The organism is Paenibacillus sp. RRE4, from assembly GCF_031844205.1.
In the GTDB taxonomy this organism is placed as follows: domain Bacteria; phylum Bacillota; class Bacilli; order Paenibacillales; family Paenibacillaceae; genus Paenibacillus; species Paenibacillus xylanexedens_B.
Map to the genome: position 1 here is coordinate 1 of NZ_JAUZUT010000008.1, position 57,671 is coordinate 57,671.

Consider the following 57,671-nt stretch of genomic DNA (forward strand, 5'->3'; position numbering starts at 1 on the left):
CATCAAAATGCTGAAATTCGCCGAAATAGCGTTGCTGGTGATCGTTAGAAAATAAATCTCGCTGGGGTACCCTGTCCTGTCTCATCTTATTCTAGCTTACACAATCTTGCTTGTCTTACTCTTACTCTAGCTCTAGCTAGAGCTTTATCTTGTTTTACCCTGTCCTGTCTCATTGCCTCACCTTGTCCTGCTACAGTCTATATCCTTTTACATTACTACATCTAGCCAGCGGTCTGATACTTACGATACACAATACGTTCCAGAGCTACTCTATCTGTTCTATCTTATCCTTCTACCCCCTGATCTTCCTTAACCGGTCACCTCATGCCTGTACTGCTTCCCCTCCATCCAAACTTCAATCCATCTACCTTACCTTACATGCCGCCAACCAGCCTTACCCTCTAACTGTTACTTCGTTCTCCGCAACAAATACACCAGCTTGCGATAATAACCTGCCGCCTCTTTGTACCGCCGCTGATCCTCACTCACCACTGCCAACCCTTCATATAGAGATTCCAAACGCAGCGACTGCTGTACAGACTCAAAATACGGCAAACAAGCCTGAGCTTGAGTTAGAAATGTGTCCTGCTCCCCGTGCGCCAGCGCCAGCTGACTTTGGTAAAAAACCGCATTCATTCGCTGATCCTCTGTGACGGCACAACTTAACAATTGATCCACACTTTGCGCCAACATGCCCCAGCTTTTCCGAGCAGAGGCAACCTCACAGCGATACACCAAAAGCAACGGCTTCATCGCCTGCTGTGTCTCCTTCGTTTCTGCCTCAAGCAGCTTTTCGAAACGCTCAATCTCGGTCTGTGCCTGATCCAACTCCCCAGACATCGTCAACATGACAATTCGATTGTTCGCAATGGCTGTCACCAAATCTCCCTGATTTCCGGCGTAGACCAGATTCGCTTCAGCCATCGATAATGCGGACAAAGCTTCCTGTAACAGTCCCATCGTAAAGCAATATCCGCTGTATGCCACATACAGACCAGACAAACGATGGAACAACCGCTGGTCATACACATGTTTCATGGTCTGCTCAAATGTGCGCTTCGCATCCTCGTACTGCCGGGTATGGGTATATGCCTCCATCTGAATATTCTGGATCGACAGCCATAGCTCGCTTCCTGGCTCCGTCAGGGCGCTCAGTCTTGTCACATGAGTAAGCACATCCACAAACGCCTGCTTGGATCGGTAATATTGGATTTTGTAAAATAGCAAAGCTTTCGTAAGCGGCCCCGGTAGCTGCACGTCATCCGGGCGGCCATACTTCTCCAAATAAAAATTCAGATACGAGGTATGTATATATTCATGCGCAGCTGCGTCATTTAACTGTTGATAGTACACTGCCTTCATTAAAGCAGTCGTCAGTTCCACCGTAAGTGAATCATCCCGATCCTCCAGTGCATGTACCGTTTCCTCCGGGATCGCCGAGGCTGGCACTGACATCTGTACAAAGATCGCTTCTGCCCGCGCAAGTGTCTGTTCATCCTGCCCTGCTGTCCGCAAAAGATAGGAGGAGCTTACACCCAAGCGCTCAGCAATACTCTCGGCCAAGTCCTCCGGCAGTGGATAACGCTCTGCCAGGATGTTTGCGAAATGCGCTTGTGTAACCAGACCTTCTACGAGGTCTTTACGTGAGATTTGTTTTCGTTTGCTCAAAAACTCGATCCGTTCTTTCAGCATAACAGGTCTATCCTTTCATTATGAAGGTCTACTCTTTCTCTATAGCGAAATTACATCTCATCGGTGCGATTCCTTTTTGCTATCAAACCTAACTGTTGATTATAGCGAATCCGGCCTCACTCATCCACTTCATCATTCTCATGATTATTAAACTAATCATCCCAAAATAAAAGCCGAATGACCACCCCATACTATCCTTCTCGTAAATTTGACAAAACGGTTTCCGTTTCGAACGTAATTGTTTTACAATAGGGAGGATGTACACGTACAATGTATGCAAAAAACACGATGAATCGATCCAATGTTAAACATGAATTGAACACGAAAGGGTGCCACAATAATGATTATTAAACCAAGAACACGTGGTTTTATTTGTACAACTTCCCATCCTGTGGGCTGTGCGGCACAAGTGCAGGAGCAGATTGATTACGTAAAATCCCAGCCAGAGATTCAGGGGCCCCGGAACGTGCTCGTTATCGGCGCGTCTACGGGTTACGGACTGGCTTCGCGCATCGTTTCCGCTTTTGGAGCAGGCGCCAATACAATTGGTATCTACCGCCCATCCAGCTCTACGGATAAAAGGACTGCATCTGCTGGATGGTATAACTCTGCGGCATTTGAGAAGGCTGCGGATGCAGCAGGCCTGAAATCCTACAGCATCACCGGTGATGCTTTTGCTAATGAAACCCGTGATAAAGCTGTTGAGCTGATCCGTAGCGAATTGGGTCAAGTGGATCTGGTCGTATACAGCGTTGCTTCGGCACGCCGTACCGATCCAAATACAGGTGAAGTGTTCAACTCCGTGCTAAAGCCGATTGGACAAGCGTATACCAACAAAACCGTCAATTTCCATACAGGCGAAATCACTTCAGTGACTCTCGAAACAGCGACAGAAGAAGAGATTCGTCAGACGGTTAACGTCATGGGCGGCGAAGACTGGGAACTGTGGATGGATGCATTGCAACAAGGCGGCGTACTCGCAGACAATGCAACAACGATTGCCTTCTCTTACATCGGCCCTGAGCTGACACACGCCATTTATCGTGAAGGCTCCATTGGTCAAGCGAAAGATCATCTGGAAGCAACGGCGCGCAAAATGCATGAGCGTCTGAGCGCAACAGGCGGACGTGCTTACGTTACCGTAGCCAAAGCACTGGTCACCCAATCCAGCTCGGCCATTCCAGTTGTGCCACTGTATATTTCCGCTTTGTACAAAGTGATGAAGGAAAAAGGACTGCATGAAGGATGCATCGAACAACTGCAACGGCTGTTTGCGGATCGTCTGTACGCTGGCGGTGAAGTGCCAACAGATGAGCAAGGACGCATTCGCATCGATGATTGGGAGATGAGAGCAGACGTACAGGAGGAAGTGGCGAAGATCTGGAACGAGTTGACGACCGAGAACATCTATGACCTGTCCGATCTTGAAGGTTACCGTCGTGAGTTCTTCCAACTGTTTGGTTTCGAAACCGATGGCGTCGATTATGAGGCCGATGTGGATCCAAACGTAGAGGTACCTCATCTCGTTCAATCATAAGTTTAATCTTGTTTTGCATTTAGGGAGGAGCTTCATTGCTTCTCCTTTTTTATTTTCCTATGTCTCCTTCCATTCATTCACCATCTTTTCTTGGCCTAATCCGCACGAAGACAAAATAAAAAGAAGCACCACCATCCTGGATGATCTGCTTCTTGTGTTTGACCTTTTGTAATTTTTCCTGCTTGGTTGGTGTCAGTCGAACATGTTGCGATAATGCCCCATAATCTCCATTCACTCTGCGGCTTTGTTCCGGAGTCCATTGTCCTGACCGTGATGCTTTGCGCAGTGCTTTTTGTGTCTGTGTACGTGCCATAATGATGAACACACTCCTTCAGTTGGTATACGTTCAATATATCACGTGTAACGATGCAAGTGAAGGTGCATGCAACCCGAAGCCATGTAAACATCCGTTTACAATCGAGACCACTCCTAGTAACTAGGGGACGAAGGAGTACCCCAGGTACCCAAAGAAGAACTTCGGCTCCTGCTCCTCGTTCGTATCCTTCCGTAGTTGAACGGAAAAGAAGTATCTTTATATACTAAAAGTGAGGCCTGTACATCTAAAGTAATCTTAAACCTGTTTAACAAAAAAATCATAACGTCTCTTTAACCATTTAAGCGAGCGATTTATTGTGTTTATAATTACATATTAATGAGTGATCCAGTAGGACGTCCAATGTTATCAAAAATAATCCCAACCTTTAATTCTCCTGGCACACTATATAATTGTCAGGAATTACAGATGCAAATATGGAGGAAAAAATGGATTTAATTATTAAAAACAGAGAAGAAGCCGCGGAAGCAATTCGGGTTTATGTCAAACCGATTTTCGGTTTTGCGTTAAACCGGGTCAAGCATCGGGCCGAGGCGGAGGATCTGGCTCAGGAGATTATGCTGCAGTTGTTGAAATCCTTCTCCGGGGTGCGGGACATTAGGAGCCTTGATGCTTACGTCTGGACGGTTGCTCGATACACTTGGGTGAATTGGTTGAAAAAGCGCGCGCACGCGCCCCAAGTCATCGAAATCAACGGTATGTCCGAACTGTCTGCCGCCCCTTCCCGGGAGCCGCTTGACCGGCTGCTGGCAACCGAAGCTTCACGCGAGCTGCGCCGAGAAATCGCGTTTCTGTCCGACATTCATCGCCGGATCGTGGTCATGCATTACTACGACGAGCTTAAAATCGGTGATATCGCGATTGCTCTGAACATTCCTGTCGGCACGGTGAAGTGGCATTTGAGCGAGGCTAAAAAGAAGTTACGGAAAGGGATGAAACGTATGCGTACAACAGGAAATTTAAGTGTCAATCCGGTCAGCATGGGGGAAATGGGCCATTCGGGTTTGGCCGGCAGTTTGGGCGAAACCAACGATTTTCTTGGACGCGCCTTGGCGCAAAATATCGTTTACGCGGCTTATCACAAGGCGCGGACCGTACATCAAATCGCGGAGGAACTGGGTATGCCGCCGTCTTTGTTGGAAGACGAAGTGCGGCACCTGGCTGATTACAATTTTCTCATCCAAACCTCTCCCGGCACATATCAAAGCAACACCATCATCTGGGACCTCTTCGAATTGGCCGTAGCCGGTCATCGATATTGGCAAGATTGCGCTGCCGAAGTGGCCGATGTCCATTTTGACGCGTTAATGGAAGTTCGCCGTCAAGTCGAGGATAGCGGAGTGTACGTTCCGGACGGCGACTATAACTTCCTGCTCTGGACCTTGCTGCCCAAGAACATCGAGGAGCAATCTTTGCGGAGCATGCCAGCGGGCGAAAACTTCGACGCGGTCGCACCAATACGAAAGGATGGAGGTCAATATATTGCCTATGCGGCGTTAAATCGGAGCCACTATGCCGATCCGGGTTTTGATATGAGTAGTTACGTCACCTTCGGTCCGTCGATCCGTTACGTCGAAGACTCTCCTTTATACTTGTGGCAATTCAATACTTGCTGGAGTGACCGTCAGATCGATTGGCGTTTCCTGGAATATCGGAATGTTGAGATTTGTCATGCATTCCAACAAGGGGAACTGCCTGACAACGAAGAGAACGCTGAGCAATATTCGTTCCTGCTCGAGAAAGGGTACCTCCGCAAGACGAAGGAGGGATATAAGTTTAATGCGGTTTGGATTGACTCTCCGCAAACGTTGGATCGGTTGAACAAGGCAATGCCGGATTTATCCGCTCTGTATGCGCCTGCTGTCAGCAAGCTCTATGACAAAATGCTCAACCTGTTCCTGCAAAATCAGCCGAAGCATTTGGAACCGCAGCTTGCTTACATGGTGAGAGGCAACACCGGGGGAGGAAGGCTGGTCGCTTATATTTTGAAGCATTTGATCGATAACGGGAAGTTGAAACCGCCGTTGCCGCACCAGCAGAAGACGATTTCAACCTGGATGGGACCGGTAAAGTAAGTCAGTTCGGAAATGTATACGGAGAATGGCCGTTCCAGAGCGGGGGCCATTTTAACACAAAGCTCTGTCTTTCCATTTTGTCTGTCCAACGAAGTGATTAGGACATCGTTATTTCACCTCGGCCCCTCCTGAACGTATGAAAATGATTAAAAACACCTCCAAGGTTGTCTCCATGTCTTACTACATGGCTACATTCTCTTGAAGGTGTTTTAATTTGTCTCAAATCTATGGTGCCAGTCCCTAACCTTTTTTAGAGTGCCTAACTTATAGGGTACATTTTACTCTTTCTTGTATGAGTTAATGCTCCTTTTATTAGATGTCGTATATAGATTCATCATAGTTCAAGTTTGCTATCCCCACGTCACCATTTAATAGTGCAACGTTTCCATCTCCAGCACCCATACTCTACACTGCCTTTATCCTTACCCTTAAGTCCCTTCGGCTCGTCTGACATCAAGATCGCTTGCGCCGAGACTGCCACGTCTCAATGGGTTCGTGGTCATGCTCTTCGATCAGTTCCATCGCTTCATCCAGCCTGCGCGACTTAAACAGGGCAATCAGCTCGGTCAAATCCTCACGATCCAGCAGTTTTACTTCATTCACCGCAGCCAGCGTGCGACAAGCCTCGGTGTACCGGGCAGAAGTCAGTACAATGGATCGATCCGCCTCGTAATAACGCATCGAGGTATAAATCTCTTGTACCGCGCCGAGACCGACAGGATGATTGGCACCGTAGCGTTTGGCCTGTACCACCGTACGTCTGCCCAGCCTGTCCACAAACACGAGGTCTGCACCGAAATCCCGGCTGCTCGTCGTTTTGTGAACCTCCTCATAACCGAGTCGCTCGAACAGATTGTAGAGATATAATTCAAACTCTGATCCATCCTCCATTTTATCGATATCCTTTATCGTGATTTTCTGGGGATTCGCCTCACTTCGTATTCGTTGCCCACGATAAATGATCCGCCGAGTCATCCAGGTTAACAGCAACAACAGGACAATGCCTGCGATAACCCATAAGATGATGTTTTCACTCCGATTCATGTCGTTTCTCCTCGTCATTATTACTTCGTATCTCTCTAGTCACAGCCCTAAATATATCAAACTTTAAAGGTCATCTAAAGAAGATGAATTCCCTGTAACTGTTTCACCTCTTTTAACATTGCATTATCACATCCAGAGTGTTAAAAGGTTACAGTGTGTTCGGTTGAATTACACTAGAAATCAATGGTAGAATTCTACAATCGGTGTTATTTTGACCGAACACGAAAGGTGGTTTATCACTTGCATACTACTTATACGAATCGTAAACGCAAATCCACAACTTGGGCTGTTCTTTTGCTCAGTGGCATGCTGCTCTTGAACATGAATACAAATACAGGATACGCGGCGGCGTCCACGGAATCCTTGCCTAAACCGGCATGGACCTCCTCCTCCCTCATGTTAAATGAGGCTAATACGGAGAAAGACGTCATGATCAAGAACATTTACGATGTACCTTCCAAAAACTTGGTATATGTACACGCTTCTCAGCCCGTAACCAAAACAAGCAGCAAAACAACGCTGGACTGGCAGCTCGATTCACTTCAAGCACTGGACGCCAAAACAGGTCAGCTCAAGTGGAGAACCATTTTCCATGAGAAAAGTGGCCCTTACACGACCTACTCCAACTCCGTATATGCAAGCAACGGTACGGCTTACGTGTATATGGAGTATTCGGATAAAAGCAAGAAATTATATTCGTTTAATACGTCCGGAAAGACCAACTGGGTAAAAACCGTGAATTCGTCAGCAAACATCTCACTCATGGATAATGGTAATCTACTGGTCGCTACAAGCCAGGGGGTACAAGCCAATGGCTCTGTACGTTCAACCCTTTCTCTTTATGACCAAAAGGGGAAGCTGTTGACTGAAAAAACAATTGCAGGCACTGTGCTCAAAGCAGCTCAGAGCAGAATTGTCGTCGACGCAAGCAAACAGGTCAAGTCGGGTAACTTCTGGCAACCGGCCGCCAATCCCAAAATTGAAATCTATGACATCTCGTTAAACCGTCTGTCCTTCTATCAATTCCCGGCCGATGCCAATACACAAGGAGATGGCGGCGGTGAAGCTCTGGCGATTCTGGATGATGGTTCCGTCCTGATGCGTGCCAACTTCGAAACCACCGGCAATCGCTTGATGGGATTTGGTTCAGACGGCAAGCTTGCATGGGGACGTGCAATCGCCGGGGATGCGTATATTCAAACAGCGGGTAATGGGTACGCCGTGCTCACTGGCTCAAAACTTGAGTTATACACGATGAAAGGCAAAGTGACGGAGCGTATGTTCAAGGATGCTCAGCCTGTGCTCATGCATGTGGACCGGACACAAGACGGGCAATACCAGCTTGATTTTGCTAAAACAGGATATATTCTGGACCCGCAGACATTGGAAGACGTGCATGTGTACACCGTTAGTGTTGCTGTTCCTTCATTAGAAAGGATCTCCACTTATATGAATGATGTGATCTATTCGATGAAGGGTGAGGCACTTTCTAAGTATGCACTCAAGTCGTCGTCGGCTAAATAATGAATGTTGCTCTTACCTGACTTAGCTTTAGTCAAGAAAAAGCCGGAACAGCTCCTCGCGGTGCTCTCCGGCTTCTTTTATTTCCAGTTCTCGTTAATGAATTCGTCCCTTCCAGACATCGCCCGGTCTTCCTTGTAATGCTTCTCGTTTTTCTTGTGATAGTCCTGATGGTAATCCTCTGCCGGGTAAAAAGTTACGGCATCCCGAATCTCGGTCACGATGGGCTGACTGAACCGGCCACTGGCCGCGAGTTCCTGTTTGGATTGCTCGGCAAGTTGCCGCTGGCGTTCATTGTGTACAAAGATAGCGGTACGATACTGCGATCCTCGATCCTGGAACTGTCCTCCATCATCCGTAGGATCAATTTGAGGCCAGTATAATTCTAATAAGCGCTCGTAAGGGAATACATCTGGATCAAATGTAATCTCCACGACTTCCACGTGCCCTGTTTCCCCAGTCTTCACCTGCTCATAGGTCGGATTTTCGACATGACCACCTGTATAACCTGATACGATACCGTGGATGCCTGGTTGTTCCTCAAACGGGGTAACCATACACCAGAAACATCCGCCGGCAAACGTTGCTTTTTCCATTCCATTCAACTCCTCTGGTTCAAAACAATATCATGAAAGCATTAGCTCAGGCACGCATTCATATTCCTACATTGTAAAACAACAAGAGGTTGATGGAAAGCCACCGCAATGGCTCTTCATCAACCTCTTCATTCAGCTTCTGCTTGGAAGCATCATAGTCATATGGTTCATACAGCCTTCAGCTGTACCATAACTTCTTAATCAGGAACATCGCTCGCTCTAATTACCCGCGGCTGCGTCCCATTGAACGGAAGATCAGGCTGACAATCGCTACAAGCACAATCGCACCAATCAATGCCGGTACAATGTGGAATCCGCCCATCTCAGGACCCATGTCTCCAAGAATGACTCCGCCTAACCATCCACCGATAAAACCAGCAACGATATTACCAATAATACCGCCCGGGATGTCACGACCAACAATCAGACCTGCGAGCCAACCAATGATACCACCGATAATTAATGACCATAACCAACCCATATCATTCACCTCTAATTTAAGTTTTTGTTGTTGCGTCTGACTACTATTAACCGCTCCAGAGGCATTTAAACAACTGGCATAAAAATTGTTGCATATTACCATTGTCCAGAATGCTTCCTTCTCTGCTAAACAGGCGTTCCGCGAGGGCATGACAACAGGCCGTGTCAGTTTCCGGCATCTCATCAGCACGTGGCTGCGATATGTACCTCCCGAAAGTCATTGTATGTTATCAGAGACAAGGTTAGTATACCCAGTGAAGGTGAATTTATATTTATGGGCTCAGAACCATTAATGCTCCAAACATTACAGTTCATCAGAGTGGTATCCGGTCAGCGGATTAGAGCAAAGAATCAGAATGCACCAACCACATCAAAAAAATCCAGCCCGACCCTTGCCCGGTTGTGCAAGCCAGTTATGTTTGTGACTTTTGTCCAGTTCTCCCCGCATGGACTGAATAACCTGAACAATATCGGTTCGTCCGTTTTGATGCCACTCCAGCGCAACACTTACATACAATTCGCCGAGTTGGGCAAGCGAGAACGTGTCTGTCAAACGGGCCGCTTCGACCGTTCCTTCTTCACCTGCAAACACGCTAAACCCACGTTGCCGCAAATATTGCAAACGTAAAGCTTCATCAGGCAGCGGAATCTCATAGGCCCGGTCGAATCGTCCGGCACGGTTCATGAGACCTGGATCGATTTTTTCCGGATAGTTGGTCGTGCCGATCAAGAAGATTCCTTCTTTCGATGTCGCACCATCCAATGTATTCAGGAAAAAGGAACGAACTTCATCCGGCATCGAGTCGATATCTTCAATGATCAGCACCATCGGTGCCAGTCGTTTGGCTGCATCAAACACTTCACGCACAGACTCGCTGTTGGTGTACTCCGTAATTTGCCAATAAGCTGCCGGTCCAGGAATACTGCCTGCTATCGATTTCACCAGCGTTGTTTTTCCGTTCCCTGGATGCCCATACAGCAGAATACCGCGTTTGTAGGGGATATCATAGTCCCGGTAAAAGGAACGATCCGCTTCAAAGAACTGATCCAGCGAGCGGAAAATATCCTGTTTGATTTGTGCGGATAGAACCACATCTTCTCGGCTCACCGAACGAGTTATGGACTCTACATGCCGGTCACTGCCATTGCGGGCATCCGTGTATACCGTTACTTTTTTCATATTTTGCTGACGTTCGCGTTCTCTGACACTTCCCAAAAAATGCTTCATCTGTTCATCCCCTATAGCGAACACAAAGTCTTCACTATAGATCCCGTTTTCTCGAAAAAATGGCACCCGCACCAAAGCTACGCCCCACTTGGGATAAGCAAATACGTTGTTGCGGATGGAATAATGCACACCGTATGTCGGCACATCCCCATCATCATCATAATGCAGGGTTTGAAGCTCGAGATCCTCGAATATCCGAGCGACAAGCTCAACCTCGTCACTTCCATTCTGCAAGTCTTCCCGTAGCAGTTCCCAATATTCATTGTTCGGATCAGAACTTGAATACAACTTGTACTCAACGCCGTAACGCTTCAGAAGCGCATCACCAATCCCTCGAATCAGTCTCGAATAGACCGCGTACCCTTCAACCCGGATACGTGTATCATGCTGTTCGTCATAGGAATAGATGGCCTTTGCTTCGTTCATTGGATTCATCTGTTTTTCGTTATCGTTCATCATTTCGCTCCCTTTACCGCGGCAAGCGGTTTACATTTGGCTACCACTTGTGCCAGTCCGGCGCCGGTAACACTATCTATAATTTCATCGACGTTTTTATACGCCTGAGGTGATTCATCAATAATGGATTCCAAGGATCGCTGGTTCACAACGATCTCGTCCGCGGTTCCTACACCAAGAGCCGTGGCAAAATCTTCAACCGTCACCAAACGTTTCGTTGCCGTACGTGACCTTACACGGCCCGCACCATGACATATCGAATAATAGTTGTCTGCGCCTTCCGGCTGACCGACCATGATATACGAGGCCGTACCCATCGAGCCAGGAATCAGTGCAGGATGGCCTGTAGCCATGTAAGGTTTTGGATTATCCTGGTGGCCTGCAGGCAATGCCCGTGTTGCCCCTTTCCTGTGTACAAACACCGAACCGCGCTCTGCATGGGATTCCTCCCAAGCATAGTTATGCATCAGGTCGTACAGCGTACGAAATTCGCATTTTGACCCGAAAACATCCCGGAACGCTTCCCGGATTGCATAAGCGATGAGATGGCGATTCACTACGGCATAATTCAAAGCGGAATACATCATGTTGACGTAATGGCGACCTTCCGCATGCTCCAGCGGGGCAAATACCAATCTGGGATCGGAAGTTCCAAGGCCCAGCCGTTGCATGACTTTGGCAATCGCTGCCGAACTTGTCTGGCTGACATATCCGCCCCAAGCGCGGGAACCAGAGTGAATCATAACAGCAATCTGTCCATCATAAAGCCCCCAAGCCTCGGCCACTTCGCGATTTTCCTCAGCAATCTCAATTGCCTGAATCTCGGCAAAATGATTCCCGCCCCCCAGCGTACCCAGTTGACGATGCGAACGGTGCCAGGTCATATCTGGAACAAGATTCAGCACATTCTCGTCATACGTAAACTTACTGCTCTCCACATGTGTCAGAGAAGTCGATTTTTTCGGTGTATAGCTATCCGGAATATATTTTTTCGGCAGTCCGTGTAATCCTTTTTTTACAATATGCTCTAATCTTATATCGGAAAAATGGCCTCGCTGGCTGGCTTCCATCGGTAACACTTTTTCGATCGCTTTAACCAATTTGCGGCGTAGTTTTACCTCTTTCAGATCATCCTTATGCAGATTGGTCAGATGAACTCGCATGCCACAGCCGATATCACTACCCACGATGGAAGGTGATACAAATCCGCCCTGTGCCTCCCATACTGCCGTGGTTCCAATACAAGTTCCTACACCGACATGTACGTCTGGAGTATAACCCATATAAGAAATATCCGGAATCTGCAAATTATTGTTAGCCATCTCAAATACTTTGTAGTCCAGAGAAGAGAATAGTTGCTGTGCAGCATATACGGTAAGTTCTCCCGCTGGTAATTTCACTTGATGGCGATAACCCTCAGTCATGTTGCTAAAATTTCCAACGTTGTTCATTTCATTATTCATAAATAATTGTAATTCCTTCCTGTTCCGTTCAGCAAATGTAGTTTGCTGCGTGTTGTTTGGTAAAAAATACATAAAAAAGCCATGGACTGATCGTCCATGGCTTCTACTACATGACAATAACGGATAACAGCACAAATGAGTTTGCGCCTGTCATCCATCGCTGGATACCGCGAAGAACACACATTGCCTATAGCGCTAACACTGTACTCTATAAACAATATGCCCGTTCTTTATGTCGACCGTATGAGGCCAAAAAGACGATGAGCCGGATATACAATTGTGTCGATGCTTCTGTGTCCTAGATTCAATTCATAACCTAACGTCATGTCTCTCGGCCTCCCTTCATCATTGATATGTATATATTAATAGCACATCTTTTCAAATGTCAACCCTTTTCTTGGAAATTAATGCATTCTTATGTTCTAACGAATGATGAAAAAGAGGAGGTTGTCCGGGGACATCCTCCTCTTTTTCATCATTTTAGGTTATTCACCGCTGTTCCTGTCATAATCATCAGGCAAACAATATTCTCTTGATCATGACCTTAGAGTTTAGCCTGTTCTTGCAATTCTTCCACAGGATTCTCATCTTCCTTCTCAGGCACTTTGGATGAAAGGAACCATCCACATACCGCAATCGTGATCAGTACAACGTAAAAACCGATTTTCCATATTTTATTTTCCGGGAAATGCTCATCCAGTACGCCCAAGGAAGGGTGCGCCAGAGTAATTACGGACAGCTTAACCCCTACCCAACCCACAATTACAAAAGCAGCAACTTCAAGACCCGGACGCGAATGAAGCAATTTGACGAAAAACGATGCTGCAAAACGCATGATAACGAGCCCGATAAAACCGCCGAGGAAGATGACAATGAACTGTCCACCATCCAAGCCGCCAATTGGCGGCAAGCCGCTTGGTGGCAATGCAACTGCCAAAGCAACAGCTGCTAAGATTGAATCTACTGCAAAAGCAATATCTGCCACTTCAACCTTAAATACAGTCATCCAGAATCCGGATTGTTTCTTCGGTTTTTTTGGCGCATCGTCGGCTGCTTCGTCTGTTTTATTTCGACCACTCCATATCTTTTTGACGATATGATTTATCGAAATGTACAGAAGGTACAATGCCCCGATCGCTTGAACCTGCCACACATCCACAAGGAATGAGATAAGGAATAACGACCCGAGACGGAAAACAAAAGCCCCCATCAAACCATAAAACAATGCTTTTTTACGCTTTTCTTCAGGTAAATGTTTTACCATAATTGCGAGTACCAGAGCATTATCTGCTGCCAGTAATCCTTCAAGAACAACAAGGACTAAAAGTACCCACCCGTATTCTAATAACAGTGCTGCATCCAACATTGACTCCTCCTTAATATGCTTATGATGTACAAAAAAAAGGATCTTTACCATCGCTGGTAAAGATCCTTTTATAACCACAAAAAGAGACCTTTACCGAGCGTGAAAACTTGGTAAAGGTCTCGCTAACAACAAATTGCTGCCAATAAAGCCGGGGATGTGATCCCGAATTGACGACTTTACTGTAAAAGCTACTCCCCTTTAACAGGAATATGTAGTTTTAGTTGAAACCGGTGAATAACCTGTATACATCATATTTCATAACATAAAATGAAGTCAAGCTTTATTTTCAGTGTTAAGGGCCAATTTTCGAAAAACAAAAAAATCATAAATCATATTGCCCAGCGGTATAAACGAAATGAAGAATAGCGCAATGGGACGGCGCAAACGCCACTTCTGAGTTGTGTATAAAGATACCATAAACAAAAGGTGCATTAGAAAAAGAAAACCATACAGGTTCCCGAACCAAGTCACCGCTTGGGGCATAACTCCTGCATCCCGAAGGGGAAACGCAACAAACAAGAGCAATACATATGAAATCCCCTGTAACCATAACATCAGCCGGAAACGACCCAGCATTGAACGTAACATCATCTTCCTCCTGCTTCTATGCAATACACGCTAGTTGAACCCTGTACAGTATATCACAAAAGCAGTGTCGATTTGCATCCAGCCAGGCTGTATTATATTCCATGTCATTTGCATGATCCAATATATGTCTCACAGGAGCCAAATATCCACCTCTAACATACAATGCATGAAATGTGTCATGAACATGTCGGACAAGGAGGAGTGGATTCATGAAGATCGTTCTGGTTGCACCAGAGAAGTTACCACTGCCTGGCAATGGTTCCGTGGAAATCTGTATATTAGGGATCGCACACGAACTTGCCCGCCGTCATCAGGTCACCATTGTAAGCCGTCAAATTAAAGGTTTGCCGGCAATTCAACAGATCGGACAGATAACGATTCAGCGAACCTCTGCATCCAGCGTCGTAGATTATACCCGGTCAGTTATTCGGTTGCTTCGTACACTCGATGTTGATGTAATTCAAGTGGATAACAGACCTTACAGCATGGCTGCCATTAAACAAGCTTTTCCGCAAACACCTGTTATCCTCTATCTACACTCACTTACCTTCGCTCAACCCGGACCAGGGAAACTGTCTATGCTGAAAAAGGCGGATTGTATTGCCGTGAACAGCCAGTCATTGAAGCGTAGACTCAGCCACCGTTTCCCTGCCTTGGCAAAACGGTTGAATGTCGTTCCACTAGGTACAGATCTTGACCGTTTCCGACCCGCTGCCAGCAATGAAGAGCGGCTTCACTTGCGAGAGAAGTTTGGAATTACTGAACGTTTCACAGTCCTGTATGCAGGCAGAATCATCCCTGGCAAAGGGATCGATATTCTAATTCGTGCTATTGCTTTAGCACAAAAGCAAGTACCTGTCCAGCTGGTCATTGCAGGCAAGGGCCCTCCAAAGTATGTGCGCTCATTACGTAAACTGACGCAAAAACATAACGTACATGCCGCCTTTTTAGGGCAGATGAATCATGAACAGATTGATCAGCTCTATCGAAGTGTCGACTGTCTGGCCTGTCCTTCACAGAACCACGAGGCCTTTGGCTTGGTGAATGTAGAAGCTATGGCCTCCGGTATTCCTGTCATCGCTTCGGATAATGGAGGTATCCGGGAGATTATCCATTCGGGAATGAACGGATACTTGATATCAGAGTATAAGCAACCTAAGCAGTTTGCTTCATCCTTGCATCAATTGGCCACCCGACCTGATCTTGTGCAATCCATGGGAAAAAGCGGCCGCGAAACGGCAAGTTCTCATTTCAGTTGGTCAAGAACCGCTCTCTACTTGGAGGCAGCTTACACAAGGCTCATCCGTTCATGAGCCTTTTTTCTTGTTCAGGCTTTCTCACGGAACTGCCATTCCGTAATAATAGAGTCCATCTGAGATACAGGTACATGCATGATTTCAATCAGTTCAATAATGACCATATCCTTCATCATAAATCTTACTTTTGCACAAGTTTGTTGGTAAAAGGCATCGTAGAATCCCACGCCAGTCCAGCATCCATGAGGTACCATAGCAGCATGGTTTACGATATACCCCACCTCTCCTATCGGGGGGATAACCACTTTAATGGCTTGATGATCCAAGCGATTATCCGGGTCCTTTACAAGATACAGCGTATCCCCCACATGCAGGACCTCTGCTCCATGATAGTTTTCCATGCCCATCAAAGCGGCAAAAATTTTGTTACTCATACGATTGCTCCTTTTTCCAGATATTCCTTGACGTACAGCTATAAAGCCTCTTCATCTTTATAGTGCTCCAACCATTCCAAAAGTTGTTTGCGAATCTCTCTCCGGTACTCGCGAGGTTCAAGTACCTCAGCCTCAGCACCGAACTGATATAACCATTGCAAAAATTCACGACTGCTATTCAGTGTTACTTCAAATAACAAACCACCATCCACAAGATCTGTCATTCGTGGACGAACAAACATCTCTTCTTCTTTTATGTAAGGGGCCACCTTTTCGGAGAATCTTACCTTAAAATGAATATGCTCGTCCCCTCGGTCAACAGACCAAGTATTCTTCATATACTGAGTGATATTGAAGTCGCCCATATCAAATGCAGTATTGGTTCGTATCACATCCAGGAAGCGGCTAATGCGAAACAATCGAACTTTCTGCTGTAGATGACAGTACCCAATAAGATAAAAACGTTGATCACGCGGTACGAGATAATAAGGGTCTATCTGCCTAACCGTAATCTCGTTATTGGCGAGCGTGTGATATTGCGCTCGAATCGTCCGTCCATCTAAAATCGCTTCAATAATTGGAATTAACAAGTTTGGATCCTTTCCCTCTTCACGGTAAGCAGGTATCCCCATCCGAATAATGCCTGCAATATTTTCCACAATTTCACTGTTCCTTGTTTTTAGTTTGGTATGTGCCGATATAACCTTATCAAATGCTGAATCAAATTCAGTAGGTAATTTTGTAGTATCGACTAAGGCCGGAAGCATGCAGAAAAGCATAGCTTCCTGTTCGGTAAAATCTAAAGGATACATGGCAAAATCACCGATAAATCGATAACCCTTTCCATATCCTTCGTTCATTATGGGAGCAACCCTGTCCAAAATCCTGAGATCGCGATAGATTGTGCGCACCGTTGTACCACATTTCAGCGCCAATTCCTTTGCAGAGATTCCGGGATTAGCTTGTATAGCCTGAAGTATACGCAGCAGACGAATTAATTTCTCTGTCATGTAGTTTCTCCCCTTCGATATTTTATCGGCAAGGAAAACTAGTTCCTTTAGTTCATATCTAAATCTTTAGTCCCAAATATTTTTTCGCAATTTCACCATTTATTTATAGTCCAATTGCACTTTTCCCCTCTCTAAATATACATTCTCTTACTTGCTTGCGTAAATTAATAACCCAAAATCTGATTTTCCTAAGCCTGAAAGCCTATACAAATATCTAAAAAAAATACAAAAAAAGCCCTGGTCTCCAGACGAGACAAGGCTTCAAAAAGTTTTATTTGTATATTTTTATTAGTTGATTTCTTTCAACTTGTCCAGCACGTGAACCATACAATCACATAATACCGGAATATCGTGCATCTGCTCCTCGTTCACCTTCCGATCAAAATAGACACTGGCAGAAACGTTGAAGGATACCGGAGCTTCTCCAAAAAGATAGTGGATATGCTGCACTATTCGCTGATCGGGCCAATTTTCCTGCATAATCGACTGGACGTCGTGACAACCTGGCTCCAGTTCTTTGGTTACCCACGCAAAGCGAAGCTCGAGTTCACAGCCGGGATGATTGCCTGGGGTCTCCAGAATCTCTGCGGCTATAGCCTGTAGGGAACTTTTCAGTACCACTTCAGCAGTCACAGCAGTATGATCTCTCAGGCAGAACTGCAAGGAGAATTCTCGGGACATGCTTGCCATTTCTAATTGATCCCTGCGATGGGTAATGTGAATGCTCTCATCCAGATTGTCCAGGTCATAGAGGTAATTCTCGAAGGCTACTTTTAAATTATCGTATACGGTGGGGTCAAACATAGGGCAAACCTGCTTTCTTTTCGATTTCATCTATCTTCACGTTGTACCACAAATATGACCCTTAAATCCATATGAAAAAGCCCAGCCCACAAGAAGTGGACTGAGCTTGGAACTGATTTAACGCGGAATTTTGAAAATTCCAGCGTTCGCCTATTCTTCTGCAGATTGAGCCTCTTCTGCTTCTGGAGCCGCTTCATCAGCAGAAGCAGTTGGTTCCTCCTCAACGGCTTGCGGCGGCATAACCGAAGCCACGATAGAATCTGGTGATGTCACGAGCGTCAATCCTTTATCCAGTTTAATATCGCCTGCTGTCAAGCGGTCACCAATTTCCAGACCACTGACGTCGACTTCGATCGAAGTTGGCAGATCTGCTGGCAAACCTTCAACCTCCAGTTGCGTTTCTTGCGTCTGGAAGACACCGCCTGCTTTGGAACCAGCAGCAGTACCTTGGAAATCGATCGATACGCTAACGCTAATCGGTTTATTTTTCGAAATTTGCAAAAAGTCAACATGTAGCAGACGTCCGTTACGCTCCTGCTGATCCTTGATCAGTACGGGAACGGTTTTTCCGCCCTCCACATTAAGGTTAAACATCTCGGAGCGGCCTGTACGAGCCACTTTCAGCATTTCTTTTTCATCCACATGTATGGCGGCGCCTTCTTGTCCTGGTCCGTATACTACGGCAGGAACTCGTCCACCTTGTCTTAACAGGCGCAGTGCTGCACCTTTCTTTTCCGTTCTTGGCGTTGCTGTAAGTTGAGCCATTTTTCCGTTGGATTTCATGGTTGAACATCCTCCTTCAAGGGATCCCTACTTTGGTTTGTTGGCAAGCTCTACGGCTTCTCTCATAGACCGAAACGGTCTTTTTTCTGAGGCCATATGTTGGGCCATATCTATATTTACCCCAATGATCCAGCATCTAAAACATAAAGCTGGAGATTTTTATCCTTTTTTTGTAATTATATGTGTTTTGGAGTATAAGAAAACAGCCGGAATTCCTTCCGACTGTAGGATTGGTAGTGCTTGGAGTGATGAAACGAATTTCCTGTTCAAAACATTACAGAGTAGCACAGATCATGCACTGCTCAGATTATCCTTTTCAGGATTTGCTCGCACAATCTGCATATCGTCTGACCCACTTTGCACCATAATCTGCACGTCACCGTCCTCAGGCATGATATCTACATAGCGATCTCCGCAAGTGTCCTTGGCCTCCCACTCATTCAGCCTGATGACAAAACCCAGATGATGCAAACCGGGAGCTACGCGGAACCGTGCTTCTGCAACGTTGCCTGCCCGCTCCAAGCGAATGGCTCCATCCTCCATACCCGTTCCCCATACCCAAACATCCCAGCCATCATAACAGCCATCAACTCGCTCGTAACAGATGGTTACGGTTCGTGACAGGTATCGGTGAACCGTAACCGCATATGCCGCACGAATGGAGCCTACTTCTGCGATGATCATGGACTTCCCCGAAGTCAGCGCCCTCACGATTCCCGCGTGGCTTACGGCAGCTACATCCGAATGAACGGAACTCCAGCGAATATGAGCATCTGTAAGGGGTTGCCCATATTGATCCAGCACCAACGCACGAAAACGACTAACTCGAGTTGTATATAGCACTGGTTCACCTATGATCTCGATTCGCTCAGCGTAGCGGATATCAACCTGAACGGTACAAGACGTTGTGATCGAACCGACGCTTGCCGTGATTGACACTACACCACGACTCAACGTACGGATAGTGCCATCTTTTTCTATACAAACCATGTCTGGATCAGAAGAGTTCCATACCACAGGTACATTTTCCAATACATTGCCGATATGATCCCTCACCGTCGCCCGTAGCTGAGAAGTTTCCTGCGGAGCAAATACCCTGCGCGGAAGAACGATTTCCAGTGCAGCCGGTTCTGACTGGGTGGTAAGCTCCTTGTCGTACAGAACCATAAGCGACCAACGTTCCACCTGAACCTCGCCCGTAACCGTCTCGATCACGTCGGTTCCAGCGGTGTGATGATTTACAACAACCTTCCATTCCCCTTCATCTAGGTGTATGGTCTGAGGTTCCTCTGAGCCGTTATAAATGATCATAATCCGATGCCATGAGTCTTCGTTTGCTCCATGTTCAAGAACATATGCAACAACGTTTCCATCCATCCGAACGAAGCGAAGATGTCTGCGAACCTGTTCGGTCTCAATCATACGGAACGCCGGATGGGTGCGCCGCAAGTGGATCAGCCCACGGTAATAGTCAAATACAGGTCTGAATCGGGCTTTATTGGCCCAAGTGATCGTATTTACCGCATCACCGCTTCGATAACTGTTATGATCTCCAGCCTTGGATCTTAACATCTCATCACCGGCATGTAGAAACGGTATTCCCTGTGAAGTAAGCAGGATGCCCGATGCAAGAAGGGAACGGCGAACCATTTCATTATGCAATACATCTGCTTTATCGACATATCGATACGGATCTGAAGCCTTCACCGCCGACTCGGCACTGCCCCCCTCCACAGGCTGCCCGTCTTTCCATACAGGAAAGCCCAGATCATGTCGAAGATGGAGCGAGGTAGCCATTTTATCCCAGAGGTTCAGGTTATCATGAGCGGTCACATAATTAACGGTTTCGGCGGGGGATGAGGCGAAGTCATCCAGTGCTCCTGCGACACCTTTGCCAATTTCATATTCCAAGCCGCCGGCACCTGTCACGAATCCTCTACCGCTACCGTCACTGTCCCCTTTAATCGCACCGCGAAAATGATCATTGAATACAGCAAATCCTTTGCCTCTTTGTGTTCCCTTCAGGGTTTGACGAACCAGCGGAGAGTCGCCTCCCATCCACGGCTCTCCATAGATCAGAAAGGTAGGGTCTATCTCTTCTTTTAACTGACGAGTAAGCTCACTCATCGTATCCAGATCAATCAGTGCCATCAGATCAAACCGGAATCCGTCAATATGATATTCTTCTGCCCAATAGCGTAAGGAATCCAGAATATATTTTCGTACCATAGGACGTTCTGTTGCCAGTTCATTACCTACACCTGAACCGTTGCTCAGTGTACCATCTTCATAATAACGATAGAAGTAACCTGGCACGATTCGCTCAAAAGGGCCTTTTTCCACACTGTACGTATGGTTGTACACGACATCAAGCACAACACGGATCCCTTGCTGATGCAAGGACTGAATCATCGCTTTGAACTCCCGAATACGAACAGCAGGATCTCGTGGATTCGTCGAATAGGAACCCTCAGGTACATTATAGTGTTGCGGATCATAGCCCCAGTTATAGGGTACTTTGGCCGTTGGATCGGTGTTCGCTACTGCGAGTTCATTTACCGTCTGGTAATCGGCCACAGGCAGCAGATGTACATGGGTAATCCCCAGTTCAACCAAATGATCGACGCCAATTCGATTGCCTGCCTCATCGGTAAGCCCGGTAGCCGTAAAAGCCATATACTTTCCTTTGTACGGAAGTTCGGCCTGAGGATCGGAAGAGAAGTCTCGTATGTGCAGTTCATAGATTATCGCATCAACCGGGCTTACAAAGGCGGGCTTTACATCTTGATCCCATCCCTCTGGATCAGTCCTATTCAGATCAATGATCGCCGTCCGCTGCCCATTGGCTGTAACTGCTCTGGCATAAGGGTCCGCTACTATTTCTACCTCTTGATCATGATGAACGATGCGATACATATAAAAGTGTCCTGCCCAATCGTCCGAAAGAGTCCGTTGCCAGATCCCGTCCGGGTCACGTGTCATCTCAAATGCCTGACCATCCTCATGATGGGTAACCTCGCCAAGATCGTTATACTGCCCCTCATTTTCAAAAACTAATATATGGACCAACTGTGCTGTAGGCGCCCATACTTTGAACGTACTCGCAGCACTGGTATAAGTTAAGCCAAGATCGTTGCCTTCATAACAAAAAGAAGTCCATTCGGGCATCGTTCCCACCGCCTTTATTTCCTAAATTTCGTATTGTCCCGATGTTACGAAGTGGGACGTATTTTGTCAACCCGGGGTTGTCTGTACTCAACATATCGGTTAGTTCCAAACAATTGATGAGCAATCGCTTTCATCTATCATATGTAAACAAGCGCAGCGGTTGACAATGTATGTACCTATGGAATCAAAAAAACACCCTCTTTGATATCAAAGAGAGTGTTCGACTGTATGACTTTTAAATTGAAATACATCGTTACGGCTTACTGCCCTGTTGTTGCTTATGGCAGACCTATTACCACCCTTGTGCAAGCCTGATTCTTTTCAAGAAGACTGCGAAAACAATACAGTCATGGATAACATGCTGACCTGTAATTGATTGCTGTTATCGGCTTGGTTGTTCCTACTCTCTTGACTGTCTGAGCTATTCTGGGCGCTCTTCTTGCTATCCAAAGTGCTCTGAGTGTTCTGAGTGTTCTGATCGTGGATGTTATTGTTGCCCTCCACTTTTTCTGTAACCCCGATAGTGCGAAGCGTATTTACACCAGCCTGTCCATCTTCAACAACCACTCCCCATTTGCCTGATGGGATAGAGACCATATGTGACTCTTTGGTAGCATTATAGATTACGATAATTCGTTTCCATGCATCATTCACGGCTACGCCCTGTAGCTCGAATGCTAAAAGTCCTTTGCCTTTTTGCAAAAGTCGAACATGCTTCTCAATCGCTTCGCGTGTACGCAGGCGAAAAGCAGGATGCTCCCGCCGCAGACGAATCAAACCGCGGTAATAGTCGAATACCGGCTTAAATCGTTGCTTCTGATCCCAATGTATGGCGTTGACCACGTCTCCACTCTCATGGCTGTTAGCATCCCCGTATTTACTTCGTAACATCTCATCGCCCGCCGCAATCAGCGGAACACCTTGTGAGGTCAGTACAATACCGTTTGCAAGAAGGCAGCGCCTAACGGTTTCATTTCCGAGCACATGCGCTGCATCGATCTGAAGATATGGATCAGCCTGTCGCACAGCCTCTTCAACATTGTCGAACCCCCGGATACTCCCATCCTCATCATACGTCAGAAAGCCCAGCTTGTCTTGTAACCCTTGCGTGCGCGCCACCTTATCCCACAGATTAAGATTGTCATGTACGGTTACATAATTAATGGTCTCAGCGGGTCCTTCCGTAAAATCATGAATAGAACCTTGCACGCCTGTCCATAACTCCGCTTCTTTCCCGTCTTCACCTGTTGCAAAGCCTTTTCCGTCCCCATCACTGTCTCCTTTAATGACACCACGAAAATTATCGTTAAACACGGCAAATCCTGCTCCCCGCTGTGTTCCTTTCAGGGTCATCTCATTACCCAATGGAGAATCCATTGCTCCCCAAGGTTCGCCGTATAACAAGATGGAAGGGGATACCTGATTATGAAGCTCCGATGCGAGCTGTTTCATCGTGGTAACATCGATCAGCCCCATCAGATCAAAACGAAAACCGTCCACATGATATTCCTCTGCCCAGAACCGCACCGAATCGATGATAAATTTGCGAACCATAGCTCGTTCTGTTGCTACTTCATTGCCTGTGCCTGAACCGTTACTGTAAGTTCCATCGGCATGCTGACGATAATAATACCCGGGAACCAGCTTCTCAAATGAACTCTCGGCTGTATCAAACGTGTGGTTGTACACGACATCCATAATGACACCTATCCCTTTACGATGAAGTGCAAGCACCATGGACTTGAATTCACGAATTCGCGTCTCAGGTTCATCTGCGCGGGATGCATATGAGCCTTCCGGAACATTGTAATGTAGCGGATCATAACCCCAATTATAGTTAGAAGCTTCCTTAGGATCATCATCTACATTCGCCTCGTCTACCGTAGCAAAATCAAATACAGGCAACAGGTGTACATGCGTAATGCCCAGCTCAATCAAATGATCGACTCCAAGCGTATTGCCTGCTACATCTCGAAGCCCGGTCTCGGTGAACGCCAGATACTTTCCTTTGTTCGCAATCCCGGAAGAAGCATGAACGGAGAAATCCCGAACATGTAGCTCATACAGGACAGCATCCGTGGGATGACTCAATTCGGGACGTTCATCCTGTTGCCAGCCCTCAGGGTGAGTCTCTTGCATGTCCACAATAACGCCCATCTCTCCGTTCATGGTTACGACCCGCGCGTAAGGATCAACCGCGATTGTTGAAGCTCCATCTGCAAAAGTTGGCTTGAACATATAGCGATAACCTCGTAAATCCCCTTCCACTTCTATAACCCACACACCCTGTTCACCGGAATGCATTGAAATAGCGCTTTGCTTCAATGCGTTCGGGAAGTCATCGGGACTTCCACCTGTGAGGGGTGGATACAGAACTAGTTCCATTTGAATCGCGGTTGGAGACCAAACTTTGAAGGAGCAGAAGTTCGGTTGAATGGTAACCCCCAGGTCTGTCCCTTCATATGTACTGGTGATCGGAGCTATGTCTGTTTTCCGGGTGATTTGCTGTTGCTGTTGCTGAGTATCATCAATCATATTTGTTCCCCTCTCGGTGAGCGTAGTAAGTTAGTCATCTAATACGGAATGTAGAGCGCAGTATGCAGGATGTGTAACGAAAATTGTAAAGTGCTCTTTACCCTTTATACCCGTTCATCGGATCAAGCATAATCTGCCTATACAAAAAAAGAAGTAGCCGTGACGCAGACTCACATCACGGCTACTTCTTATATAAAGCTTCTACTTTTATCTCAAACCCGTCGTTTCTCTCTAATGAGGTACCTGAGCTTGAAAATCATCACGGCTGGATTGATCCGCATGATACCACACCACATCTCCATCTCTCATCGGCCATCTTATCGCCTGTTCATCCACTGGACTGAGGTTATAACCTTCCAATTGCCATTGATTCATTAATGGCGCGTGCATATATTGCAGATGAGGCGCAAGTGTATTGCCATTTTGTAACGTTTCCAGATTAAAGTTCACCACGATGTAACCATCTTGCAAAAATACAGCAGCCTTGTCATCCAGCAAAGTTTCTCTGGCCAGACGCTCCAGATTCGTGCCTTTGGGAACGGCGTATACATCCGCTGGCAGACTATATTCTCCGTACCAGCGCTGTATGGCGGCATTCGCCCGATCTACATCCACCCCGGAAGGAAGGTCCGTTTTGGGGCCCATAAGTGTACGAATCTGTGACGGGAGAATCATCCAATCGTACCTGCCTATCCAGGTTTGACGATGCGACGTCTGGGTTACAAACCGAACCATTGCCTGATCCAGTGTATACAACTGTCGATCTTCTGGTGTCCATTCATTGATGTACTGATAGCGTGCTGTATCGCTGAGTTCCATTCCAGACACGTTTCGTAGCCTTGCGTTCAGCACTACATAACGCTTCTCAACATCCTGTGCAGATCCAATACGGATAAGTTGTTGCTGCCCTCGATGGTAGTACAAATCTACTTCCTGCCTCTTGGTTCCGTCTTTGGGGATATAAAAGAAGGTTGGTGTGATTCGGATACCATCCTGTTTGCCAAACATATTCCCCTTGGTCTTCACATCAAACTTAAAGTGATAACCTGTCTTCACAGCAACATTGCGGTATCCCTGCACAGGGTGGCTACCTGGGCGGATTGGCAAAACAAACGGAACCAAATTGCCCCTCGGATCTCCATCAATTTCATTTGTTCCTGTCCAGTAGTTAACACCCGTAGGCTCGGGACTTCCTGGTCGTTGACGAAACACCTTCTCCCAATGATAGTCCGCGATATCTGTGATTCGAAAATCATACAATCGCCCTATGACCTCCACAGCTACCGTATCCGTTGCGACATGATGTGCCAGATCCGTATTCGCATCAGGTTGTTCTGTGAACTGCATGGGTGCATTCTCTGCGGTGTTGCGGAACTCAATCTGATAGTCGCCTTCATCGATCCAGACAGGAAGCACAAAGGTAGTATCCAGCTGATTGACGGGAATATCGACCCAGGTTTTGGCTGGAATAAAGCTACTTTTGCCATCCGTGTAAACATCGAACGGGAAACGCACCTGTTTACTGCGAAAATACTTCCCGTAATCGCGATTTCCGTAACCTGGATAACGTGCTCCATCTAGATGTTGTCCTGACGTGGGGATACGAACCAGGAATGGACGCTCCAGAATTAACGCCGCCCGCATAGGATCTGGCTTTGTTTTCTGGTTATGCGGCTGGTCATCCGAAACCCAAGCATAGTTAACCACGGGTGTATGTACCGTCACCGGATTGATTCCGGGAATTGAAAACCGCTGATTTTGTCCACCGTTTACGTTTTCAGGCAGTAGTCCGTAGAATATCTCACCCGTGCTCGGCTGATCTGCTTTGTTCATCAGTGTGTTCTGAATGGTTAATCTGTTCTGATATAACACATCATCCCCGATCATATGAGGCTGCGGAATCATTTCAGGTCTGGGGGCTTCCTTCTGGGCCGGGCTATTATTCATAATAGTCGCACCATTAAAAACCACTTTGTCATTGTTAACCATATTCTCTTGAACCACCGCTTCTGCTTCTGCTTGAAAAAGTGAAGTTTCATTCGGCGTAGGCGGTTCAGTGGAACCACCCGGGACAGTTTGGGTACCCAGATCAATCTCGCGGCATGGCGAAGGTTTGACATGGCTCTGCACAGCATTGTCCGTCATGGATTGCAAAGTTGGAGGTGTGTATGAATTTGGTGTCAGCGTAACCATACCTCCGTAACCACCAAGCGCATAGTTAGACACCTTGGCTTCATTTAATTTGTAAACCTCTAAGTTATCAATCTGCCAGTAACTATATCCCCTTGTTACTCGCATCGATTGATCACCTGGCACATCACGTTCTTTGGGCTCTGGTTGTGTGCCTGGATCTCCCTCACCGCGAGAGGGTCGTCCTGGTATTGTCCACGTTTTATGATACGTCTTCTTGACTTTAACATCATAGGTCACTGTGCCCGTCATGTTCACCCATCGGTGCTGAAACAAATACCCCTTGGCGAGAACATTTGCATACAGATCTTCCGACGTTGGGATCCCACGTGTAACATCAAACTTCTCGGCACCCCGGATATCTGCTCTGAGCACCCCTTGAACCGAAGGGTCCATCACTTTAGCTTCAAGGACTGCGCCTCGACTTGGTGGACTGATGCTAACCGGACAAGCATTCGCAGGATCGTTTCCTGGATCTTCACCGCCCGTGTCTCCTCCACCTCCGCCAGTAGAGCATTCCTTGACCTCAAGCTCCTGTTCAGCCTGTTCATCTATACGCTGGGTGGTATCCAGGAAATGAGCTTTGATGATCGTAGTACCCACAATGCCCTTTGTTGTAATTTTGCCATCGGCACCGATTGTCGCCACAGAAGCATTCGAGCTGCTCCACGTCAATTTGGGATGCACCGTCAATTTATGAATACTTCGATCCGATTTGGTAAGGACCGCTTCCGCCTGTAATGGCGTTGTCGTGGATTTGCAGGCATTGGGCAGGTTCACAACCAGTCCCGGTTCAGACGTCACGGTAACGGTAGCTGTATCCGAAATAAGATATGTACCATTGTTCCAGATTGCACGTACCGTAACCGTTCCAGGGCTCTCTGCTTTTAACATACCTGTCTTAAGTTCAATGCTCGCAACCGCTTCGTCCGAAGAAAACCATTTAATCTCCGTCTCCCTGCCAGATACATCGACCCCCTCACTCCACGTTGTGGATCCATAGCCTTTGGTCTTTACTTTGGCTACCATCTGTTTGGTCTGGCCAATGGTTAGGGTAGTATCAGGTGTAACGTCAATTTCTTTTTCTTCTTCTAAATCACCTTCCCATGTGACATCCATTGGAGTATTATAGGCAACATTATGTTTTGGACAACCAGCATTTGTTCTCCCACCATTATCAAAAGGATCATTGCTAGTCCATTCGTGATATCCACCAGTCAAAGTTCGAATTGCAACAATCGTACTCGGAGGAGCAACTTGCGTTATGCCCAAACCAGTATAAGATTTTTGCTCAGATGAAGTTTGATATTCTACACTTTTAATCCTTACTTCTTTAAAACTAGAGGATGTTAAATCATTCCCGTTATATTGAGGCCAAGAACGTGCTTGCCAATTAGAAAAATCAACACTATCTGGTACCTCTTTTGTAGCAGGGAAGGGAAGCGAACAACTTCCAGCATTCGGAGAATACGTTGGGCCTCCCCTATGATCAGCTCTAAAACGTCCATCACCCATTTGATACCAATACACACCTGGAGTAGCAATCCTCTTTGCAGATTGAATAGTTTTTAGAACCGGACTTTTCATTGATTGTGGTCCATATAAAAGTTCTATAGCATTTACATATTGATTACTTAATTGTACCGTTAAACCATAAATTATAATTACTAATGTAAATATTTTTTTTAGATACTTGAATACTGAAAAGCGTATTCGTTCCCTCATGGGTATAAAATCACCTCACTAGTAGTACATATTTTGTATTTTCAATTCTCCTATATTTTCAGAGGTAATATGATAAATTCCATTTTTAAAATCCAAAGTAGATCTAGTCCAAAACCTAACCTTTTTTCCTTTGGTAATAAGATCTCTAGGACTGTCAGGTATGGTTGCAAATCCATTTTTTTTAGCAAATTCTAAATTTAATCGTCTGAATTTCAATAAACCACTATCCAATCCACCACTATAAGTAATCAAATTAGCCTTTTCAGTATTTGATACGAAAGATACATCAGCATAGGTTAAATAGTAGTTTCCGCTTGTAATGTCTGGTTCCACAAAAAGATTTTTATAAACGCCTTGAGTTCTTCCATTCAGAACCTTTACAACTATAAATTTATGAAGATTCAATACTCCTGATTTGTTCGACAGTACTATATCCCCTTTAGAAATATCACTCACTTTAACAGAGTTTTTAGTATAAAAATAATTACTAATCGTCGTTAAATTCGTACCTGTCGTGCCTACTTCCCGCATCTCGTTCAGGTCGCTGTACTTGGAAGCATCCGTACCCTCCACATCCATGTAGCGAAGCAGAATAGCGGAAACCTCTGCGCGAGTTGTCGTATCTGCCGGTTTTAACGTGCCGTCTTGAAATCCACCGACAATTCCTGTTCCGCGCACTAGGGCGAGGTACGGAATCTGCTCATCACGGATCGTTCCGCGGTTTACTTCAGGCGTAGGCAGTAAGGTGTTTTTCGCATCATTAAAAGCATTCTGAAAACTGCTGTCCGACTTACGTAGCCCGTTCGCAATCCACTTCATCATTTCATATCGCGTCAGCTCCGTATTGGGCTTAAAACCGCTGGCATAATCACCAGCGTCAATAAAGCCTTGTCCCACCAACTGGCGGACAGCCGTTTCAGACCAATGCCCTTGAAGATCAGGGAAGGACACCTCTCCCTCCTCTTGCCCCTGTGCTTTCTCGATTCTGGTCGCGCGAGCTAGTATTGCAGCATATTCCCCGCGAGTGATCTTACCGTTAGGGCGGAATGTGCCATCCTGATAGCCGGAAATCAAATTTTTCCCATATGCTTTTGCAATCGTTGCCTGAGCCCAGTGTCCTTTGATATCGCTGAACCGACTCACTGCGCTGTCACTCGTTCCTGCAGCACTGACCACTCTCGTCCACTGCCCGGACCCCATTCCAAAAGAAAGACATGTCCCTACCATCATGGTTGCTGTCAAGAACGTCATCATATAAGCAAATCTTCTTTTCTTCTTCCCTTGAGCCACTCGCTTCATCTTCAATCTGTTCACGCTCCTATGTACCTTAGTATGGGGATGCTTCATTTACTCAATCGACTGACATGCTTATTAAACACACACCAAAATATAAAACCTAAATTTGGAATTATAATCAATATTCTACCATGTATAAACGGTATTTTGGTATCATTTTCATACCTCCCCATGATTCTAAGGTGGCTATCTCCCCCCTCCTTGAGACCTACTCTGTATTCTAAAAAAGACAAAAAAAGGCCACGAATCCGCAGATTCATAGCCTTATGCTTTAAGGTGTGGTCTCACTTATTAAATTATGGAATTTTTACTCTATTATAGAATAAACTTATTCCTCGCATGAAATCAACCTTTTTTTATGTCAGTCTCATTTATTTCCCGTTCAGCTCTTTATACGAAGCTTCCAGTTCTGTAATCAGCTGGTCACCGCCTGCTTTTCTCCAGTTGGCAATTTCCTGTTCCCAGCCAGCATCATCAATTTTACCCATAATGTACTTGGTCTGCGCATCCCAAATCATCTGATCCAGCTCCTGACCGCGCTCTGTATAGATCACGGAGGAAAGCGTAAGTGCAGGATTAGCAATTGCATACTGTTCGTTTTCACGAGCCATTTTCGCGCCTTTCATACCAATAGGAACATCAACCAGTTCAGGCACATTGTATCCTTCGACGCTCAACAGATTATCACGATACGGTTTGACCTCACGCTGGTAAGCATCAAAGTCTTTCAGTTCCGTTTTACCGTCAGCGGTCTTGCTGTAGTGCACATCAAGTAAACCACGCAGTTGCAGCGTGCTGAGTTCCTCGTCCATCAGCTGATCCAGGAAGGTGAGCACCTTCTTGAGCTGCGCTTCGTCCGTCACAGATGCTTTTGGGATAACAAGCATACCGTAGTTTCCAGGCTCACCCGCAATGCGAATGCCATCTGGCCCTTGAAACGGCGCTACATCAATGACACCATCCGGTGCGTTAGGTGTAAGCCGTTGCTGGGATGATTTCCCGTTCTGGGCGACCCCGTTCAGTTTCATGGCAACGAGACCTGAATCCATTTTTTTATCCGCATCGGAAGGGTCCAGTGCAGGGAAATCACTATTAATCAGCCCTTCATTAAACAGTCGCTTGAACAGCTTCATCGTATCCACATATTCGGGAGTCAGGAACTCAGGTGTTAGTTTACCAGCGTCGTCTACACCCCATTTGTTAACTCCACCAATACTTACAGCAATCCGGGTCAGCGGTGAAGATACGCCCTCGTTATACTTTTTAAACAACAATGCTCCATACGTATCTTCTTTGCCATTACCGTCCGGATCGTCCTTGCGGACAGAACGCATAACCTCATACCAATCATCCAGATTTTTCGGGATATCCAGCTTCAGCTTATCAAACCAGTCTTTCCGATATACGATCGCCGTTCGTCCAATATCCCGGAAATTCGGGATGCCGTAGATTTTACCTTCGATCTTGATGTTATTAAAATGAGCCTCCGACTGGGCAGACAAGTTTTTGTAATCTTTCAGGTAAGGCCCGAGTTCCCAGAACAATCCGGTCTTGGCCGCATTAAAAGTTGTAGGTACATAATTGACACGCATAATCGTTGGCATCTCCCCTGATGCCACCATGACATTTACTTTGTCGTCAAACGCCGATTGCGGAATCCACTGCACGTTTACATCGGTATTCGTGTATTCCTCAATCTTCTTCTCGATTGCATTTTCCTTAGCGGGTACATCACCCACCTGCATCAATGAAATGGAAATGGGCATTTTGCCTTCTCCGGCGGCTGGAGTTTTTTCTCCCCCACATCCAGCCAGCAAACCGGCAGACATCGCGCCAACAATAACGAAACTTCCTACGCGAAACATTGGACTCTTTGAACGTTTTGGACGTTTTGGACTCATGAACCATCTCTCCTTTTGGATAAAGCTATTGTTCAGCGGACTTGCCCTCATTCCTCAATCATAGATGCCTTCATCCCCGTAATGTATGCGTTATCATAATGCTTTGGAGAAAAGAACCGGCATTATGCCAGTTCCATCTCTACCCCTGCCAAAATAAACGGAGCAACCGATTTCGGATCATTGATACGAATCGATTCAGTCACATAGTACTCATAGGACCCGTCACGATAAGGAGTTCCTCCAAGGCCCGCTCCCCCATTGCATTGTGTCAGGGAAAGCACACCCTCCCGGTCTGTTTGTAACAGATGTTGCAAGAGACCTTGATATCCTTTTTCCGCAATCGCTTTGAACTTGCCGCTCAAGTACCCTTTGCGCACACCCTTAGCAAGGGCATACACAAACATCGAGGTGCCCGAAGCCTCCAGATAATTCCGCTCACGTCCTGGCTGATCGAGCAGATGCGGCCACAACCCTGTCTCCTGATCCTGTACATGGACAAGCGCATTTGCGAGTCGCTCGAAAATACCGATAATCTGTCCACGTTGCTCATGATCCACTGGCAGATAATCCAGCGTATCTACAACCGCCATCACGTACCAGCCCACTGCCCGGCTCCAGACATGTGGTGAGCATCCCGTATCTCCGGAGCTCCAGCGTTGCTCTTTGCTCTCGTCCCAAGCGTGGTAGAGCAAGCCACTGCGTGGATCACGAGTTTGTGCTTCCACCAACAGCAATTGCAAAGCAGCCTTGTCAAACCACTTCTCTTCACCAGTCACGGCTCCATATTGAGTCAGATAAGGTGTCGCCATATACAATCCATCCAGCCACATTTGGAACGGATAGATTTTCTTGTGCCAGAAACCGCCCCCACTTGTGCGCGGTTGCCCTTTCAGCTGCATCATCAGCAACTCCGAAGCTTTGCGATACTTTTCCTGACCCGTTTTCTCCAGCAGGAAAAATAACGATTTTCCCTGGTTGATCTGATCCAGATTATATTCCTCAATCGTATAGGACCGAATCGATCCGTCTTCCTGAATGAAATGATCCATAAGTTCCTGAATATAATCGAAATATCTCTGTTCGCCTGTATGGACATACAATTCTTCCAGTGCTTTGAGCAGACACCCATTCTCATAATGCCAGATTGAATACAGCTCATGGTTACGATAACTCTCCATAAACTGGTCAGCCATGCGCATCGGTGTATGTTGTAACGTTTCCTTCATAATCAAACCTCCGGTTTCGCTCCTTATTGAGCCTGTTTTTTGTAATCCTCGGCATATTCCTCGCGGATTTTGGTACCGCCTGCATTAGCCCAATTCTCAACTTCTTTTTCCCAGCCGCTTTGATCGATCTTGCCCATAATGTATTTGGTTTGCGCATCGGCAATCATCTGATCCAGGTCCGCTCCGCGGTCACCATATGTTGGAGAATATAACGTCAATGCAGGGTTAGGTACTGCATGTTCTGCCAGTTCCTTTACCAAAGCTGTTCCTTTTTCTCCAAGCTCGGTGTCCTTCAATTTAGGTACATTGTAACCATCAACATAAGGGAAATTATCCCGATATGGCTTCACTTCACGCTGGAAGGCATCAAAGTCACTCATTTCCACTTCGTTGTCTCCGACTTTGGTGTAATGTTTGCCTTCCAAACCACGCATAAGCAGCGTTGCCATCTCCGGATCCATCAATTTATCCAGGAAGGAGAGCAAGCTTTTCAGTTCCTCTTCCGATTTTACCGTTGCTTTCGGGAAAGCCAGAATGCCCGAGTTACCTGTCTGCCCAGCTACACGGTCTCCATTTGGCCCTAACAGACCGGCAATATCTACAACACCGTCCGGATTGTTTTTCGACAGACGTTCTTGTTGGCTTTTACCATTCTGCGCCACACCTACACGCATACCGACTACGCCGGAATCATACTTTTTCTCCGCTTCCGTTGAATCAAATACAGCGAAGTCCTGGTTTAACAACTTCTCTTCATACAAACGTTTCAGCAAATCCATCACTTGCATATATTCCGGTGTCATGAATTCCGGTGTAAAGCTACCGTCGCTCTCAACCTTCCATTTGTTCGGTGCGCCAAAGCTTACACCAAGACGAGTGGTAAAAGAATACTGATCTTCGTTATACTTTTTGAACAACATCAATCCAAACGTATTCGCCTGTCCATCGCCGTCCGGGTCTGAAGTAGACAATGTCTTGATCGTTTCATACCATTCATCCGGTGTTGTTGGTACTTTCAGATTCAACTTGTCGAACCAATCTTTGCGGTAAATAACAGTTGCCCGTGCAATATCGGAGAATACCGGTACGCCATAAATTTTTCCTTCAACCTTAATGTTGTCAAAGAAACGTCCGTTTTGGGCAGAAAGGTTTTTGTAATCATTGAGTAAAGGTCCGACTTCCCAAAACACGTCATTCCGCATCGCGTTGGTCACCGTTGGGTTATATTGCACCTTTACGATTTTCGGCATGTCGCTGGAGGCGATCATGACATTAATTTTGTCATTGTACGCAGATGCCGGAATCCACTGGATGTCCAGTTTGGTGTTGGTGTACTCTTCAATTTTTTTCTGTACCTCGTTGCCCTTGCTAGGCACGTCACCCACCTGTGCAATAGCGATAGATACATTCTGCACGCCGCCTTCGGCAGCCTGACCTTCATCTGATCCGCATCCTGCCAGTAAACCGGTCACCAAAGCCAGTGTACTCAGAACAGCTACGGCTTTCTTTTTTGTTGCCTTCATTCATGAAAACCTCCCTTTTTGATATACAGTCACAGCCTTAAAGCTTTAAAATCTAACAACCTTATAACTTTCCGGTTCTCCAATTTCAGCCACGGACTGATTTTTACAATTCAGTAATACGCTTCACACCAAACGCGCACTAATCAGCCTTTTACCGAACCGAGCATCACTCCCTTGGCAAAATGCTTTTGCAGGAATGGGTAGACCAGCATAATCGGAATGGTCGAGAATACAATAACAGCCATGCGAATCGTAAGCGGCTGGATTTCGGTTTCCTCAATGCTCGTATCTCCGATTCGACTCTGTGCCAAAATGACAATCTCACGCAACCAAACTTGCACAGGCCACTTCTCACTATCGTTGATATAGATGACAGCACTGAAGAAGCTGTTCCAGTGTGCCACGGCGTAAAAGAGTGAAAAGGTAGCCATGGCCGGCATCGAGAGTGGCAGCACAATGCGGAACAAAACGCCGACATCGTTACAGCCATCGATTTTGGCCGCATCCTCCAGCTCATCCGGGATGGCCTGGAAGAAATTTTTGAGTACGATCAGGTTGAACGCACTGATAGCCGTTGGCAACATCAAAGACCAGAGTGTATCGGTAAGATGCAGGGATTTAACGACGAAATACGTTGGAATCATGCCGCCACTGAACAGCATTGTGAACAGTACACCTAGCAGGATCGGCTGGCGTCCGCGCAAATACTTTCTGGATAGCGGGTAAGCCATAAGCGATGTAAACAGTAGGTTAATCAGCGTGCCAACAACGGTAATATAGATCGATACACCGAGACTTCGAATCAATGTATCTGTAGAAAAAATGTAACGGTAAGCTGCCAGGGAGAACTCTTTTGGAAAAAGAATAAATCCGCCTTTAGCCACTTCATGCGGGCTGGTAAACGACACAGCCAAAATATAAATGAACGGGATCACGGTCACGATTCCAATCAATAACAGCAAGCCATGATTCATAAAATCAAAGATCCGGTTGCCCCATGTTTTGTCCTGTTGCATCTAATGTTCACTCCTGTCTGATGAAGAGCGTCTGCCAATATTGCATTAATAGACGCCTTCCTCCCCGAATTTTTTGGCTAACGTATTGGCACCAAGCACTAGCGCCAGTCCAACAACCGACTTAAACAATCCGACAGCAGCACTATAACTGTACTGTGCCTGGGTAAGCCCCTTCGTGTATACGTAGGTGTCAAATACCTCTCCCACGTCACGGTTAGTAGGTGTCAGCATCAGGAAGATTTGTTCAAAGCCTGTATCCAGGAAGTGACCCAGACGCAAAATGAGCAAAATGATGATCGTACTCCGAATCGCTGGCAACGTAATGTGCCAGGTCTGACGCCAGCGGTTAGCACCGTCAATCCGAGCTGCTTCATAAAGCTGCGTATCTACTCCAGAGAGTGCCGCCAGGAAGATAATTGTGCCCCAGCCTACTTCTTTCCAAATGGATTGTCCCACAATCATTGTACGGAACCATCCTGGTTCAAGCAGAAAGGCGATTTTTTGTCCCGTCAGGTTGTAGAGTAGCTCATTGATCGCACCGCCCTCAGTCGTGAACAGCATGTAAAACACACCAACCACAACAACCCAGGAAACAAAGTGCGGAACGTAAACCAATGTCTGCACGAAGCGTTTAAACCGCTCCCGCCGAACCTCATTCATCATGAGCGCAAGCACAATAGGTAATGGAAAAAAGAAAACCAGATTATAGATCGCAAGTAAAAACGTGTTTCTAAATAAGGTCCAGAACTGCGGTTCTCCGAAAAAACGCTGGAAATGTTTGAATCCTACCCAATCACTTCCCAGGATACCTTTGTACGGCGTGTAATCCTGAAAAGCCATCGTAATCCCATACATCGGTATGTATTTAAAGATAACAAAGTAAAGCACTCCCGGAATCAGCATAATGTACAGCCACCGGTTTTTGATGACGTCCCTCCAGAGCAGGTTTTTGTCACTGCGGGTAGCGGGCCTTGTTCTAGCAGCCGTTTCGGCTTTCATAGTGTCTTCCTCCCCACGTTGGAAACGATTACAAAAGATCACTTCCTGAATTCATGTCTCCATTGTGGCGGATAATCGAATCACTGGCTATCATCTCGTTTTAGCCTCTTGTTTTCCCTTGTGTATCAAGGGTTTAACCCACTTAAGAATTGCTGGCGATACTTGAAATGAACTACTTTCAACCTGCATGTTCCTGGTTTAACTATGTTTTATAAGCTACAAATAGGCATAGAAAGAACGTTAAATTGAACGCCAAAAGCCTGCCTGCCATGACGGGCAGAGCAGGCCTTGTTCTCTAGCGTTGCTGCTCCCGGTACTTGCCGGGAGTCGTTCCTGTTATTTTGCGAAATGTACGGATAAAAGCTGTCGGGTTCGTGTAATTTAATTTTTCGGCGATTTCCGATATTTTCAGATCTGTCGTCTGTAGCCACGTTTTGGCTTTTTCCATGCGGTACTCTGCTAGATATTCGGTAAAATTAACACCCGCTTCCTTCTTGAAGACCCGGCTTAGATAGACAGGATGAAAGTTCAACTCCTCGGCACAAGCCTCCAGCGATAAATCCCGATCATACCGTTCCTCGATCAGTCGAATCATCCGGCGGGCGATATTCATATATTGTGACTCCTCTTGTTCCTTCCAGTAACGAATCACAGGCAGAAATAATCGCTTGCGGAACCAACCCGTCATCTCGTCCAGTGTAGATAATTTCAGCAAGTATGCCATGGAAGCTTTCTCACCAAGCACTTCTGCCACATCCCCGCCCTGCTCTTGCACAAGTTGATATACCCGTGACAATAACTGCACCATAATGACTGGATACTCGCTGAAATGCAGCTTTTTATCCGCCAGCAATCCTAAATATTGTGTAAAATAGATATCTGTTTTTTCTTCGTCTCCCTGTTTGATCGCTGAAGCCAACTGATCTTCAATCATTCGTAACTGCGTATACAGTGCGGCTTCCATCTGACCTCTTGGTTGAATGTCCTCATAATGTAGAATAATACGGCTACCCAAGCTGACTCTGCCTTGCAACGCTTCTTTGCTCTCTTGATAGGCTCTAGGCGTATCTCCAATGCTGGAATAAGCCCGGCTAATACCTATGCTTACCGGCAGATTCAGATAGGTTACAACCCGTTCACGGATCCAATCGGCCTGTGTGTGCATCCATTCCTTCAGCTGCATCTCATCACTCAGTTCAGAAGCAAGCACGGTAACCTGCGCATCATCCAGCATGACCGGTGTGAACCGAATCTCGGAGGGAATCAACTCACCTACCATATTATTGACTGCAAACAGCAATAGATCCCGATCCTGCTCTTCATATCTCGTGCCTTCAAGCGTATCAATCTGAAGCATCAGCACGCCCAGATGTGACCATCCGGTCGGGAAATCATACAATTCGCCCTGATACCTGAAATCCTCTTCCGATATTTTACCTGTCAGCAGCTTGGTCATAAAAAACTCCTGAAGATGCACATGTTGTCCCTTCATCTGCTCACGCATCGTTCTCTCCGAACTGAACAGCGTAGACAAGCGTTCCTCAATATAAATAAATTCATCCTGACGACGTCCTGCAGGAGGAAGCGGAGAATCCAGTCCTTTTGTAAATTGCAACAGTCTGGAGATTGGTGAGTACATGCGCCGGCTACCATAGATAGCCACAAGTCCGGTCACCAATAACATGATTAACGTCGCCACACCGGTCACCACTGCGATTTTTTGCGATTGGGCTGTAATCTGTCCGAGCGAAACAACCGATACATATAGCCAGCCGTTTAGCGGAGACTGCCTGTAGCTGACGGCTACGGGTTTGCCCTCCACTTCTGCACTGTAAAAACCTTCTGCTTCCCCCGTTGTCTGAACCTTCTCCTGAATGTCTTGGTTGAGCAACTCGTATTTATTTCCATAATTCGTGTCATTCAAAAAGTATTTCTGGTCTTTATCAAGAACATACAAATCACCCGAATTCGGATTCCGGCTCAAAAAGCTGCTAAGCTCCGCATCCGCAATGTCAATGACAAGAAATCCTTTTGGTTTCACGTTTGTGGGCACCATCGGAATTTTAAAAACCATGCTGACTACATTATCAGAAGAGATCAAGGTAGGGGCCTGTTCCGTTAAAGCCTCACCCATGCCAGCAGATACAGGCACGCTCTCTTTGGATGAACTTTTATTCTGAGTCACCCAGAACAAACTGTTGGTGTATGTAAGATAAGTTCCGATTCGGTCTCGAATGCTGAAATCATTGATTTTGCCGAATGAACGCATGGATACGACCCAGTCCTGCTCCAGATTCACAAGGTACGCCTGATCAATACTCGTGACCGCCTGCAGATTGTTAAAACCGGATGTCAAATCACGAATTTCTTGAAATTCGCTACTATTCAGCGGTTGCTTCATTGCACGAAGCACCAAAGGTGAATTGACGTACTGGATTGAGGACAGTTGTAAACTTCGTAATACTTGTTCCACTCGCATCTGAGTCTGATGTAGTATCTGAAGATTGCTCTCGCGCACTTTCTGTTCGATATCACGGGAAGCAATCGTATACGAGACGGAACCAATCACAATGACTGGCAATGCCCCAAGAATCATCGTAAAGCAGAGCAGACGCAGTAGATATTTAGGCAAGAAGAGCATCTCCCTTTTATAAAATCGCTTACATTGGTTTAAATTACTATTGTTATTTTAAAACCCATTCATAATCAAGTCCACATCTTTATTCACAATTGTTGACTTGAAGTGATTTCCAGTTTATATTACTTGTATATTCCTCAGGTCGAAGGAGAGATTTTGATGTCGGTGAGCGTTCTTAACTAATCAAGTTTCATATTCAGGAGTTTGGCTTTTCATGACACTTTTGCCGTAAAGGCATACGTGTATTTCATGATGCGTCAGAACCCTGTACTTAGTTAAGAACAGCGGAAATCAAACATCGCCTCCGGGATTGCCTATGTCCGGGTCTATTTCCGCGCTGTGTTCAGCGCGGATTTTTTGGTTAGACCTTATGTGGACTTTGCTTTCCCATACGTTCAGGGCGGAGAATGACGTTTGTTCATTCTCCGCCCTTTTTGTGTTTTCCATGAGGAATATTTTTGACTATATAAATTGAACTAAAGATTATTCACACATGCACTCCGATGACAAAACATTACACATGAAGGAGAGATTTAAACATGAACAACAATACCAACACTAATGATGCTAGCATGACAGCAAACATCAGAAGTTCAAACGAGCAAACCCTAACCACTCTGGGCTTCCACCATATCCAAAAAAATATAGCAGACTGTGCCCTTTCCTATCTGGGCAAACGTTATGCCCGGGAACTCAAACCGATGACCGATGTCCGTCTGATTCAGATGCGTCTGGACGAAGCAGCGGAGGCCACGGCTCTTGTCCGTTTTGGGGCGAGCGTGCCCATCCCTTCGCTGGAGGGGATGGAAACGATTATTAACCTGCTTGGCACGGGATATCTGTTCAGTGAACGCGACTTCAGTCATCTCGCGCAATTTCTACACAGCTGCACACAACTGATGAAGTATATGGAGAGCAAATCCGGCATCGCTCCCATCGTAAGTCGTTATGCATCATCTATGATGCTCATGGAACCCTTGCGAAGTGAAATCGAACGCTGTATCCACAACGGTCGAATTCAGGATCAAGCGAGCAAGGAACTCGTACGGATTCGAAAGAAAATGACCGTGCATGAGGAACGCATGAAGCGCAAGCTGGATTCACTGGTTAGCAAGCACCGTTCGATCATGCAGGAGCAGGTCGTGAGCCAGCGTAATGGAAAAACCGTACTGCCCATCAAAAAAGAGTTCCGCAAACAGGTTAAAGGCATTGTGCTCGACGAATCGGGGAGCGGCCAAACCGTATATATCGAACCAGCCGAGCTGTCAGGACTGCAGATGGAACTCTCTTCACTGCAAGCCGAGGAATCGAGAGAAGAGATGAAAATCCTTGGAGACTTGACTTCTCTGGCCGAATCGTACAGCCGGGAAATTGCACTGAATACAGAAACCGTTGGCGTGCTGGACTTCCTGTTCGCCAAAGCAAAATATGCGGCGGCTATAGATGGACGATCCGTCCGCGTTAATAGCAACGGTAAAGTTAAACTGCAACGAGCAAGACACCCCTTGATGGGTCCGTCCATGGTCCCGCTTGATTTTTCCATCGGGTACAATTACTCGTCCCTCATCATTACAGGTCCGAATACGGGCGGCAAAACCGTTGCACTCAAAACGTTGGGGTTGCTCACGCTCATGGTGCAATCCGGGGTGCTTGTTCCTGTGGATGAGCGAGGTGAAATGGCTGTATATGAACAGATCGCAGTGGATATCGGCGATGGACAAAGTCTTGAACAGGCACTAAGCACGTTCTCGGCACATATTCGGAATATGATTACCATTCTGGAGCAGGCGAATCCTTCCACGCTTGTACTGATTGACGAGATGGCGTCAGGCACAGATCCTGGAGAGGGCGTAGGACTTTCCATTGCCATGCTGGAGGAATTGCATCACCGCGGAGCTACCGTAGTAGCTACAACGCATTTTGGGGAAATCAAGCATTTTGCCTCAGCCACGCCTGGATTTAAAAATGCACGCATGGAGTTTGACACCGTATCTCTCCAACCTCTGTATCGACTTCGGATCGGAGAAGCCGGTGAAAGCTATGCATATTCTATCGCGCTGAAGCTGGGCATGCCTGTGCATATCATCGATCGTTCCAAATCTGTTGTGGGTGAAGCTCACACGAAGAACCAGATGCAAGATGTTGCAAAAGAACCGCAATTACAACCAGATAGTGAACGTCACACTACCTTGCCTGTCTCAATGGAACACAAAGATTCTATAGAGCAAAATGCACACACGACCGTCCCAACTGAGACTATATCTCCAAACGATCCGGCTCACTTCTCTGATCCAGCACCAGCACCAATACGTGCTTTTCGTAAAGGAGACCGCGTCTACGTGGCCTACCTCGATCAGGCAGGCATAGTAAGTGAAGAAGAGGATAACCGTGGACAGATCGGGGTCATGATTCGGGGCCGCAAACTAAAAATTCATAAGAAACGTATGTGTCTGCACATCTCTGCCGATGAGTTGTATCCAGCCGATTATGATCTCGATATTGTGCTCGAAAGCAAAGAAAATCGTAAAAAACGCAAACTCATGGGGCGCAAACATGTCGAGGGATTACAAATTGAGCTACCGCCGGAAGAATGAATACACGCTCATGCATTTAAAAAATCAATCTGTGCATACGTTACCCTCATACGAGTACTTGCGGTACAGATGGAGTAAGTCACGATTTTAAAAGGTGGGAGCAAAACTAATGTATTTGTTATACTGAAATCAACAAAAGGTCCCTGCCCGGAATACAAAACAATGAAAAAGGAGGGAGATAGGCCATGTCTGATCCACAGGATAGCACTCCTGGCCAAACGCTCAATGCGCTGATATGTCCACTTTGCGGGGAAAGCAATGCTTGTGCCTATGCTGAAGGTAAACCACATTCGGAATGTTGGTGCGGACATGTTTCCTTCCCCGAAGGAGTGTTTGAACGTATTCCAGCCGAGCAACGCCGCAAATCATGCATTTGTCAGCGTTGTTTGGAGAATTATGTTCGTGATCATCATTAGAGATAGAACAAAAAAAGAAACCATCCCGTTCGAATGAAAGAGCAACAATCATCTGAACGGAGATGGTTTCTTTATATTTTCATGCGCAAGTTCTGTACCGTATTGCGCTGACACAATTACATCTGTTTGTACTGCTTCACTGCCTCCACCAGTACCGGGTGATTCTCATCCATACCGGTATAGTGTGATAACGCGGCTTCAACGCCTTTTTGACGGATCATGCTTTGCAGCTCGGTAGCTTCGGGATCATCAGACACATCGAACTTACAGGCTGCCGCCATCCCCATAGCGAGATGTGTCACCGGCATGTCATCTGCGTGCGCCAGAAGCGCCGGGCGAACGAGACGATCATTCGGGGAAAGCTTGCGCAGCGGCGAGCGCCCCACACGGGTTACCTCGTCGGTCAGATAAGGATTAACGAACCGTCCCAAAATTTTCACAATATACTGCTCATGCTCTTCCGGGTTAAAACCAAAGCGTTTCACCAGCACCTGACCCGTTTCCTGCAATGCTCCGTATACCACGGATTTCACCTTTTCATCGGCAATCGCCTTCTGAATGGTATCATAGCCGTGCACATAGCCGATATATGCCGCAACGCAATGTCCCGTATTCACAGTAAACAGCTTTCGCTCAATGTACGGTTCCAGATCATGCACATAAACAACACCGTCCACTGGTTTAAATGCAGGTGCCATTTGCGAGCGATCCACGACCCACTCGTAAAAAGGCTCCACCTGAACATGCAACATGTCTTCATGATTCTGGATGGGTACAATCCGGTCTACGGCCGAATTGGGAAAGTAAACATATTCATCAGCAAACACACGAGCCTGCTCATCCAGCAAGGCATACACATGCTCTTTCAGCTGTGCGCTTCCACCGATGGCATTTTCACAAGCGATAATATGCAGCGGTTTTTGCACAGAACCTGCACGCCTTCTCTGCTCCAGGCCTTCTGAGATTCCTGGTGCAATATGCTTCAGAACCCCTACCCCCACCGCGGTTGTGATCAGATCAGCTTCCGCCACGGCCTTAGCAACCGTCTGCAACTCCCGTCCATCAATGGCAGTTACTCCGGTTACGGTCTCCTGATCTTTGCTTTCATTGGCAAGCTCTACGGTGTACTCTCCACGCTCCCGAAGAGCATTCACCAATTCCTGGTTTACATCCGAGAACGTCACTTCGTATCCGGCACGGGACAGAATCAAACCAATAAATCCGCGTCCGATGTTACCTGCGCCAAAGTGGAGAGCCTTCATAGCTCCATTTCACTTTCTAGAATGGTGATTACTTCCTCGGCAGTTTTCGCATAACGCAGTGCTTCCATATTCTCTTCTTCGGCACAGATCACTGCAATGCTCGTCAGAATCTCCATATGTTCGCCACCTTGTGCCGCGATGCCAATGACCATATAAGCCTTTTCTTCTCCAAAATCAACCCCCTGCGGGAACTGAATTACCGAGATTCCGGTCGAGAGAATGAACGTTTTGGATTCTTTTGTACCATGCGGAATAGCCAGTCCATTGCCGACATAAGTGGATACAATCTCTTCACGTTCAATCATTTTTTCGATGTAATCCGCAGTGATATGGCCCGCGTCCTTCAAAATCTGCCCTGCCATACGAATCGCCTCGTATTTATCCTGAGCCGTTGCATTCATGATGACTTTGTCTTTTGTTAACATACTCATGTTATATACCTCCAATTTCATTTTTACTGCGATAGAACCCGACAAGTTCACGGGAAAGGTAATGGATGATTTCATCCCTGTTTCCTTTGCCCAGCAGTGTAATCATCTCTTCTTGCAGAAGCAGTGCACTAATCTCGCTGAGCACCTCCAAACTTTCTTTGGACAACTCCTTTGGCCCCAGCATCAGTAATACATGACTGACACCTTCCGGGTCGTCCACGGTTCGAAGCAGAGGTTCCTCTAGTTGAAAAAGACTGATGGACGGCTTGTAGATACTCTCACTCCGTGTATGGAAAAGGGCCAGCTGAGTCCCGGGAATCTTCTGGCTTCCCATCGACTCGCGAACCTCAAGCAGCTTGGCGACCTCGCCCGGGTCTTTCAATATGCCTGAGCGATGTGCGACCTTACACATTCCAAGCACACTTTGAGCAAAATCAAGATGGGCATTATCCATCGCATGTACCTGAAACTTCCCGATAATGCGTACAATCTCAAGCAATGTTGCTTCCATGCCGTCCGCATCGGAGACCCTGTGAGTCGTTGTCTCATTGCCCATGTCACGGGAGTTGCGATGCTGCCGCTGTAACGTTGTGGTTTTGATAAAATGCCGCAGGCTCTCGCTTTCTTCGGCTGTCAGCAGCGGACTGACCTTGTAATACTGATCCTCCTCCATCGGCAAATCGACCGTAGACAAGACCAGATCATACTCATCGGTTGGCATACGTGCGGCTTCGTACCAAGAGACACTGTCTATAATCTGGATCTCCGGAAACTCCTTGGACAACCGACTGGATAACATGCGCGAGGAGCCGATGCCACTGTTGCATACAACGATTGCTCGAATCTCCTGCTTTAACGCCCGCAACCGTTCAATGGATGCGCCAAAGTGCATGACAAGAAAACCGATCTCCTCATCCGGAACTTCTGCCCCGGGCCATGCCTGTAACACAGACCTTTTAACTTGTTCGAAAAGGGTATCATAATCCTTGCGAATCTGCTGTAGCAGTGGATTACGTATCATCTGATGTCCCTCAAGTCGCTCCATAACCGGCACCATATGTGCAATTAATCCTTCACGCAGCAAGCGGTCTTCATGAAAGTCATAACCTGTTCTTTCCTGCATCTGGTCCGTAAGCGAATGCACTCTGTCCATCAGAATCAGATCATCGATCGGGAGCAGGCGCGAAGAATGAATCTGTTGCTCTGTCTCCTTAAGCAATTGGTGAAAATAAGCTTGCTCTTCATCCGAGAAGCCGACTCCAAGCTGTGAGGATAGAACACTGCAAAGGCGCGAAGCCATGAAAACCGGCACTCTCTCTTCATGTTGCTCCGCCACGGTTCCAGTGCCTGCAATCGTTATTATCCCTGAGGAAGAAGGTTCTATATTAAAACCTTTACGTATCCGAACCACAGCTGCTGATAACTGAATAAGCAGTTTCATGTACTGCCGTTCAGGTATCTTTTCAAGCCATTCGATATCCGGTTGCCATAATGCATTTTCAATGGTAAGTACGTCGCTATGACCGATCATACTGAGCAACTTTTGATTAACGATGGAGCCCCCTTGCTCAGGCTGTCTGCCAAAGAGATCCGACTCATCCAGTACTTCCAAAGCAAGCGCTGCAATGGCTCTGCGGTGAATCGCTTCACTTCCGGTAATTTTCACACCGTAGCCTCGCCTTCGAACAAGCTTCAGACCCGCCTGCCGAATGCGTAACTCCAGATCATCCAGATCGGTGGTGACCGTTGAAACAGTCACTTTCAGATCCGAAGCGAGAGCAAGCAGTTTGACCGGCTCGGCTTCATCCAGCAGGATGCAAAGCATGAAGAGCTTACGCTCTTCAGGCGTAAACTCCACATATTCATTACCCTCCAGTTTCTGGCGTAATGCACTGAGGTCATCCGAACCGGAATCAATGCGTATTCCGGTTCCCGACTTTTTTTCGAGGCGCATACCGAGTGGTTCAAGCCACTGTTCAATCATCAGCAGCTCGCGATGCACGGTACGTGTACTCACTTTTACTTCAACGGCAATTTCACCCGCCGTGACTTCATGGGGATGCTCTAGCAGAAACTCCACGATTTCACGTTGTCTTTTGGTAATACTCATATCTCAGCCTCCGGCTCTGGGAAAACGGCTGCTCTTGTTTGAAGCTGGTTCGCAGTCTGCTCCCTTTTACTTCAAACGTTCAACTAGCGCGTCGTATTCCGGGCTTTTCAGGAAGTTGTCAATGGATATATGCTCTGCATTAGGTGCTACCGAACGTGCACGATCCGTTAGTGTTTTTTGCGTAATAACAACGTCTGCGTCTTGCGGAATTTCACTAATCGCCGTGTTGGTTACAGCAACGTCGATTCCTTCGGTTTTCATTTTTTTGCGCAGAATCGAAGCACCCATTGCACTCGAACCCATACCTGCATCACAGGAGAAAACGATCTTTTTCACATCTGCTTTTGCCTTGGATGCAACGGAAGTTGCGATATCTGCCGCTCTGTTCGCTTCATGGTTATCCGCTGTGATGGCTGCATTTGCTGTATTGCCTTGGCTCTTCATATCTTTCATTCGGCTGGAGGCTGCTTCCAGATCCTCTTCCTTCTGTTTACCCGTTTTGAGTAGCAGAGAGGCGATCAGGAAGGAAACCACAGCTGCCACGATAACTCCTGCAAGCATCGGGATATATCCACCTTTTGGTGTCAGCAGGAAATAGGCAATGATACTGCCCGGTGACGGTGCCGAAACCAGTCCTGCGCCAGTTAGCATGAACGTTAACGTACCTGCTACACCACCAGCAATGGCTGCCAGAATCAGGATCGGTCTCATCAGGATGTACGGGAAGTAAATCTCGTGAATCCCGCCGAAGAAATGAATGACCACCGCACCGGGTGCAGAAGATCTCGCCATTCCACGACCGAAGAAACAGTAAGCAAGCAAAATACCTAGTCCCGGTCCCGGGTTAGACTCAAGCATGTAAAGAACGGATTTACCTAATTCTCTTGCCTGATCTGTTGCAATTGGCGTTAAGATTCCGTGGTTAATGGCATTGTTCAGGAACAATACTTTACCCGGTTCAATAATCAGATTGACGAGCGGCAATAAGCCCAGATTCATCAAACCCTGTACGCCAGCAGACAAAACTTTGCTAATAGCCTCTACTGCCGGCCCGATACCGAGCAAAGCAAAGATAGCCAAAATACCACCGATGATTCCTGCCGAGAAATTGTTGACCAGCATCTCAAAACCCGCTCTGATCTTGCCCTCAATGGACTTATCAAACTTCTTGATGACCCATGCACCGAAAGGCCCCGCAATCATAGCCCCGAGGAACATTGGAATATCCGTTCCGACAATGACACCGATGGTCATAATCGCTCCGACGACACCACCACGTGTGCCATGCACCATCGTACCCCCGGTATAACCAATCAGTAGCGGCAGCAAATAAGTAATCATCGGACCTACAAGCTGCTCTATTGTCGCATTGGGAAACCATCCTGTTTTAATAAACATCGCTGTAATTAATCCCCAAGCAATAAATGCTCCCATATTAGGCATGACCATACCGCTCAGGAATCGTCCGAAGCGTTGCACACCAACACGTAACCCACCTTTGGAATTGGATGTTTGATCCAAATTACTCATTGGTTTATCCTCCTTGAATCAAGTCATTATTTCGTATGAAAGGGGTATCATTGATCCCCTGCTGTAATCCTAAGCGAGAAACCCTTCCTGTTCAATCAAATGAAAGCGTACTTTCGTCATGAACAATGATGACAACATTGGATTATGTAATCGCTTTTAATTAGGAATATATGCTCAATCCGTTGATACTCAAGGTTTTTTCTGCCTATGACTTTATTCATATACAACATGCAAAGCAATAAAATAGCTTGGTCCGTTTGCCATTTTTTTATTCGCGATTTTAAGTTACTCTTACTTAATTTCCTCCAATATGCCAAAAAAACAGCAAAAAACCTGCATAAGCTCTATAGCTCACGCAGGTTTGAAGAACAATATTTTTATATTCGAATGAGATTATATATATGTCAATAAGTACAAATCAACTCGACAATCCGGTCTAATTCTATTCCTCAGTATGTTTAAGATAAGCATCCGCATTCAGCAATGTGGATAATGCAGCTGTTACATCTCCATCGACGCGAATTTCGATCATCCAGCCTTCTTCGTAAGGAGAGCTATTCACCAGTTCCGGCGAGTCCTGCAAAGCTTCATTCACTGCAACAATGGTGCCGCTGACGGGTGAGAACAGATCAGACACCGTTTTGACGGATTCAATCGTACCGATGCTGTCTTCTGCCTTTACACCGGCTTCAAGATCAGGCAATTCCACAAACACAATGTCACCCAGCTGATGCTGCGCGAACTCGGTAATGCCAATACGTACGGTATCCTCCCCTACGGTTTGCACCCATTCGTGCTCTTTACTGTACAGGAAATCATTTCTCAATTCGCTCATCGATATCCGCCTCGCTTTTCATTAATGAGTGCATGCGTTCTTTGACCTTCACCTTTTTCCCAAACAATAGCGTATGATATTTCAGATTCAAATGTCAAGTTAGCTCACAGTTTATTTAAATTTAGACACCTCACCGTGTGTAACCTTACACTACTCTTTCTGCATATAATGGTGAATATTAGAATAGTAAGCGCACTCTTTCAGAATAAACGAACATTTATGAGTATTTATAATTAAATATTCGTATTTTACACAATTTTAATGATATTGTTCTTGACATCCAGAGTGTATCCACGTTTTAATGAGAAGAGCAACTGAAGTTAATTGGACTACGTATGAACCGCGGATGAATGTAAAGGGAGAGATTGCCCGTACACCCGGTTTGGGGATGTGCATGAGGCGGCGCCGAAGGAGTAAACCACCGACAAGCGGGGGTGAATCTCTCAGGCAAAAGGACTTTTACAGGACGCAACTCTGGAGAGCATCTAATCGTCCTATATGGATGTTATGATCACCCAAGGGGAAACCTGTCTGAATAAACGGCGGGGTAACTCTCAGGTACAAGGGACAGAGCCTAAGAATACAGCGTGCTACTTGGCATGCCGGTTCTTTGGCCTGTCCTTTTCCTTTTTCCCAAAAAATGAATTGCAGGTTCCAGGATCGTACTAAACATAACAAATGAAAAAATGTAGAACGGTCGGCTGTTAAGTCTCGAATACTAAAACTACTTAAGCATTAATGATCTGGCTCACAGAACGTGTTTTCATACTTGGCCTACTAACGGCCCATGACGAGGTGATTGGATGTCTGATTTGTTAAGAACACCACTCTTCCCCCTATATGCGCAATATGAAGGTGTACGTTGCATTGATTTTGGCGGCTGGGAGTTGCCCGTGCAGTTTAGCGGTATTCAAAAAGAGCATGAAGCCGTACGCGAGCGCGCCGGGCTGTTTGATGTATCCCATATGGGCGAATTCACCGTAACGGGTGAACAGGCGGAAGCCTTTTTACAACACATGACAACCAACGATGTGACCGCAATTGTACCAGGTCAGGCACAATACACGCTGATGTGTTATCCCGATGGTGGTGTAGTAGATGATCTGCTGATCTACAAACTGGCGGAGCAACACTACATGCTGGTTGTCAATGCCTCTAATATCGACAAGGATTGGGCGTGGCTTCAGGAGCATATCGTACCTGGCGTAAACATGACCAATGATTCCGAGCAAACGGCGTTACTGGCGCTACAAGGCCCTTTAGCGGTCGATATTCTCTCGAAGGTTACAGGTTCAGAGGTGGATGCAAGGTCCATTGAACCGTTCCGCTTCGTACAGCATGCCGAGGTATGTGGAATAAAGTTGCTACTGTCGCGCACTGGATATACAGGTGAAGATGGTTTTGAACTGTATGTTGCAGCAGATCAGGCGGCTCTGGTATGGAACGGACTGATGGAAGCAGGTGCTGATGTGGGCCTCGTTCCAGCGGGACTTGGTGCGCGTGATACACTGCGATTCGAAGCAAAGTTGCCTTTGTACGGTCAGGAGCTGTCACCAACCATCTCTCCACTGGAGGCAGGACTTGGGATGTTCGTGAAGTTAAATGCCGGACCTTTTATTGGACATCAAGCTTTGTTGCAACAAAAAAATGACGGCCCTGCCCGCAAGCTGATCGGCATCGAAGTGCTGGAGCGTGGTATACCACGGCCACATTACCCGATCTATGCGGGTGGCGTTCAGATTGGTGAAGTGACAACCGGAACACAGTCCCCAACTTTGAAGCGTAATCTTGGCCTTGCCCTAATTGACAGCAATCATGCTGCAATAGGCACTCCGCTGGAGATTGAGATTCGTGGCAAAAAGCTGAAAGCCGAGGTCGTCAAGACCCCTTTTCATAAACGGACACGTACGCCAAAGACACCTACTCAAGGAGCTGAGCAAGCATGAGCAAGCACCGCTACATTCCCATGACCGAACAAGATCAGAGCGCGATGCTCGCCACAATCGGTGTGGATTCGATTGAAGATCTGTTTAAAGATATCCCGCAGGAGATTCGTTATCAGGGCGAGTTGCCTGTCTCTTCCAAACTGGATGAATATGCCTTAACCCGCCATATGTCGAAACAGGCTGGCTCCAATGCCAACTTCGAGACACATGCCAGTTTCCTTGGCGCAGGCATCTATGACCACCACATCCCTTCGGTTATCAACCATGTCATTTCCCGTTCTGAGTTTTATACTGCCTATACCCCATATCAGCCGGAGATCAGCCAAGGGGAATTACAAGCCATCTTCGAATTCCAGTCGTATATTTGCGAGTTGACAGGTATGGCGGTAGCCAATGCGAGTATGTATGACGGTGCAACGGCCTTTGCAGAAGCAGGCAATCTTGCCGCCGCAGCCACTCGCCGGAAGCAGCTTATCGTATCTCGTACCGTTCACCCGGAAGCCCGTCAAGTATTGCAAGCGTACGCGCATGGCCTCAGTCTGGAGATTGTAGAGATTGGTTACAAAGATGGGGTTACGGATTGGGATGCGTTGCAAGCGGCTATCTCAGACGATACAGCAGCGGTTATGATTCAAAGCCCGAACTTCTTTGGTGCCGTGGAAAATGTAAAACAGGCTGCCGACCTCGTGCACACGCACAAAGGACTGCTTGTGGTAAGTGCTAACCCGCTGTCGCTCGGTCTGCTGGAAGCCCCAGGCAAGCTGGGGGCCGACATCGTTGTAGGCGATGCGCAGCCCCTCGGAATCGCTGCTTCGCTCGGCGGACCCACATGCGGATACTTCGCCGTGTCCCAGGCTCACATGCGCCGGATTCCTGGCCGAATCGTCGGCCAGACGACCGATCGCAACGGCAAACGCGGTTTTGTGCTTACGTTGCAAGCACGTGAACAGCACATTCGCCGTGAAAAGGCGACGTCCAACATCTGTTCCAATCAGGCATTGTTAGCGCTAAGCGCTTCCGTCTATATGTCTACGCTGGGAAGACAGGGCATGATTGATGTTGCTGATCTGAATTTGCAGAAGAGTCACTATGCACGAAATATGTTAACAGCTATTCCCGGAGTCAGCCTTACTTTTACTGCCCCTACGTTTAACGAATTCGTCATCCAGCTCCCTGAAGGAACCGATGTGGATGCTCTTCAACTGAAACTGCTGGATGCAGGCTTCATCGGCGGTTATGAACTCGGACGTGAATATTCGGAACTGGCAGGACATCTGCTCATTGCGGTCACCGAACGACGCAGCAAAGAAGAGATCGATGAATTCGCACGTGTATTGGAGGGATTGCTGTGACTCAGGAAACAACTACAAAAGCAAACATTGCGGGTACTTCACTGGAAACTTCTAACCTACATCAGTCAGTCAATCAGCCGACTGGAATGGACTCACAAGCCCAAGGGGCCTCAACCTTTACGCAACAAGTCGCACCATCCGTTGCTCCCGAACAAACTCTGATTTTCGAATTGAGCAGTCCTGGACGTGTGGCCTATTCCCTGCCGGAATGTGATGTTCCCCGTCAGGATGCTGACACCTTGATTCCCCGGGAAATGCTACGCTCGGAAGCGGCCGCGTTGCCGGAAGTATTCGAGGTTGATGTTATTCGTCACTATACGGCATTGTCGCGCCGCAACTTCGGGGTAGATAACGGCTTTTACCCGCTTGGTTCCTGTACAATGAAATACAATCCAAAGATTAATGAAGATGTAGCACGTTACAACGGCTTTGCCAAGATCCATCCGTATCAGCATGAATCCAGTCTTCAAGGTGCTCTCGAACTGCTCCATACTTTACAAAATGATCTTGCTGGTCTGACAGGTATGGATGCCGTAACTCTGCAACCCGCTGCCGGAGCACACGGGGAATGGACCGGGCTTATGATGATTCGAGCTTATCACGAGAGCCGTGGTGAAATGCGTACCAAGGTAATCGTACCCGATTCATCTCATGGCACGAACCCGGCCAGCGCAACCGTAGCAGGATTCGAAACGGTGACAATCCCGTCGCGGACGGACGGTTTGGTAGATCTGGATGCTCTCCGCGCTGCAGTCGGTTCAGATACCGCAGCCCTTATGCTGACGAATCCGAATACGCTCGGTTTGTTTGAGAAGGATATTCAAGAGATTGCGTCCATCGTGCACGAAGCTGGCGGATTGTTGTATTATGACGGAGCCAACTCCAATGCCATCATGGGCATTACACGTCCGGGAGATATGGGCTTTGATGTGGTGCATCTGAACTTGCATAAAACGATGAGCACACCTCACGGTGGTGGTGGACCTGGTGCCGGACCTGTCGGTGTGAAGAGCCGCCTGATCCCGTTCTTGCCTAAACCGATGGTTGTTCAAAATGATCAAGGCATATACGCTCTGGATTACGAAGGAGATCAATCGATCGGTCGGGTCAAAGCCTATTATGGTAACTTCGGTATTCTTGTTCGTGCTTATGCTTATATCCGCACTTATGGACCGGAGGGCCTTCGCCGTGTATCCGAATGCGCTGTACTCAACGCCAATTATATGATGGCTCGGCTTGCACCTCATTACGAGATTCCTTATCCTGGCGTATGCAAACATGAATTTGTCATGTCAGGGCGCGGCCTGAAGCAGTATGGTGTACGCACACTGGATGTGGCCAAACGCCTGCTGGATTTTGGCTATCACCCGCCAACCATATACTTCCCGCTTAATGTCGAGGAGTGCATCATGATTGAGCCGACGGAAACCGAGAGCAAAGAAACGTTGGACGGATTTATCGATACAATGATCCGTATTGCGAAGGAAGCAGAAGAAACACCGGAATTGGTGCTCAATGCTCCGTACGGCACGCCGGTAACTCGTCTCGATGAAACGACCGCAGCACGTAAACCTGTATTAAACTGTGCTTGTAGCTAAATAAGTTAAACTTTTTACACAGTCTACTTTAATGACAGAGTCCCCCTGTGCGTGATGAGATATTCTCTCACTCCCATAAGGGGATTTTAATTTATCCACTTGTAAGAACAGCTATTCTGTCACTACAATAAAAAAGCAAAAAAAGCCGGTCCCCACTAAATCGTGGACACCGGCAATATCGCTGCATGAACGCAGCCCTTTATTCGGAAAAAGAAAACCTCAAATCCGGAGGAAACTCCGGCAAAATTACGCTTGAATACTTTGAACCAGTTCAACCACTTGTTCAGCGGTTTGCATTTCCAAAGCTTTGGCAGCCAGTTCTTGCATGTCCGCACGGGACAGCTTGGTGATCTGGCTACGCGCTGGCAGAATGGAGGTTGCGCTCATGCTGAACTCATCCAGTCCAAGACCAAGCAACAACGGAATTGCTGTTTCGTCTCCTGCCATCTCACCGCACATGCCAGCCCATTTACCTTCACGATGCGCTGCATCGATAACCATTTTGACCAAACGCAAAATGGCTGGGTTGTATGGCTGATAAAGATAAGATACACGCTCGTTCATCCGGTCAGCAGCCATCGTGTACTGAATCAGATCGTTAGTACCGATACTAAAGAAGTCCACTTCTTTGGCGAATTGATCCGCCATCACAGCTGTTGATGGAATTTCGACCATGATCCCGAGTTGAATGCTGTCGGAAACAGCGATCCCTTCAGCAACCAGCTTGTCCTTCTCTTCGAGCAGGACAGCTTTGGCTTCACGGAATTCACCCAGTGTTGCGATCATAGGGAACATGACACGCAAGTTTCCGTGTACACTTGCACGCAGCAACGCACGCAATTGAGTACGGAAGATATCCAGACGGTCCAGACACAGACGAACTGCGCGGAAGCCGAGGAATGGATTCATTTCTTTTGGCAGATCCAGATAAGGAAGCTCTTTGTCTCCACCGATGTCAAGTGTACGAACTACAACAGGTTTGCCTTCCATTTTTTCGAGTACCGCTTTATAAGCATTGTACTGAATGTCTTCGGAGGGAAGCTTGTCTCTGCCCATGTACAAGAACTCGGTACGATACAAGCCTACCGCCTCGCCGCCGTTTTCCAATACACCTGTTACATCGTTCGGCGTACCGATATTTGCAGCCAGTTCCACATGAACGTTGTCCACCGTAACTGTTGGTTCGTCACGCAGTTTTCTCCACTCCGCACGCTGTGCATCATACTGTTCCTGTTTGGCACGGTATTCAGCAACGATGTCATCTGTAGGGTTAACCAGAACTTGACCGTCCAGACCGTCAACAATAATCAAGTCTCCTTGTTTCGCTTGAGCCAAGATGTCTTTTGTTCCAACCACAGCCGGAATCTCAAGCGAACGAGCCATGATAGCGGAGTGAGAAGTACGTCCACCGATGTTGGTTGCAAAACCTTTTACGTATTGACGGTTCAATTGAGCTGTATCGGAAGGTGTTAGATCCTCCGCAAGCACAATCACTTCTTCACTGATTTCAGCCGGGCTCATGAAGTCGATGCCAAGCAAGTGATTTAGCACACGCTTCGTAACGTCACGCATATCCGCAGCACGCTCTTGCAGGTATGCACTCTTCATGTTTTCGAACATCGAGATGAACTGGGAAGCTGTTTCATTCAGTGCAAATTCTGCATTGATCATGTCATCAGCGATCTTCGCTTTCACCGGATCAATCAGCTCCGGGTCATCCAGGATGAGCAAATGCGATGCAAAAATCTCCGCTTTTTTCTCGCCCAGCTCTTGTAAAGTACGCTCTTTGATCGCCTCAAGCTCAGCGCGGGATTTACCCAGCGCCGAGTCAAGTTTAGCGATCTCTGCGTCAACGTCGTTAATCTGGCGTTTTTCTACAGAGTAGTCAGGATGCTCCAAGATAAACGCCTTGGCGATAGCAATACCCGCCGAAGCCGCGATCCCGGAAACATTAAGCATTAATTTCGCCCAACCCTTCGTTAACCATAACGTCTGTCAGAGCTTGTAGAGCTTCAGCTTCGCCTTCACCTTCAACGATGATGCTGATGGTGTCACCTTGCTCCAGACCGAGGGAAAGAACGCCCAGAATGGATTTCAATGTTACTTTTTTGCCGTTAGCTTCTGCGAAGGATTCAGCACCTTTGAATTTGTTTGCTGTATTAACCAGGGCAGTTGCCGGACGTGCGTGGATACCATCTTCGTCTGTAATTCTGAATGTTTGTTGCATTACAATCATCTCGCTTTCGGTAGTTTAGTTTTAGGCATTGCGTATATTTACACTTGCTTGCCATCGTTGGAACAGTTCTTATTTTATCTCAATGATCGGCTGATCGCCAACTTTGAGCACGCCACTCTTCTTCAAAGTGACCGTAGAGCCTTCTGGCAGGTTGGTGAATATCACCGGAGAAATGATCGAAGGGGCGTTCGCTTTGACATACTCCAGATCCACTTCCATAATCGGTTGTCCTGCAGATACCAGGTCACCTTCCTGAACCAGTACGTTGAAACCTTGACCTTTCAGCTTCACCGTATTAACACCTATGTGTACAAGCACTTCCTTACCGCCGTCGGACATGATACCTACGGCATGTTTGCTTGGAAATACATTAAATACTTTACCATACACAGGGGATGTAATCGTTCCGTCATGTGGCAAAATGGCGAACCCGTCACCTGTCATTTTTTCAGCAAAGACCGGATCTGGTACGTTGGTAATATCCATCAGCTCACCATTGACTGGCATGACGATATCCTCTGCCACAATGCGTTCACCTTGTTCTCCCTGTGCTTTCTCCTCTTCAGGAGTTGGTTTAACTTCAGCAACCGGAGTCGGTGCAGGTGTACGCCCTGCAATAATATCTTGCATTTGGGACTTGATCGTATCGGAACGTGTTCCGAAGATGGCTTGAACATTATTACCCACTTCAAGCACACCAGATGCACCCAATTGTTTCAAACGATCTTTCTGTACATTGGATTTCTCATTCACTTCAATCCGCAAACGAGTAATGCATGCATCCAGATGTTTAATATTTTCCTTACCGCCAAAGGCTTCAAGGATATTGTGAGGCAGATCGTCCGTGGAGCCTGAAGAACCGCCAGATGCAGTTTCCGCAGCTGCCTCTTCACGTCCAGGTGTTTTGAGATTGAACTTGCGAATGATGAATCGGAAACCGAAGTAATAGATCACAGCAAGGATCAAACCAACGATAATAACATCCCACCATGGCGTGCGGTTTGGAATGATACCAAAGATCAGGAAGTCAATGAAGCCGCCTGAGAAGGTCATCCCGATTTTGACATCGAGCAATTGCATCGTCATGAAGGACAAACCTGCAAAGATACAGTGTACTGCAAACAAAATCGGTGCTACGAACAGGAACGAGAACTCGAGTGGTTCTGTGATCCCTGTCAGGAATGATGTCAGTGCAGCTGAACCCATGATACCCGCAACATATTTTTTATGCTCAGGTCTTGCTTCATGGTACATCGCAAGTGCGGCTGCTGGCAAACCGAACATCATGAACGGGAATTTACCAACCTGGAACGTTCCCGCTGTCAGCGCAACGCCATCACGCAGCTGGCTGAAGAAAATCTTTTGGTCCCCGCGAATGACATCGCCGGCTTTGTTCACATACTCACCGAACTCAAACCAGAATGGGGAGTAGAAAATGTGATGCAGACCAAACGGAATCAGTGACCGTTCTACAACACCGAAGATAAAGGCCGACAAAGTCGGGCTGGTATCTACCATGAAGTGAGAAATGGCATTTAATCCGTTTTGAATTGGTGGCCAGATGACCACAAGCAGTAACCCTAACAACAGGGAAACTACCGAGGTGACAATAGGAACAAATCGTTTACCTGCGAAGAATCCAAGGTAAGACGGCAGTTCGATTTTGAAGAACCGATTGTAACACAGTGCTGCGGCGATACCAATGATGATACCTCCAAACACCCCTGTGCTTAGTGTAGGAATACCCAGGATACTTGCGTAACCAGGTACTTTGCCGATCATAGCAGGCGTAACGCCTACTGCAGAACCCAAAGTCACATTCATGACCAGGTAACCGATGATGGCTGCAAGTCCTGCTACACCTTCACCGCCAGCGAGTCCAACAGCTACCCCGACAGCAAACAGCAATGCCAGATTATCAAATACGATCTGACCTGCGTTCATCATTATAGTTGCAATCGAGTTTACCCAAGGGGTATCGAGCGCAGTCACATATTGCAGGAAATCCGGATTCACCAGCATGTTACCGATTCCGAGCAGCAAACCTGCGGCTGGCAAGATCGCTACAGGCAACATGAGAGCTTTACCTACTCTTTGCAATACACCAAAAAGCTTTTTAAACATCGCGTCGTATTCTTCCTTTCGTCTAAGTCTGTATGTCGTGATGCAAGCAAGGGAACACAAAAAAGGCATGAACTAATAAAAGTGAACTGTGCCTACCTTGGGGTATAGCATACCCTTAAAAAGGTAGAACAATCACACTCTAATTAACTCATGCCTGATCGAGTCAGTAACACGTCGCTTATGTTTATTCAGTTGCTTGATTACGGTCACCATTGTAGCACCACTTCAGACGCATTGCAAGCCTTTACAGAAAAAAACGTAATTTCGCTAAAGTTTCTGACATGATTTCACGTATTCTCTTCTTCTTTCCGTTGATTCAGTCGCTGTAGATGTATCGTTAGATAACCAACTTC

The 57,671-nt window shown here is 46.8% G+C and carries 41 protein-coding genes and 2 riboswitches (1 of these 43 running past the window's edge); of the genes, 9 read left to right on the forward strand and 32 right to left on the reverse strand.

Annotation, left to right across the window (positions count from 1 at the left end):
* Positions 1 to 408: 408 nt before the first annotated feature.
* On the reverse strand, positions 409 to 1,692 hold the full coding sequence (locus Q9R46_RS23690; protein ID WP_311282033.1) for an XRE family transcriptional regulator: 1,284 nt from the start codon (positions 1,690 to 1,692) through the stop codon (positions 409 to 411).
* A gap of 340 nt (positions 1,693 to 2,032) precedes the next feature.
* On the opposite strand from Q9R46_RS23690, the gene fabV reads away from it, so the two are divergent.
* Positions 2,033 to 3,229 (forward strand): enoyl-ACP reductase FabV, encoded by a 1,197-nt coding sequence (gene fabV, locus Q9R46_RS23695; RefSeq protein WP_145332616.1) that lies wholly within the window; start codon positions 2,033 to 2,035, stop codon positions 3,227 to 3,229.
* Between the two features lie 73 nt (positions 3,230 to 3,302).
* Here fabV and Q9R46_RS23700 read toward each other — a convergent pair whose 3' ends face one another.
* Positions 3,303 to 3,542: a hypothetical protein gene (locus Q9R46_RS23700; RefSeq protein WP_145332617.1), complete on the reverse strand. Its 240-nt coding sequence runs from the start codon at positions 3,540 to 3,542 to the stop codon at positions 3,303 to 3,305.
* A 449-nt stretch (positions 3,543 to 3,991) separates the two neighbouring features.
* Between Q9R46_RS23700 and Q9R46_RS23705 the strand changes: the two genes are divergently transcribed.
* On the forward strand, positions 3,992 to 5,638 hold the full coding sequence (locus Q9R46_RS23705) for an RNA polymerase sigma factor (RefSeq protein ID WP_311282034.1): 1,647 nt from the start codon (positions 3,992 to 3,994) through the stop codon (positions 5,636 to 5,638).
* Positions 5,639 to 6,091: 453 nt separating this feature from the next.
* Here the strand turns inward: Q9R46_RS23705 and Q9R46_RS23710 are convergent, their stop codons facing one another.
* Positions 6,092 to 6,682, reverse strand: a complete 591-nt coding sequence (locus tag Q9R46_RS23710; RefSeq protein WP_145332619.1) for a restriction endonuclease — start codon at positions 6,680 to 6,682, stop codon at positions 6,092 to 6,094.
* 240 nt (positions 6,683 to 6,922) lie between these two features.
* Between Q9R46_RS23710 and Q9R46_RS23715 the strand changes: the two genes are divergently transcribed.
* A complete protein-coding gene (locus Q9R46_RS23715) occupies positions 6,923 to 8,206 on the forward strand; it encodes an outer membrane protein assembly factor BamB family protein (RefSeq protein WP_311282035.1) in 1,284 nt (427 codons plus the stop codon).
* 77 nt (positions 8,207 to 8,283) lie between these two features.
* Here Q9R46_RS23715 and msrA read toward each other — a convergent pair whose 3' ends face one another.
* From msrA to Q9R46_RS23745, 6 genes are all read right to left on the reverse strand, one after another.
* Positions 8,284 to 8,799, reverse strand: a complete 516-nt coding sequence (gene msrA / locus Q9R46_RS23720) for a peptide-methionine (S)-S-oxide reductase MsrA (protein WP_311282036.1) — start codon at positions 8,797 to 8,799, stop codon at positions 8,284 to 8,286.
* 223 nt (positions 8,800 to 9,022) lie between these two features.
* A complete protein-coding gene (locus Q9R46_RS23725; RefSeq protein WP_090915436.1) occupies positions 9,023 to 9,280 on the reverse strand; it encodes a GlsB/YeaQ/YmgE family stress response membrane protein in 258 nt (85 codons plus the stop codon).
* A 369-nt stretch (positions 9,281 to 9,649) separates the two neighbouring features.
* Positions 9,650 to 10,963: an AAA family ATPase gene (locus tag Q9R46_RS23730; RefSeq protein WP_397386413.1), complete on the reverse strand. Its 1,314-nt coding sequence runs from the start codon at positions 10,961 to 10,963 to the stop codon at positions 9,650 to 9,652.
* Positions 10,963 to 12,414 carry an RtcB family protein gene (locus tag Q9R46_RS23735; protein ID WP_483874826.1) on the reverse strand — a complete coding sequence of 484 codons (1,452 nt, stop codon included), beginning with the start codon at positions 12,412 to 12,414 and terminating at the stop codon, positions 10,963 to 10,965. The genes Q9R46_RS23730 and Q9R46_RS23735 overlap by 1 nt, the downstream gene beginning before the upstream one ends.
* Before the next feature lie 556 nt (positions 12,415 to 12,970).
* Positions 12,971 to 13,789, reverse strand: coding sequence for a TerC family protein (locus tag Q9R46_RS23740; protein WP_145332912.1), 819 nt, complete (start codon positions 13,787 to 13,789; stop codon positions 12,971 to 12,973).
* 276 nt (positions 13,790 to 14,065) lie between these two features.
* On the reverse strand, positions 14,066 to 14,383 hold the full coding sequence (locus Q9R46_RS23745) for a DUF3817 domain-containing protein (RefSeq protein ID WP_311282037.1): 318 nt from the start codon (positions 14,381 to 14,383) through the stop codon (positions 14,066 to 14,068).
* Positions 14,384 to 14,589: 206 nt separating this feature from the next.
* Here Q9R46_RS23745 and Q9R46_RS23750 point away from each other — a divergent pair, with 206 nt between their 5' ends.
* Positions 14,590 to 15,693 carry a glycosyltransferase family 4 protein gene (locus Q9R46_RS23750; RefSeq protein ID WP_311282038.1) on the forward strand — a complete coding sequence of 368 codons (1,104 nt, stop codon included), beginning with the start codon at positions 14,590 to 14,592 and terminating at the stop codon, positions 15,691 to 15,693.
* A 14-nt stretch (positions 15,694 to 15,707) separates the two neighbouring features.
* Here the strand turns inward: Q9R46_RS23750 and Q9R46_RS23755 are convergent, their stop codons facing one another.
* The 14 genes from Q9R46_RS23755 to Q9R46_RS23820 form a co-directional block, all read right to left on the reverse strand.
* Positions 15,708 to 16,070 (reverse strand): HIRAN domain-containing protein, encoded by a 363-nt coding sequence (locus Q9R46_RS23755; protein WP_311282039.1) that lies wholly within the window; start codon positions 16,068 to 16,070, stop codon positions 15,708 to 15,710.
* A gap of 38 nt (positions 16,071 to 16,108) precedes the next feature.
* A complete protein-coding gene (locus Q9R46_RS23760; RefSeq protein ID WP_311282040.1) occupies positions 16,109 to 17,080 on the reverse strand; it encodes a helix-turn-helix transcriptional regulator in 972 nt (323 codons plus the stop codon).
* Between the two features lie 288 nt (positions 17,081 to 17,368).
* A complete protein-coding gene (locus Q9R46_RS23765; RefSeq protein WP_311282041.1) occupies positions 17,369 to 17,884 on the reverse strand; it encodes a hypothetical protein in 516 nt (171 codons plus the stop codon).
* A 150-nt stretch (positions 17,885 to 18,034) separates the two neighbouring features.
* On the reverse strand, positions 18,035 to 18,667 hold the full coding sequence (locus Q9R46_RS23770; RefSeq protein ID WP_145332627.1) for a 50S ribosomal protein L25: 633 nt from the start codon (positions 18,665 to 18,667) through the stop codon (positions 18,035 to 18,037).
* A gap of 291 nt (positions 18,668 to 18,958) precedes the next feature.
* Positions 18,959 to 21,835, reverse strand: a complete 2,877-nt coding sequence (gene pulA, locus Q9R46_RS23775; RefSeq protein ID WP_311282042.1) for a type I pullulanase — start codon at positions 21,833 to 21,835, stop codon at positions 18,959 to 18,961.
* Positions 21,836 to 22,156: 321 nt separating this feature from the next.
* Positions 22,157 to 24,370: a type I pullulanase gene (gene pulA, locus Q9R46_RS23780; RefSeq protein WP_311282043.1), complete on the reverse strand. Its 2,214-nt coding sequence runs from the start codon at positions 24,368 to 24,370 to the stop codon at positions 22,157 to 22,159.
* 231 nt (positions 24,371 to 24,601) lie between these two features.
* Positions 24,602 to 27,679 carry a DUF5704 domain-containing protein gene (locus Q9R46_RS23785; RefSeq protein WP_311282044.1) on the reverse strand — a complete coding sequence of 1,026 codons (3,078 nt, stop codon included), beginning with the start codon at positions 27,677 to 27,679 and terminating at the stop codon, positions 24,602 to 24,604.
* 624 nt (positions 27,680 to 28,303) lie between these two features.
* Positions 28,304 to 29,584 (reverse strand): S-layer homology domain-containing protein, encoded by a 1,281-nt coding sequence (locus Q9R46_RS23790; protein WP_311282105.1) that lies wholly within the window; start codon positions 29,582 to 29,584, stop codon positions 28,304 to 28,306.
* Between the two features lie 368 nt (positions 29,585 to 29,952).
* Complete coding sequence (locus tag Q9R46_RS23795; RefSeq protein ID WP_311282045.1) at positions 29,953 to 31,482, reverse strand: extracellular solute-binding protein; 1,530 nt, start codon at positions 31,480 to 31,482, stop codon at positions 29,953 to 29,955.
* A gap of 122 nt (positions 31,483 to 31,604) precedes the next feature.
* Positions 31,605 to 32,708: a glycoside hydrolase family 88/105 protein gene (locus Q9R46_RS23800; protein WP_311282046.1), complete on the reverse strand. Its 1,104-nt coding sequence runs from the start codon at positions 32,706 to 32,708 to the stop codon at positions 31,605 to 31,607.
* A 23-nt stretch (positions 32,709 to 32,731) separates the two neighbouring features.
* Positions 32,732 to 34,231 carry an extracellular solute-binding protein gene (locus tag Q9R46_RS23805; protein ID WP_311282047.1) on the reverse strand — a complete coding sequence of 500 codons (1,500 nt, stop codon included), beginning with the start codon at positions 34,229 to 34,231 and terminating at the stop codon, positions 32,732 to 32,734.
* Between the two features lie 143 nt (positions 34,232 to 34,374).
* On the reverse strand, positions 34,375 to 35,247 hold the full coding sequence (locus Q9R46_RS23810) for a carbohydrate ABC transporter permease (RefSeq protein WP_145332633.1): 873 nt from the start codon (positions 35,245 to 35,247) through the stop codon (positions 34,375 to 34,377).
* A gap of 45 nt (positions 35,248 to 35,292) precedes the next feature.
* On the reverse strand, positions 35,293 to 36,246 hold the full coding sequence (locus Q9R46_RS23815) for an ABC transporter permease (RefSeq protein WP_090915459.1): 954 nt from the start codon (positions 36,244 to 36,246) through the stop codon (positions 35,293 to 35,295).
* Between the two features lie 295 nt (positions 36,247 to 36,541).
* Positions 36,542 to 38,878: a helix-turn-helix domain-containing protein gene (locus Q9R46_RS23820; protein WP_186331700.1), complete on the reverse strand. Its 2,337-nt coding sequence runs from the start codon at positions 38,876 to 38,878 to the stop codon at positions 36,542 to 36,544.
* A gap of 545 nt (positions 38,879 to 39,423) precedes the next feature.
* On the opposite strand from Q9R46_RS23820, the gene Q9R46_RS23825 reads away from it, so the two are divergent.
* Together Q9R46_RS23825 and Q9R46_RS23830 are read left to right on the forward strand one after the other, a co-directional pair.
* The gene (locus Q9R46_RS23825; protein ID WP_311282048.1) at positions 39,424 to 41,478 is read left to right on the forward strand and encodes an endonuclease MutS2; all 2,055 of its coding nucleotides are present in this window, start codon (positions 39,424 to 39,426) and stop codon (positions 41,476 to 41,478) included.
* Positions 41,479 to 41,663: 185 nt separating this feature from the next.
* Positions 41,664 to 41,894, forward strand: coding sequence for a cysteine-rich CWC family protein (locus Q9R46_RS23830; RefSeq protein ID WP_311282049.1), 231 nt, complete (start codon positions 41,664 to 41,666; stop codon positions 41,892 to 41,894).
* 116 nt (positions 41,895 to 42,010) lie between these two features.
* Here the strand turns inward: Q9R46_RS23830 and Q9R46_RS23835 are convergent, their stop codons facing one another.
* From Q9R46_RS23835 to gcvH, 5 genes are all read right to left on the reverse strand, one after another.
* On the reverse strand, positions 42,011 to 43,156 hold the full coding sequence (locus Q9R46_RS23835) for a mannitol-1-phosphate 5-dehydrogenase (protein ID WP_311282050.1): 1,146 nt from the start codon (positions 43,154 to 43,156) through the stop codon (positions 42,011 to 42,013).
* Entirely contained in the window at positions 43,153 to 43,587 is a 435-nt protein-coding gene (locus Q9R46_RS23840) for a PTS mannitol transporter subunit IIA (protein ID WP_145332637.1), read from the reverse strand. The genes Q9R46_RS23835 and Q9R46_RS23840 overlap by 4 nt, the downstream gene beginning before the upstream one ends.
* Before the next feature lies 1 nt (position 43,588).
* Complete coding sequence (locus Q9R46_RS23845; RefSeq protein ID WP_311282051.1) at positions 43,589 to 45,697, reverse strand: BglG family transcription antiterminator; 2,109 nt, start codon at positions 45,695 to 45,697, stop codon at positions 43,589 to 43,591.
* Positions 45,698 to 45,763: 66 nt separating this feature from the next.
* Positions 45,764 to 47,227, reverse strand: a complete 1,464-nt coding sequence (locus Q9R46_RS23850; protein WP_311282052.1) for a PTS mannitol transporter subunit IIBC — start codon at positions 47,225 to 47,227, stop codon at positions 45,764 to 45,766.
* A 442-nt stretch (positions 47,228 to 47,669) separates the two neighbouring features.
* On the reverse strand, positions 47,670 to 48,062 hold the full coding sequence (gene gcvH / locus Q9R46_RS23855; RefSeq protein ID WP_145332640.1) for a glycine cleavage system protein GcvH: 393 nt from the start codon (positions 48,060 to 48,062) through the stop codon (positions 47,670 to 47,672).
* Positions 48,063 to 48,408: 346 nt separating this feature from the next.
* Positions 48,409 to 48,531: riboswitch (glycine riboswitch) on the forward strand.
* 3 nt (positions 48,532 to 48,534) lie between these two features.
* Positions 48,535 to 48,635, forward strand: a riboswitch (glycine riboswitch).
* A gap of 230 nt (positions 48,636 to 48,865) precedes the next feature.
* Between gcvH and gcvT the strand changes: the two genes are divergently transcribed.
* The 3 genes from gcvT (at position 48,866) to gcvPB (ending at position 52,958) form a co-directional block, all read left to right on the forward strand.
* Positions 48,866 to 50,008 (forward strand): glycine cleavage system aminomethyltransferase GcvT, encoded by a 1,143-nt coding sequence (gene gcvT / locus Q9R46_RS23860; protein WP_311282053.1) that lies wholly within the window; start codon positions 48,866 to 48,868, stop codon positions 50,006 to 50,008.
* Positions 50,005 to 51,360, forward strand: coding sequence for an aminomethyl-transferring glycine dehydrogenase subunit GcvPA (gcvPA, locus tag Q9R46_RS23865; protein ID WP_311282054.1), 1,356 nt, complete (start codon positions 50,005 to 50,007; stop codon positions 51,358 to 51,360). The genes gcvT and gcvPA overlap by 4 nt, the downstream gene beginning before the upstream one ends.
* 86 nt (positions 51,361 to 51,446) lie before the next feature.
* Positions 51,447 to 52,958: an aminomethyl-transferring glycine dehydrogenase subunit GcvPB gene (gene gcvPB, locus Q9R46_RS23870; RefSeq protein WP_311282106.1), complete on the forward strand. Its 1,512-nt coding sequence runs from the start codon at positions 51,447 to 51,449 to the stop codon at positions 52,956 to 52,958.
* 246 nt (positions 52,959 to 53,204) lie between these two features.
* Here gcvPB and ptsP read toward each other — a convergent pair whose 3' ends face one another.
* From ptsP to glcT, 4 genes are all read right to left on the reverse strand, one after another.
* Positions 53,205 to 54,917 (reverse strand): phosphoenolpyruvate--protein phosphotransferase, encoded by a 1,713-nt coding sequence (ptsP, locus tag Q9R46_RS23875; RefSeq protein WP_311282055.1) that lies wholly within the window; start codon positions 54,915 to 54,917, stop codon positions 53,205 to 53,207.
* Positions 54,910 to 55,185, reverse strand: a complete 276-nt coding sequence (locus Q9R46_RS23880; protein ID WP_036617010.1) for an HPr family phosphocarrier protein — start codon at positions 55,183 to 55,185, stop codon at positions 54,910 to 54,912. Before Q9R46_RS23880 ends, ptsP begins: the two co-directional genes overlap by 8 nt.
* Before the next feature lie 78 nt (positions 55,186 to 55,263).
* Complete coding sequence (gene ptsG, locus Q9R46_RS23885) at positions 55,264 to 57,318, reverse strand: glucose-specific PTS transporter subunit IIBC (protein WP_311282056.1); 2,055 nt, start codon at positions 57,316 to 57,318, stop codon at positions 55,264 to 55,266.
* Positions 57,319 to 57,605: 287 nt separating this feature from the next.
* Positions 57,606 to 57,671 carry the 3' portion of a glucose PTS transporter transcription antiterminator GlcT gene (glcT, locus tag Q9R46_RS23890; protein WP_311282057.1) on the reverse strand. The gene runs 789 nt beyond the window's last position, so 66 of the gene's 855 nt are visible here — the last part of the coding sequence; the start codon falls outside the window, past its right edge; the stop codon is at positions 57,606 to 57,608.

Bases quoted from the DNA above. Each gene is read 5' to 3' on its own strand.
- Q9R46_RS23835 (WP_311282050.1), bottom strand. From the start codon at position 43,156: ATGAAGGCTCTCCACTTTGGCGCAGGTAACATCGGACGCGGATTTATT.
- Q9R46_RS23800 (WP_311282046.1), bottom strand. From the start codon at position 32,708: ATGAAGGAAACGTTACAACATACACCGATGCGCATGGCTGACCAGTTT.
- gcvPA (WP_311282054.1), top strand. From the start codon at position 50,005: ATGAGCAAGCACCGCTACATTCCCATGACCGAACAAGATCAGAGCGCG.
- Q9R46_RS23745 (WP_311282037.1), bottom strand. From the start codon at position 14,383: ATGATGTTACGTTCAATGCTGGGTCGTTTCCGGCTGATGTTATGGTTA.
- Q9R46_RS23735 (WP_483874826.1), bottom strand. From the start codon at position 12,414: ATGAACAACGTTGGAAATTTTAGCAACATGACTGAGGGTTATCGCCAT.
- Q9R46_RS23850 (WP_311282052.1), bottom strand. From the start codon at position 47,227: ATGAGTAATTTGGATCAAACATCCAATTCCAAAGGTGGGTTACGTGTT.
- Q9R46_RS23795 (WP_311282045.1), bottom strand. From the start codon at position 31,482: ATGAGTCCAAAACGTCCAAAACGTTCAAAGAGTCCAATGTTTCGCGTA.
- Q9R46_RS23770 (WP_145332627.1), bottom strand. From the start codon at position 18,667: ATGAAATCCAACGGAAAAATGGCTCAACTTACAGCAACGCCAAGAACG.
- Q9R46_RS23700 (WP_145332617.1), bottom strand. From the start codon at position 3,542: ATGGCACGTACACAGACACAAAAAGCACTGCGCAAAGCATCACGGTCA.
- Q9R46_RS23805 (WP_311282047.1), bottom strand. From the start codon at position 34,231: ATGAAGGCAACAAAAAAGAAAGCCGTAGCTGTTCTGAGTACACTGGCT.
- gcvH (WP_145332640.1), bottom strand. From the start codon at position 48,062: ATGAGCGAATTGAGAAATGATTTCCTGTACAGTAAAGAGCACGAATGG.
- Q9R46_RS23710 (WP_145332619.1), bottom strand. From the start codon at position 6,682: ATGAATCGGAGTGAAAACATCATCTTATGGGTTATCGCAGGCATTGTC.
- Q9R46_RS23725 (WP_090915436.1), bottom strand. From the start codon at position 9,280: ATGGGTTGGTTATGGTCATTAATTATCGGTGGTATCATTGGTTGGCTC.
- fabV (WP_145332616.1), top strand. From the start codon at position 2,033: ATGATTATTAAACCAAGAACACGTGGTTTTATTTGTACAACTTCCCAT.
- ptsP (WP_311282055.1), bottom strand. From the start codon at position 54,917: ATGCTTAATGTTTCCGGGATCGCGGCTTCGGCGGGTATTGCTATCGCC.
- Q9R46_RS23810 (WP_145332633.1), bottom strand. From the start codon at position 35,247: ATGCAACAGGACAAAACATGGGGCAACCGGATCTTTGATTTTATGAAT.
- Q9R46_RS23830 (WP_311282049.1), top strand. From the start codon at position 41,664: ATGTCTGATCCACAGGATAGCACTCCTGGCCAAACGCTCAATGCGCTG.
- Q9R46_RS23705 (WP_311282034.1), top strand. From the start codon at position 3,992: ATGGATTTAATTATTAAAAACAGAGAAGAAGCCGCGGAAGCAATTCGG.
- Q9R46_RS23840 (WP_145332637.1), bottom strand. From the start codon at position 43,587: ATGAGTATGTTAACAAAAGACAAAGTCATCATGAATGCAACGGCTCAG.
- Q9R46_RS23790 (WP_311282105.1), bottom strand. From the start codon at position 29,584: ATGAAGCGAGTGGCTCAAGGGAAGAAGAAAAGAAGATTTGCTTATATG.
- Q9R46_RS23750 (WP_311282038.1), top strand. From the start codon at position 14,590: ATGAAGATCGTTCTGGTTGCACCAGAGAAGTTACCACTGCCTGGCAAT.
- msrA (WP_311282036.1), bottom strand. From the start codon at position 8,799: ATGGAAAAAGCAACGTTTGCCGGCGGATGTTTCTGGTGTATGGTTACC.
- Q9R46_RS23755 (WP_311282039.1), bottom strand. From the start codon at position 16,070: ATGAGTAACAAAATTTTTGCCGCTTTGATGGGCATGGAAAACTATCAT.
- Q9R46_RS23785 (WP_311282044.1), bottom strand. From the start codon at position 27,679: ATGGATGTCACATGGGAAGGTGATTTAGAAGAAGAAAAAGAAATTGAC.
- Q9R46_RS23880 (WP_036617010.1), bottom strand. From the start codon at position 55,185: ATGCAACAAACATTCAGAATTACAGACGAAGATGGTATCCACGCACGT.
- gcvPB (WP_311282106.1), top strand. From the start codon at position 51,447: ATGGACTCACAAGCCCAAGGGGCCTCAACCTTTACGCAACAAGTCGCA.
- pulA (WP_311282042.1), bottom strand. From the start codon at position 21,835: ATGCCCGAATGGACTTCTTTTTGTTATGAAGGCAACGATCTTGGCTTA.
- Q9R46_RS23690 (WP_311282033.1), bottom strand. From the start codon at position 1,692: ATGCTGAAAGAACGGATCGAGTTTTTGAGCAAACGAAAACAAATCTCA.
- Q9R46_RS23815 (WP_090915459.1), bottom strand. From the start codon at position 36,246: ATGAAAGCCGAAACGGCTGCTAGAACAAGGCCCGCTACCCGCAGTGAC.
- Q9R46_RS23845 (WP_311282051.1), bottom strand. From the start codon at position 45,697: ATGAGTATTACCAAAAGACAACGTGAAATCGTGGAGTTTCTGCTAGAG.
- Q9R46_RS23760 (WP_311282040.1), bottom strand. From the start codon at position 17,080: ATGACAGAGAAATTAATTCGTCTGCTGCGTATACTTCAGGCTATACAA.
- pulA (WP_311282043.1), bottom strand. From the start codon at position 24,370: ATGATTGATGATACTCAGCAACAGCAACAGCAAATCACCCGGAAAACA.
- ptsG (WP_311282056.1), bottom strand. From the start codon at position 57,318: ATGTTTAAAAAGCTTTTTGGTGTATTGCAAAGAGTAGGTAAAGCTCTC.
- Q9R46_RS23825 (WP_311282048.1), top strand. From the start codon at position 39,424: ATGAACAACAATACCAACACTAATGATGCTAGCATGACAGCAAACATC.
- Q9R46_RS23765 (WP_311282041.1), bottom strand. From the start codon at position 17,884: ATGTTTGACCCCACCGTATACGATAATTTAAAAGTAGCCTTCGAGAAT.
- Q9R46_RS23730 (WP_397386413.1), bottom strand. From the start codon at position 10,963: ATGAACGATAACGAAAAACAGATGAATCCAATGAACGAAGCAAAGGCC.
- gcvT (WP_311282053.1), top strand. From the start codon at position 48,866: ATGTCTGATTTGTTAAGAACACCACTCTTCCCCCTATATGCGCAATAT.